Annotated in this window: 60 protein-coding genes (1 of these 60 running past the window's edge); 39 read left to right on the top strand and 21 right to left on the bottom strand. The window is 39.2% G+C overall.

Features of this window, described 5'->3' with window-relative positions:
- The 4 genes from lpxA to ACOQO1_RS02500 all read right to left on the bottom strand — a co-directional run.
- Window positions 1-704 (bottom strand): acyl-ACP--UDP-N-acetylglucosamine O-acyltransferase (gene lpxA / locus ACOQO1_RS02485; protein ID WP_420601281.1); only part of this gene is annotated, 704 nt, incomplete at its 3' end.
- Window positions 701-2,116, bottom strand: a complete 1,416-nt coding sequence (locus ACOQO1_RS02490) for a bifunctional UDP-3-O-[3-hydroxymyristoyl] N-acetylglucosamine deacetylase/3-hydroxyacyl-ACP dehydratase (RefSeq protein WP_420601282.1) — start codon at window positions 2,114-2,116, stop codon at window positions 701-703. The genes lpxA and ACOQO1_RS02490, both read right to left, overlap by 4 nt.
- Window positions 2,103-3,134 (bottom strand): UDP-3-O-(3-hydroxymyristoyl)glucosamine N-acyltransferase, encoded by a 1,032-nt coding sequence (gene lpxD, locus ACOQO1_RS02495; protein WP_420601283.1) that lies wholly within the window; start codon window positions 3,132-3,134, stop codon window positions 2,103-2,105. The genes ACOQO1_RS02490 and lpxD overlap by 14 nt, the downstream gene beginning before the upstream one ends.
- 23 nt (window positions 3,135-3,157) lie before the next feature.
- Window positions 3,158-4,384, bottom strand: a complete 1,227-nt coding sequence (locus tag ACOQO1_RS02500; RefSeq protein WP_420601284.1) for an HD domain-containing protein — start codon at window positions 4,382-4,384, stop codon at window positions 3,158-3,160.
- Between the two features lie 36 nt (window positions 4,385-4,420).
- Here ACOQO1_RS02500 and ACOQO1_RS02505 point away from each other — a divergent pair, with 36 nt between their 5' ends.
- From ACOQO1_RS02505 to ACOQO1_RS02530, 6 genes are all read left to right on the top strand, one after another.
- On the top strand, window positions 4,421-5,965 hold the full coding sequence (locus ACOQO1_RS02505) for a PglZ domain-containing protein (RefSeq protein ID WP_420601285.1): 1,545 nt from the start codon (window positions 4,421-4,423) through the stop codon (window positions 5,963-5,965).
- A 12-nt stretch (window positions 5,966-5,977) separates the two neighbouring features.
- Entirely contained in the window at window positions 5,978-6,391 is a 414-nt protein-coding gene (gene tsaE / locus ACOQO1_RS02510) for a tRNA (adenosine(37)-N6)-threonylcarbamoyltransferase complex ATPase subunit type 1 TsaE (RefSeq protein WP_420601286.1), read from the top strand.
- A gap of 173 nt (window positions 6,392-6,564) precedes the next feature.
- On the top strand, window positions 6,565-6,702 hold the full coding sequence (locus tag ACOQO1_RS02515; protein ID WP_420601287.1) for a hypothetical protein: 138 nt from the start codon (window positions 6,565-6,567) through the stop codon (window positions 6,700-6,702).
- 81 nt (window positions 6,703-6,783) lie between these two features.
- Window positions 6,784-7,326, top strand: coding sequence for a hypothetical protein (locus ACOQO1_RS02520; RefSeq protein WP_420601288.1), 543 nt, complete (start codon window positions 6,784-6,786; stop codon window positions 7,324-7,326).
- Between the two features lie 43 nt (window positions 7,327-7,369).
- Window positions 7,370-8,569 carry an alanine dehydrogenase gene (locus tag ACOQO1_RS02525; RefSeq protein WP_420601289.1) on the top strand — a complete coding sequence of 400 codons (1,200 nt, stop codon included), beginning with the start codon at window positions 7,370-7,372 and terminating at the stop codon, window positions 8,567-8,569.
- 6 nt (window positions 8,570-8,575) lie between these two features.
- Window positions 8,576-8,944 (top strand): DUF4258 domain-containing protein, encoded by a 369-nt coding sequence (locus ACOQO1_RS02530; RefSeq protein ID WP_420601290.1) that lies wholly within the window; start codon window positions 8,576-8,578, stop codon window positions 8,942-8,944.
- Here ACOQO1_RS02530 and ACOQO1_RS02535 read toward each other — a convergent pair.
- Entirely contained in the window at window positions 8,941-10,113 is a 1,173-nt protein-coding gene (locus ACOQO1_RS02535; protein ID WP_420601291.1) for a proline dehydrogenase family protein, read from the bottom strand. The two genes, ACOQO1_RS02530 and ACOQO1_RS02535, sit on opposite strands and share 4 nt — an antisense overlap.
- Before the next feature lie 92 nt (window positions 10,114-10,205).
- Here ACOQO1_RS02535 and aroB point away from each other — a divergent pair, with 92 nt between their 5' ends.
- Window positions 10,206-11,261 carry a 3-dehydroquinate synthase gene (gene aroB / locus ACOQO1_RS02540; RefSeq protein WP_420601292.1) on the top strand — a complete coding sequence of 352 codons (1,056 nt, stop codon included), beginning with the start codon at window positions 10,206-10,208 and terminating at the stop codon, window positions 11,259-11,261.
- A 96-nt stretch (window positions 11,262-11,357) separates the two neighbouring features.
- Window positions 11,358-11,696 carry a hypothetical protein gene (locus ACOQO1_RS02545; RefSeq protein WP_420601293.1) on the top strand — a complete coding sequence of 113 codons (339 nt, stop codon included), beginning with the start codon at window positions 11,358-11,360 and terminating at the stop codon, window positions 11,694-11,696.
- Between the two features lie 21 nt (window positions 11,697-11,717).
- Here ACOQO1_RS02545 and ACOQO1_RS02550 read toward each other — a convergent pair whose 3' ends face one another.
- The 3 genes from ACOQO1_RS02550 to ACOQO1_RS02560 form a co-directional block, all read right to left on the bottom strand.
- The gene (locus ACOQO1_RS02550; RefSeq protein WP_420601294.1) at window positions 11,718-12,233 is read right to left on the bottom strand and encodes a DinB family protein; all 516 of its coding nucleotides are present in this window, start codon (window positions 12,231-12,233) and stop codon (window positions 11,718-11,720) included.
- A gap of 19 nt (window positions 12,234-12,252) precedes the next feature.
- Window positions 12,253-12,732 carry an Lrp/AsnC family transcriptional regulator gene (locus ACOQO1_RS02555; RefSeq protein WP_073176813.1) on the bottom strand — a complete coding sequence of 160 codons (480 nt, stop codon included), beginning with the start codon at window positions 12,730-12,732 and terminating at the stop codon, window positions 12,253-12,255.
- 100 nt (window positions 12,733-12,832) lie between these two features.
- Window positions 12,833-13,942, bottom strand: a complete 1,110-nt coding sequence (locus ACOQO1_RS02560; RefSeq protein WP_420601295.1) for a M14 family metallopeptidase — start codon at window positions 13,940-13,942, stop codon at window positions 12,833-12,835.
- Window positions 13,943-14,239: 297 nt separating this feature from the next.
- Here ACOQO1_RS02560 and ACOQO1_RS02565 point away from each other — a divergent pair, with 297 nt between their 5' ends.
- From ACOQO1_RS02565 to ACOQO1_RS02575, 3 genes are read left to right on the top strand one after another with little or no spacing between them, the layout of a single operon-like run.
- Window positions 14,240-14,647 carry a helix-turn-helix domain-containing protein gene (locus tag ACOQO1_RS02565; protein ID WP_420601474.1) on the top strand — a complete coding sequence of 136 codons (408 nt, stop codon included), beginning with the start codon at window positions 14,240-14,242 and terminating at the stop codon, window positions 14,645-14,647.
- A 32-nt stretch (window positions 14,648-14,679) separates the two neighbouring features.
- A complete protein-coding gene (locus ACOQO1_RS02570; RefSeq protein WP_420601296.1) occupies window positions 14,680-15,057 on the top strand; it encodes a DNA topoisomerase IV in 378 nt (125 codons plus the stop codon).
- A 2-nt stretch (window positions 15,058-15,059) separates the two neighbouring features.
- Entirely contained in the window at window positions 15,060-15,872 is an 813-nt protein-coding gene (locus ACOQO1_RS02575; protein ID WP_420601297.1) for a TerC family protein, read from the top strand.
- 3 nt (window positions 15,873-15,875) lie between these two features.
- Here ACOQO1_RS02575 and ACOQO1_RS02580 read toward each other — a convergent pair whose 3' ends face one another.
- From ACOQO1_RS02580 to ACOQO1_RS02600, 5 genes are all read right to left on the bottom strand, one after another.
- Window positions 15,876-16,832, bottom strand: a complete 957-nt coding sequence (locus ACOQO1_RS02580; protein WP_420601298.1) for a sterol desaturase family protein — start codon at window positions 16,830-16,832, stop codon at window positions 15,876-15,878.
- A 62-nt stretch (window positions 16,833-16,894) separates the two neighbouring features.
- Window positions 16,895-19,522 (bottom strand): DNA gyrase/topoisomerase IV subunit A, encoded by a 2,628-nt coding sequence (locus ACOQO1_RS02585; protein ID WP_420601299.1) that lies wholly within the window; start codon window positions 19,520-19,522, stop codon window positions 16,895-16,897.
- 30 nt (window positions 19,523-19,552) lie between these two features.
- Complete coding sequence (locus tag ACOQO1_RS02590) at window positions 19,553-21,406, bottom strand: DNA topoisomerase IV subunit B (RefSeq protein WP_420601300.1); 1,854 nt, start codon at window positions 21,404-21,406, stop codon at window positions 19,553-19,555.
- 114 nt (window positions 21,407-21,520) lie between these two features.
- Window positions 21,521-22,615, bottom strand: a complete 1,095-nt coding sequence (gene ychF / locus ACOQO1_RS02595) for a redox-regulated ATPase YchF (RefSeq protein WP_420601301.1) — start codon at window positions 22,613-22,615, stop codon at window positions 21,521-21,523.
- A gap of 68 nt (window positions 22,616-22,683) precedes the next feature.
- Window positions 22,684-22,812 carry a hypothetical protein gene (locus ACOQO1_RS02600; protein ID WP_420601302.1) on the bottom strand — a complete coding sequence of 43 codons (129 nt, stop codon included), beginning with the start codon at window positions 22,810-22,812 and terminating at the stop codon, window positions 22,684-22,686.
- Between the two features lie 109 nt (window positions 22,813-22,921).
- Between ACOQO1_RS02600 and speB the strand changes: the two genes are divergently transcribed.
- On the top strand, window positions 22,922-23,698 hold the full coding sequence (speB, locus tag ACOQO1_RS02605; RefSeq protein WP_420601303.1) for an agmatinase: 777 nt from the start codon (window positions 22,922-22,924) through the stop codon (window positions 23,696-23,698).
- A 2-nt stretch (window positions 23,699-23,700) separates the two neighbouring features.
- On the opposite strand, the gene ACOQO1_RS02610 is transcribed toward speB, so the two are convergent.
- Window positions 23,701-24,054, bottom strand: a complete 354-nt coding sequence (locus ACOQO1_RS02610) for a 4Fe-4S dicluster domain-containing protein (RefSeq protein ID WP_420601304.1) — start codon at window positions 24,052-24,054, stop codon at window positions 23,701-23,703.
- Between the two features lie 85 nt (window positions 24,055-24,139).
- Between ACOQO1_RS02610 and ACOQO1_RS02615 the strand changes: the two genes are divergently transcribed.
- The 16 genes from ACOQO1_RS02615 to ACOQO1_RS02690 all read left to right on the top strand — a co-directional run bounded on the left by ACOQO1_RS02615 (window position 24,140) and on the right by ACOQO1_RS02690 (window position 39,680).
- Window positions 24,140-25,186 (top strand): acyl-CoA reductase, encoded by a 1,047-nt coding sequence (locus ACOQO1_RS02615; RefSeq protein ID WP_420601305.1) that lies wholly within the window; start codon window positions 24,140-24,142, stop codon window positions 25,184-25,186.
- A 118-nt stretch (window positions 25,187-25,304) separates the two neighbouring features.
- Complete coding sequence (gene serC, locus ACOQO1_RS02620; RefSeq protein WP_420601306.1) at window positions 25,305-26,369, top strand: 3-phosphoserine/phosphohydroxythreonine transaminase; 1,065 nt, start codon at window positions 25,305-25,307, stop codon at window positions 26,367-26,369.
- A 35-nt stretch (window positions 26,370-26,404) separates the two neighbouring features.
- Window positions 26,405-26,740, top strand: a complete 336-nt coding sequence (locus tag ACOQO1_RS02625; RefSeq protein WP_420601307.1) for a four helix bundle protein — start codon at window positions 26,405-26,407, stop codon at window positions 26,738-26,740.
- Window positions 26,741-26,766: 26 nt separating this feature from the next.
- Window positions 26,767-27,720 carry a D-2-hydroxyacid dehydrogenase gene (locus ACOQO1_RS02630; RefSeq protein ID WP_420601308.1) on the top strand — a complete coding sequence of 318 codons (954 nt, stop codon included), beginning with the start codon at window positions 26,767-26,769 and terminating at the stop codon, window positions 27,718-27,720.
- A 54-nt stretch (window positions 27,721-27,774) separates the two neighbouring features.
- Entirely contained in the window at window positions 27,775-28,416 is a 642-nt protein-coding gene (locus ACOQO1_RS02635) for a DUF937 domain-containing protein (RefSeq protein ID WP_420601309.1), read from the top strand.
- 69 nt (window positions 28,417-28,485) lie between these two features.
- Window positions 28,486-28,944, top strand: coding sequence for a DUF6146 family protein (locus ACOQO1_RS02640; RefSeq protein WP_420601310.1), 459 nt, complete (start codon window positions 28,486-28,488; stop codon window positions 28,942-28,944).
- Window positions 28,945-29,071: 127 nt separating this feature from the next.
- Entirely contained in the window at window positions 29,072-29,587 is a 516-nt protein-coding gene (locus ACOQO1_RS02645; RefSeq protein WP_420601311.1) for a DUF6787 family protein, read from the top strand.
- Window positions 29,588-29,642: 55 nt separating this feature from the next.
- Window positions 29,643-29,945 (top strand): hypothetical protein, encoded by a 303-nt coding sequence (locus tag ACOQO1_RS02650; protein WP_420601312.1) that lies wholly within the window; start codon window positions 29,643-29,645, stop codon window positions 29,943-29,945.
- Between the two features lie 66 nt (window positions 29,946-30,011).
- Window positions 30,012-32,411, top strand: a complete 2,400-nt coding sequence (locus ACOQO1_RS02655) for a TonB-dependent receptor (RefSeq protein WP_420601313.1) — start codon at window positions 30,012-30,014, stop codon at window positions 32,409-32,411.
- Between the two features lie 13 nt (window positions 32,412-32,424).
- Entirely contained in the window at window positions 32,425-33,015 is a 591-nt protein-coding gene (locus tag ACOQO1_RS02660; protein WP_420601314.1) for a type 1 periplasmic binding fold superfamily protein, read from the top strand.
- Window positions 33,016-33,062: 47 nt separating this feature from the next.
- The gene (locus ACOQO1_RS02665) at window positions 33,063-33,395 is read left to right on the top strand and encodes a hypothetical protein (protein ID WP_420601315.1); all 333 of its coding nucleotides are present in this window, start codon (window positions 33,063-33,065) and stop codon (window positions 33,393-33,395) included.
- 116 nt (window positions 33,396-33,511) lie between these two features.
- Entirely contained in the window at window positions 33,512-34,228 is a 717-nt protein-coding gene (locus ACOQO1_RS02670) for an ABC transporter ATP-binding protein (protein ID WP_420601316.1), read from the top strand.
- On the top strand, window positions 34,225-35,631 hold the full coding sequence (locus tag ACOQO1_RS02675; protein ID WP_420601317.1) for an ABC transporter permease: 1,407 nt from the start codon (window positions 34,225-34,227) through the stop codon (window positions 35,629-35,631). Before ACOQO1_RS02670 ends, ACOQO1_RS02675 begins: the two co-directional genes overlap by 4 nt.
- A gap of 2 nt (window positions 35,632-35,633) precedes the next feature.
- Window positions 35,634-37,058 (top strand): DUF3526 domain-containing protein, encoded by a 1,425-nt coding sequence (locus ACOQO1_RS02680; RefSeq protein WP_420601318.1) that lies wholly within the window; start codon window positions 35,634-35,636, stop codon window positions 37,056-37,058.
- The gene (locus ACOQO1_RS02685) at window positions 37,055-39,268 is read left to right on the top strand and encodes a DUF5916 domain-containing protein (protein ID WP_420601319.1); all 2,214 of its coding nucleotides are present in this window, start codon (window positions 37,055-37,057) and stop codon (window positions 39,266-39,268) included. Before ACOQO1_RS02680 ends, ACOQO1_RS02685 begins: the two co-directional genes overlap by 4 nt.
- A gap of 49 nt (window positions 39,269-39,317) precedes the next feature.
- Complete coding sequence (locus tag ACOQO1_RS02690) at window positions 39,318-39,680, top strand: MerC domain-containing protein (RefSeq protein ID WP_420601475.1); 363 nt, start codon at window positions 39,318-39,320, stop codon at window positions 39,678-39,680.
- A gap of 43 nt (window positions 39,681-39,723) precedes the next feature.
- Here ACOQO1_RS02690 and ACOQO1_RS02695 read toward each other — a convergent pair whose 3' ends face one another.
- Genes ACOQO1_RS02695 through msrA form a run of 3 tightly spaced genes read right to left on the bottom strand, consistent with a single transcriptional unit; the run spans window position 39,724 to window position 41,218 of the window.
- Window positions 39,724-40,014, bottom strand: coding sequence for a hypothetical protein (locus ACOQO1_RS02695; protein ID WP_420601320.1), 291 nt, complete (start codon window positions 40,012-40,014; stop codon window positions 39,724-39,726).
- A 40-nt stretch (window positions 40,015-40,054) separates the two neighbouring features.
- A complete protein-coding gene (gene folE / locus ACOQO1_RS02700) occupies window positions 40,055-40,654 on the bottom strand; it encodes a GTP cyclohydrolase I FolE (protein ID WP_420601321.1) in 600 nt (199 codons plus the stop codon).
- A 3-nt stretch (window positions 40,655-40,657) separates the two neighbouring features.
- Entirely contained in the window at window positions 40,658-41,218 is a 561-nt protein-coding gene (gene msrA, locus ACOQO1_RS02705) for a peptide-methionine (S)-S-oxide reductase MsrA (protein WP_420601322.1), read from the bottom strand.
- A gap of 157 nt (window positions 41,219-41,375) precedes the next feature.
- Between msrA and ACOQO1_RS02710 the strand changes: the two genes are divergently transcribed.
- From ACOQO1_RS02710 to ACOQO1_RS02730, 5 genes are all read left to right on the top strand, one after another.
- Window positions 41,376-42,038 (top strand): ABC transporter ATP-binding protein, encoded by a 663-nt coding sequence (locus ACOQO1_RS02710; RefSeq protein WP_420601323.1) that lies wholly within the window; start codon window positions 41,376-41,378, stop codon window positions 42,036-42,038.
- A gap of 9 nt (window positions 42,039-42,047) precedes the next feature.
- A complete protein-coding gene (locus ACOQO1_RS02715; RefSeq protein ID WP_420601324.1) occupies window positions 42,048-42,812 on the top strand; it encodes a TIGR02757 family protein in 765 nt (254 codons plus the stop codon).
- Between the two features lie 228 nt (window positions 42,813-43,040).
- Window positions 43,041-43,985, top strand: coding sequence for a prolyl oligopeptidase family serine peptidase (locus tag ACOQO1_RS02720; protein WP_420601325.1), 945 nt, complete (start codon window positions 43,041-43,043; stop codon window positions 43,983-43,985).
- Window positions 43,986-44,147: 162 nt separating this feature from the next.
- Complete coding sequence (locus ACOQO1_RS02725; protein WP_420601326.1) at window positions 44,148-44,993, top strand: alpha/beta fold hydrolase; 846 nt, start codon at window positions 44,148-44,150, stop codon at window positions 44,991-44,993.
- Between the two features lie 16 nt (window positions 44,994-45,009).
- Window positions 45,010-45,420, top strand: a complete 411-nt coding sequence (locus ACOQO1_RS02730; protein ID WP_420601327.1) for a hypothetical protein — start codon at window positions 45,010-45,012, stop codon at window positions 45,418-45,420.
- A 20-nt stretch (window positions 45,421-45,440) separates the two neighbouring features.
- Here ACOQO1_RS02730 and ACOQO1_RS02735 read toward each other — a convergent pair whose 3' ends face one another.
- The gene (locus tag ACOQO1_RS02735; protein WP_420601328.1) at window positions 45,441-45,950 is read right to left on the bottom strand and encodes a helix-turn-helix domain-containing protein; all 510 of its coding nucleotides are present in this window, start codon (window positions 45,948-45,950) and stop codon (window positions 45,441-45,443) included.
- A gap of 612 nt (window positions 45,951-46,562) precedes the next feature.
- Here ACOQO1_RS02735 and ACOQO1_RS02740 point away from each other — a divergent pair.
- From ACOQO1_RS02740 to ACOQO1_RS02750, 3 genes are all read left to right on the top strand, one after another.
- Complete coding sequence (locus tag ACOQO1_RS02740) at window positions 46,563-47,738, top strand: hypothetical protein (protein WP_420601329.1); 1,176 nt, start codon at window positions 46,563-46,565, stop codon at window positions 47,736-47,738.
- A complete protein-coding gene (locus ACOQO1_RS02745) occupies window positions 47,735-49,123 on the top strand; it encodes a hypothetical protein (protein ID WP_420601330.1) in 1,389 nt (462 codons plus the stop codon). Before ACOQO1_RS02740 ends, ACOQO1_RS02745 begins: the two co-directional genes overlap by 4 nt.
- 126 nt (window positions 49,124-49,249) lie before the next feature.
- Entirely contained in the window at window positions 49,250-49,645 is a 396-nt protein-coding gene (locus ACOQO1_RS02750; RefSeq protein WP_420601331.1) for an EthD family reductase, read from the top strand.
- Window positions 49,646-49,672: 27 nt separating this feature from the next.
- Here the strand turns inward: ACOQO1_RS02750 and ACOQO1_RS02755 are convergent, their stop codons facing one another.
- The 3 genes from ACOQO1_RS02755 to ACOQO1_RS02765 all read right to left on the bottom strand — a co-directional run bounded on the left by ACOQO1_RS02755 (window position 49,673) and on the right by ACOQO1_RS02765 (window position 54,496).
- Complete coding sequence (locus ACOQO1_RS02755; protein ID WP_420601332.1) at window positions 49,673-51,499, bottom strand: cytochrome-c peroxidase; 1,827 nt, start codon at window positions 51,497-51,499, stop codon at window positions 49,673-49,675.
- Between the two features lie 78 nt (window positions 51,500-51,577).
- Window positions 51,578-53,170: a phosphatase gene (locus ACOQO1_RS02760; protein WP_420601333.1), complete on the bottom strand. Its 1,593-nt coding sequence runs from the start codon at window positions 53,168-53,170 to the stop codon at window positions 51,578-51,580.
- Window positions 53,171-53,359: 189 nt separating this feature from the next.
- Window positions 53,360-54,496, bottom strand: coding sequence for a Gfo/Idh/MocA family protein (locus ACOQO1_RS02765; RefSeq protein WP_420601334.1), 1,137 nt, complete (start codon window positions 54,494-54,496; stop codon window positions 53,360-53,362).
- Between the two features lie 180 nt (window positions 54,497-54,676).
- Here ACOQO1_RS02765 and mgrA point away from each other — a divergent pair, with 180 nt between their 5' ends.
- The 3 genes in view from mgrA to ACOQO1_RS02780 are tightly spaced (at most 42 nt apart) and all read left to right on the top strand, a layout consistent with a single transcriptional unit that may run on beyond the window.
- The gene (mgrA, locus tag ACOQO1_RS02770) at window positions 54,677-55,693 is read left to right on the top strand and encodes an L-glyceraldehyde 3-phosphate reductase (protein WP_420601335.1); all 1,017 of its coding nucleotides are present in this window, start codon (window positions 54,677-54,679) and stop codon (window positions 55,691-55,693) included.
- Between the two features lie 42 nt (window positions 55,694-55,735).
- Window positions 55,736-57,223: a S10 family peptidase gene (locus ACOQO1_RS02775; RefSeq protein WP_420601336.1), complete on the top strand. Its 1,488-nt coding sequence runs from the start codon at window positions 55,736-55,738 to the stop codon at window positions 57,221-57,223.
- Window positions 57,224-57,248: 25 nt separating this feature from the next.
- Window positions 57,249-57,671, top strand: the 5' portion of a protein-coding gene (locus ACOQO1_RS02780; RefSeq protein WP_420601337.1) for a carboxymuconolactone decarboxylase family protein. It continues 183 nt past the right edge of the window; the window shows 423 of its 606 coding nt (coding positions 1-423); the start codon lies at window positions 57,249-57,251; the stop codon falls past the right edge of the window.

The following is a 57,671-nucleotide window of genomic DNA, read 5'->3' on the forward strand; positions in this document are numbered from 1 at the left end:
GCCTCCATTTCTGCTTCTATTATGGAAGCTGCCTGAGAGTTATTGTAGTTTTTTTGATAAAGTATTCGATAAATATTCTGGACCTCTCTAATTTTTTCAGCAGCAAAACCTCTTCGTCTCAGGCCTACAGAATTAATTCCAACATAGGAAAGGGGCTCACGTGCAGCTTTCACATAAGGTGGTACATCTTTTCTTACCAAAGACCCCCCAGTTACAAAGGCATGGTTTCCTATGGATACAAATTGATGTACCGCTACCATACCGGCCAACACCACATTTTCTCCAATAGTTACATGGCCCGCTAAGGTTGAATTGTTACTGAAAATGCAGCCATCGCCAATAAAACAATCATGGGCGACATGGCAATAGGCCATGATCAAACAGTTGTTTCCTATAACCGTTTTCATACGATCTGCTGTACCTTTATTAATGGTAGCACATTCTCTAATAGTAGTATTGTTGCCAATATGGACCGTAGTTTCTTCTCCTTGGTATTTTAAATCTTGAGGCATGGCAGAAATAACAGCACCAGGGAAAATATTACAATTTTTACCAATGCGTGCACCTTCCATAATAGTTACATTGGAACCAATCCATGTACCCTCACCAATGGTTACATTATTATGTATGGTGGTAAAAGGCTCTATCACCACATTTTTGGCAATTTTAGCACCTGGGTGCACATATGCTAATGGCTGATTCATTTAGACTCCGTGTTTTTTGTTTTTACTATCTGTGCCATGAGTTCAGCCTCAGACACCAATTTACCATTGGCATAAGCATAGGCCTGCATATGACAAATTCCACGTCTTATGGGCGAAATTAAATCACATTTAAATATTAAGGTGTCCCCAGGAACCACTTGCTGCTTAAACTTCACGTTATCAATCTTCATAAAGAAGGTGAGGTAATTTTCCGGGTCAGGAACTGTGCTCAAAACCAAGATGCCTCCTGTCTGGGCCATTGCTTCAACCTGAAGCACACCGGGCATTACAGGTGCACCAGGAAAGTGACCAACAAAAAATGGTTCGTTCATGGTAACATTCTTCACCCCTACTACATGAGTATCGGAAAGCTCCAATATCTTATCGACCAATAAAAAGGGTGATCTATGTGGTAACATTTTCATGATTTGCGTAACATCCATTAACGGTGTTTGGTGCAAATCATAACTGGGAACCTTGTTGCGCTTTTCTATTTTAATGATTTTGGAAAGCTTCTTCGCAAACTGTGTATTTACATAATGCCCTGGCTTATTGGCGATTACCTTCCCCCTTATCCTGGTACCTGCAAGTGCTAAATCGCCAACAACATCTAGCAGTTTATGTCGTGCTGCTTCATTTGGATAATGGAGCGTAAGGTTATCCAATATTCCATTAGGCTTAACCGATAGCTTTTCCTTTTTAAAGGCTTTTTCCAATTTTTTCATTGTGGATTCGGATATTTCCTTGTCCACATATACGATAGCGTTATTTAGGTCACCTCCTTTAATCAATCCGTGCTCCAACAACATTTCAAGTTCATGTAAGAAACTAAAGGTTCGAGCATCAGCTATTTCTGTTTTGAAATCGGATATTTTTTCCAAAGTGGCATTTTGTGTTCCCAAAACCTTGGTGCCAAAATCCACCATAGTGGTAATCTGATAATGATCCGATGGAATCACGGTGATTTCACTTCCTGTGGCCTCATCCTTATATGATATCACATCTTTAACCACATATTCCTCACGCTCCTGTTCTTGCTCCAGGATACCTGCCTTTTCTAGAGCTTCCACAAAGAACTTGGAAGAACCGTCCATAATTGGAGGCTCTGGAGAGTTCAATTCTATAAGAACGTTATCAATGTCCAAACCAACCAAAGCAGCAAGAACATGCTCAGAAGTTTGGATTTTCACTCCATTCTTCTCCAGATTTGTACCTCTTTGGGTATTTATCACATAGTTGGCGTCGGCCTCTATAATGGGCTCGCCTTCAAGATCTACTCTTTTAAAAGCAAATCCGTGATTTTCTTTTGCAGGAACGAATGTCATGGTTACGTTCTCACCTGTATGTAACCCTACTCCTTCTAGCGTTACTTTTTCTTTTATGGTGCGTTGCTTAGTGCTAGTTTTGTTCACCTTCAACTTTTTTTTCTATGTTGGTGATTGTATTTACCAGTTTTGGTAAATTTTTAAAATGTACGTAAGATTTATTATAGTCACCATAGTTTAAAGCTGGTGACCCTTGAAGGACTTCATCGTCCTTTACATTCCTTCCTATTCCAGATTGCGCCTGGATCCTAACCCTGTCCCCAATGGTAATGTGGCCTACAATCCCCACTTGTCCTCCAATAAGGCAATGCTTACCTATTTTGGTTGAGCCTGCAATTCCAGTTTGGGCCGCAATGGCGGTATGCTCTCCAATCTCAACGTTATGGGCTATTTGAATCTGATTATCCAGTTTCACACCCTTTCTTAGTACCGTTGATCCCAGGGTTGCCCTGTCAATTGTGGTGCCAGCACCAACATCAACATTTTCCTCCAAAATCACATTCCCTGTTTGCGGCACCTTACTGTATTCCCCATTGGAGTTTGGTGTAAATCCAAAACCATCTGCTCCTATTATGGCTCCGCTATGGATGACACAGCCATTTCCTATGATGGATTCAGAATAAATTTTAGCTCCTGCAAAAATGAGCACATTGTCGCCAATGGTTACATTATCTCCTATATATACATTAGGATATACCTTGACATCTTTTCCAATCCGTACATTATCTCCCAAATATGAAAATGCCCCAAGGTAAAATCCTTCACCGTATTCCGCACTTTCTGCAACAAAAGAAGGGCTTTCTATACCTACCTTATTGTTCTTTACCTGATTGTAATATTCCAGTAACTTGGAAAAGGACTTATAGGCATCATCAACTTTTATCAAGGTCGTAGACAAGGTCTGTTCTGGAGTGAAATCCTTGTTCACTATAGTGATGGAAGCTTTTGTAGAATATATGTACGAGGTGTATTTAGGGTTTGCCAAAAAGGTAAGGGAACCTTTTTCGCCCTCTTCAATTTTAGACAATTTATGCACAGCAATTTGAGGATTTCCCTCAACTTCTCCCTCTAAAATTCCGGCAATTTGGGTGGCTGTAAATTTCATTGCTGCAAAAGTAACAAAATTTGTTAAACAGGTTCTTTAGGGTAACAGCTATAATATTTGGTGACAGTTTTGGAGAGTGCCTTTAGGCTGAGTTGGTCAGATTCTTTGAGGACATCGGTGACTTTGCCGTTCTTTTTAAGGATACTTAGTGCTTGACGTTCATTATCATAAGCCTTATTGGAAATTGTTCCATGGAATACAAAATACGAAGCTTCAGCCTGCGAAATATTATGTTGTTGCATAAAGCTACTCCGTTTTTCCTCAAGCTTTTGGGCAGTAATCGGTTTGTTCTTGATTTTTACATGCAGCAATTCCCGGTTCAGTAGCATCTTACATATGTTTGAAAGCACAAAATCATCTTGATATTGCCATGATTTCAGTGCACCCAACACATCAATATCATCCAATCTTACAAATTTTTGCAAAATCCCAGAATCAAAAGACATTGCCTTGTTTTGCTCAAGGAAGAACAACAATGCTTGACTTCCCGGTAATTCAAATCCAGACAATAAGAGTTCACGAGCTCGTGTCATGGCTCGGATAAGTAACTGCTCAGCGACCAATCCCGTTTTATGTAGGTACACTTGCCAATACATAAATCTTCGCGCCATCAGAAATTTTTCAACCGCATATATACCTTTCTCCTCAACTACCAAATGCCCATCAACAACATTAAGCATAGAAATTAGTCTTTCGGAATTGATGTTTCCTTCAGTAACACCAGAATAGAAACTGTCCCTTTTTAAATAATCCAGCCGATCCATATCCAACTGGCTTGAAACCAGTTGATTCATAAAAGGTCGCGGATATTCCCCTTTAAAAATAGAAATAGCCGTACTCATTTGACCATTGAACTCTTTGTTCAAATGGTTCATAATTTCCAAGGAAAGATATTCGTGATTTAAATCAGGGATAATAAAGCCCTCGAGTGCATGTGAAAATGGTCCATGCCCTATATCATGCAACAAAATTGAACAAAGTAAGCCAGTTTCTTCCTCTTGGCTAATATCCACATTTTTCCATCTAAGAATCTGTATGGCCTTGGTCATCAGATGCATTGCGCCAAGCGCATGGTGGAATCTTGTATGATGGGCGCCAGGATACACCAAAAAGGACATACCCATTTGGGAGATTCTTCTTAACCTTTGAAAATAGGGATGGGCTATCAGGTTAAAAATAAGTTCATTTGGAGTTCCAATAAAACCGTAAATTGGATCGTTAAAGACTTTGAGCTTATTGGTTTGCGCCAAGGAAGTTTGTTTTAATTCTGCAAAGATAACTACTATATGAACAAGATCACAATTCTGTGGGTCGATGATGAAATCGACCTTTTAAAACCTCACATCCTATTCCTAGAAAAAAAAGACTATAAAGTAGTTACCAGTCAAAGTGGCCAAGATGCTTTAGAGGAAATCAAGAATACCTTTTTCGATATTGTTTTTTTAGATGAGAACATGCCCGGTATTTCTGGTCTGGAAACATTGAACGAAATAAAGAAACATGATGCTTCCATTCCCGTTGTCATGATCACCAAAAGTGAAGAGGAGTATATTATGGATGAGGCGATTGGTTCCAAAATTGCCGATTATTTGATCAAGCCAGTAAATCCAAACCAAATCTTGTTGTCTTTAAAAAAGAGTCTTGACAACTCTCGTTTGGTTTCTGAGAAAACCACTTCCAACTACCAGCAGGAGTTTCGAAAAATTGCCATGGATCTATCCATGGTCAATAGCTGTGATGAATGGGCAGAGTTGTATAAAAAACTTATTTATTGGGAACTACAGTTAGAAGAAATTGAAGATTCCGGAATGTTTGAGATTTTGGAATCGCAAAAGGTGGAGGCCAATTCCCAATTCAGCAAGTTTGTGGACAAAAATTACAGCGATTGGTTTCAAGACGATGATGGCCCAATTATGTCCCATACCTTGTTCAGAAATAAAATCCAACCCGAGCTGGAGGGAAACAAAACTTTATTGGTAGTTATTGATAATTTAAGGTATGATCAGTGGTTGGCATTCGAGGAGACCTTATCCGTGCACTATAAGAAAAAACAAGAATCCTCATATTATAGCATCCTTCCTACTGCTACTCAATATGCAAGGAATGCCATTTTTTCAGGCTTAACACCTTTGGATATGGAAAAACAATATCCAGATTGGTGGAAAAACGATACCGATGAAGGCGGGAAGAATCTTTTTGAAGCCGAATTTCTTGGAGCACAGTTAAAAAGGTTGGGATTGAATTTAAAATGGGAATACCATAAAATAAGTAACCTAAGACAGGGCAAACAACTGGCACAAAATTTTAAATCACAAAAGGAAAATGACCTTACGGTTTTGGTCTACAATTTTGTAGACATGTTATCACATTCCAAAACCGAGATGGAAGTAATAAAGGAATTGGCTGCTAATGATAAGGCGTACCGATCTCTCACGCTAAGTTGGTTTAAAAATTCACCCTTGCTGGACATCATCCAGCAAGCTCAGAACTTAGGCATGAAATTGATTTTGACCACAGACCATGGTACCATTAACGTAAAACAACCCTCTAAAGTCATTGGGGATCGTGAGACAAGCCTTAACCTCAGGTATAAAACAGGAAGAAGCCTCACTTATGAAAACAAAGATGTGTTGGCTACCAAAAACCCACAAAGCATACATTTGCCCAATATTAATTTAAGCAGCTGTTTTATTTTTGCAAAGAATGACCTCTTCTTCGCCTACCCCAATAATTACAACCACTATGTTGGCTACTATAGGAACACTTATCAACATGGAGGGGTATCGCTTGAAGAAATGATTGTTCCATTTGTAGTGTTGGATGCAAAATAAGTAATACTTGAAATGACTTTTCAGCTTAATGAACTCAATAAGGCTGTCGACAGGATTCTTGAATTTGTCGGCCCAGAAAAAACCATTTGCTTTTATGGGCAAATGGGAGCCGGTAAGACTACTTTGATCAAAGCACTCGTAAAAGAATTGGGAGGAACCGACCAAGGAAGCAGTCCAACTTTTGGATTGGTCAACGAATATCATGACCAAAATGGAAAACTTCTGGCCTATCATTTTGATTTTTACAGGATTGAAAATGAAATGCAGGCTTTGGATATTGGATTGGAAGATTATCTTTATTCCAACACCTGGAAATTTATAGAATGGCCTGAGAAAATAGAATCGCTGCTGCCCCAAGAAGCTGTCTCCGTTTACTTACACTTTATCGATGAAAACACTCGTTCAATCGAGTTTAGTGCTGAATGAATTTAATTACATCTATCTTTTTAGAAGTTTCGATGAACTGCAAATTACTCGACAAAAAGCTTTTATTTTAGGATGAAATGCAAATTTTGTCGATGAAATGCATTGTAGGTGCGTAATTTTTCCTACATTTGTTATTGAAATGAATTCATTTATTAACCAAAAACTCTTTTACGATGAACACTAAAAGACTATTTTTTGGAGTATTGGCTGTTGCTTTCTTGGCAATGACTGCGGTTTCTACCAATGTTGTTGACTTTGATGAGGACCAAACGGTAAGCATCGAGAAAAAAAAGCTTAAAGCCCAAATTTAAAAACACTTTGTTTTTGACACCCCCTACTAAAAGGGGGTTTTTTTTATGCAATAAATTTCGGTCTTAGGAGTTAAGACTAATATGAAAGCTAAATTAAAAATAAGGAAACGATTAGTCATCGAAGGATTAATCACTTTATTTATTGCTGTATCACCCATTCTATTTTATTCTTATAAATATAGTCCAAACGAAACCAAAACCCTCGATTTTCTTTTGTTCGAAATAGATTCTAACGGATTTGATGATGCGAGGACTTTTTATTGGTATTTTTTATCAAAATTTGTACCACTTGCTTTATTGATTGTTTGGTTCGTGACCAACAAACAATGGTGGTACCATGCAATATTAATACCTATAGCTATGTACAGTTTTCAGTTGTACAGTGTTATTACTTATGAGTCTGGTAATGTAGATGAAAATGAAATCTTTTATGTTGTTGCTGTTACAATGGTTGTAGTACCCATTGTGTATTTCATTAGGGTCAAATTGGTGGATAAGCATGTACATGGAATAGATTTAGATGCTATGGACACTGAACTTCGCATCCTAAAGGAAAAAGAAGAACTCCGTAAAGAGCGTGAGAAACTGGAACAACGCCAGCAGACCCTTGCAAAAAAAATGTAAATTTGTTGCCATACCTTAGAGGTAACCAACAGATGTACATTGTATGAATCAACCATCCTCTCCTTTTAGTAAACAACAGCTTTTACCTCAAGAAGAAACTTTAGAAATCCTAAAGCAAAAAGGAGAACTTTTCATTGGTCTTCCCAAGGAAAATCAATATCAAGAAAAACGTATCTGCCTTACTCCAGATGCGGTGAATGCCATTACTGCTCATGGCCACAGAGTTCTCATTGAGTCAGGAGCTGGTGAAGGGGCTAATTTTTCAGATAAAGATTATATCGATGCAGGTGGAGAAATAACCCGAGATACTAAAAAAGTATTTTCTTGTCCACTAATTCTTAAAGTGGAGCCCCCCACCCTATCTGAAATTGATTTACTTAATCCGCAGACCACGATTATATCGGCATTGCAGATTAAAACCCAGAGTAAGGAATACTTTGAGGCCATGGCGAAAAAAAGGTTGACCGCAATAGCTTTTGAATATATCCGGGATGAAGATGGAAAATACCCTGCCGTACGTTCTCTAAGTGAAATTGCCGGGATTTCTTCCATACTTATCGCTTCTGAATTGATGGCAACAACCAACAAAGGAAACGGATTGATGTTCGGCAATATTAGTGGAGTTCCCCCAGTAGAAGTGGTAATTATTGGAGCTGGAACGGTTGGCGAATTTGCCGCACGTTCCGCATTGGGACTTGGGGCCAACATTAAAGTATTCGACAATTCCATTACAAAGTTGCGAAACATTCAGACGAATCTAAACCAAACAGTATACACCTCTACCATACAACCCAAAAATTTATTGAAAGCACTCAAACGATGTGATGTGGCCATTGGCGCAACACGTGGAAAAGATCGTTCTCCAATTGTAGTCTCCAGTACTATGGTAGAGAACATGAAAAAAGGAGCTGTAATCATAGATGTCAGTATTGATATGGGGGGCTGCTTTGAAACTTCAGAGGTGACCAGCCATGACAAACCCACTATAGAAAAGTTTGAGGTTATCCATTATGGAGTACCCAATATCCCATCACGGTATCCACGTACCTCTTCCATTTCCATTAGTAATATTTTCACTCCTTACCTTTTAAAACTGGGAGAAGATGGTGGTCTGGAACATTCACTACGTTTTGACAAAGGACTTCGGAACGGACTATATATGTACCATGGTATTTTGACCAACAAATCGGTTGGGGATTGGTTTGGGCTTACTTACAACGATATTAACTTTCTTATTTTTTAACAGCAAATGGCATTTTTACGACGCTTGGGATGGTATCTTGTTGGACTATCCATTGGAATTGTGTTTCTAGTATTTTTTCTTAAAAAGAAATCCGGTGAAAACGGAATTGAGTTTTGCTACTTTCCTAATTGTAGGGTTTTAAAGGACATGCGCTCCAAGCCTATAGTTTTCTCTGAAGAATTCAATCAAGAAAAAGATACACTTTTGATAAAGTCCTTTTTGAATGATGGTGATATCGACTTTGGTAATAGCAACACCAAGTCCGAGCCTTGTAAAACATACCTAATCAACCATGCGATCAAAAACAAGGAATTGGTTTTAAATGCCCAAAATTGTACTGATAAAATTGTAATACTATCCTTGAAAGAAAACTAAAGGTCCAACTTCCTTCTTTCCTTTTCTTTCTTCAACAATAAAAGTTCACGCGTGGTTTGTCCTGCCACCGAAGTGTTTTCTTCAGCACGACGAATAAGATAAGGCATTACATCTTTCACAGGACCATATGGAACATACTTAGCTGCATTGTATTCTTGGGCCGTAAGGTTAAAAGTAATATGGTCGCTCATGCCATATAGTTGTCCAAACCAGATATTGGAGTCTGAAGGATTGAGTTTGTTTTTTTTCATTAGAGCGATTAGCTTTAAAGTACTTGCTTCATTATGGGTGCCGGCAAAAATGGACATCCTTTCCAAGTTTTCCATCATAAAACTGATAGCAGCATCAAAATTTTCATCCGTAGCTTTTTTTGATACACATATTGGGCTTTTATACCCATGCTCTTTGGCTCTTTCATTTTCTTTTTCCATGTACGCGCCCCGTACAACCTTTAACCCTATCTTGAAGTTTTCCAAAGCAGCAATCTCATTTAAGTTCTTAAGATAATCCAAGCGGTCCCAACGATACATTTGCAAGGTGTTGAAGACAACAGGTTTTTTCCTATTGTATTTGCGCATCATGTCCAGCACAATATTATCTGCTGCATCCTGCATCCAACTTTCTTCAGCATCTATGAGTAAGGCTACGCCAAGATCGTGTGCTTTTTTGCAAACCTGGTCATACCGATTCACTATCCGTTGCCATTCTTCAGACTCCACTTTATCCAAGTTTTTGCCGGCAGTTACTTTTTCATAGAGTTCAAAACGGCCAAATCCTGTTGGCTTGAACACAGCAAATGGAATGGCATCCTTTTCTTTCACAAAATCCAACACCTCCAATGTTTTTTGCAAAGCAAAATCAAATTGGTCCTCTACCTCTTTACCTTCCACGGAATAATCTAAAATGGAACATACCCTCTTTTCATACATTTTATCAATAATGGGTATACAGTCTTCCTCATTTACACCGCCACAAAAGTGATCAAATACCGTAGCCCTGATCAAACCTTCAATGGGTAAATGTGCCTTAATTGCAAAATTGGTTACAGCGGTGCCAATTTTGACCAGCGGCTCGTTGGCGATAAGTTTGAAAAGAAAGTAAGCACGCTCTAGCTCAGAATCTGTTTTAAGTTGAAATGCAATTGCAGTATTCTCAAAATCCGGGTTCATTATTATGAATCTATTAACGATTCAAATATAAGTAGGTAATCTAGAACAATATCTATAAAAATAGTCTTTATTTTGCAGTGCAAATTGAGACTATGGAGTCCATAAAATCACAATCTTACGAAGTACACTTGGAAGAATTGGCAGAAGCTGCTCTTAAACAGCACATTGCAAAAAGTAACTATTCCAAAGTGTTTGTTTTGGTAGATGAGAACACCAAGAAATACTGCTTACCCTCGTTTAAAAACAAACTGGGACATCCCATTGACAATATATTTGAGATCATATCGGGTGAAGAGCATAAAAACATTAATACATGCTCTCAAGTATGGCAGTTGTTATCTGATCACGATGGTGACCGTAAAAGTCTTTTAATAAATCTTGGGGGTGGAGTCCTTACCGATTTGGGTGGTTTTGTTGCTTCTACTTTTAAACGCGGTATTGATTTCATAAACATCCCCACTACACTCCTATCCATGGTAGACGCGTCCATTGGAGGTAAAACAGGTGTTGATCTGGGCGCTTTGAAAAATCAAATCGGGGTCATTAATCAACCGCAAATGGTACTTATATTTCCTGAATATTTAAAAACCTTGGAGGATAGACAAATTAAAAGCGGTTTTGCTGAAATGTTGAAGCACGGGCTTATCCAAGATGCTGACTACTGGAAAGCTTTAAAAGATTCGGATGATTATGCTAATGCCCAATGCATTAAAAAATCAATTGCCATTAAAAACGATGTGGTAACCCAGGACCCAACTGAACAAGGTCTAAGAAAAATATTAAATTTTGGACATACGCTTGGGCATGCGATTGAATCGTACTGCTTAGAGCATGAAGAAAGACCTACTTTGCTTCATGGTGAAGCCATAGCCATAGGTATGATTTTGGAGGGCTACCTTTCCCATGAACTAAAAGGTTTGTCCAAATTATCTCTGGAAGAGATAAAGCGCACGTTCCTAAAATATTTTGCTCCTGTAGATTTTAGCCAGGAAGACATCAATGCCATTCTTGAACTTTTAAAGTATGACAAAAAGAATTCGCACGGAAATGTGAATTTTGTATTGCTCCAGGCTATTGGTAAGGCCATTGCCGATGTAAAAGTTCCCGAGAATCTTTTTCATAAAGCGTTTGCTTACTACAAAGAATGACAAATACGTATACTAAATTTTACAGTTTACAACTCTTTCCATTTATCAGATTCAAAAATGTATAGCTTAGGATAGGAAACCAAAAACCTATCCACCATGAAAAGAATATTAATAGATTACAAAAAACTGGACCACAAAGTTGCTGCAGTTTTGATTGATTCCTATCCGTACGGCTATGGGGATGAAGATATCATAACCCTAAAAAAACCAAACGGGGAAATTGTTGAAGCCGTGGAAGTTAAAACGGATGATACCGTTTACCTGGTAAAAATCAGCAAGAGTCTTTCGAGGTTTATTTCCAATTTCGAAGAAAATATTGAGAAGGAACTGGATAAAAATGCGGTTAATGAAGCCATTTCAAGCGTTGAAGGTGAACAACCTATCAATCCAGAAATGGAATCTGACACAGAAACTGAAACCGATAGCCTATACTAAATAATTACTATATTCAATCTATTACAGGTAACGTTCACGCACAATTCTTAGATGATGGGCCTGATGCCCACATATAATGAATCCCATTGCCCTTGCACTCATGTTTGCGCCGCTGGCCATACCAACCCGCTTTAGAGCTTCATCACCAAATGATCTAAACAGGCTTAGCGTAGATTCCCTTACGGTTTTATATTCTTCAATAATATCTTGTTTTTTTCTTGCTCCAGCATTGGACTGTGGAACATAGATGTCCTGATCAAACCCAGCTAAAGCTGTCTTGTCGTTTCTTCCAAACCGTAACGCTCTATATTGGAATACCCTTTCCGCATCAATGACATGCAAAACCAGTTCCGCCAAAGTCCATTTACCTTCGGCATATGAATAGGTCAATTTGTTATCTGGTACATCTTCCAGAAAGGAAACGAATTCATCTCTTCCATTTTCCAGTTCTGTAATCAAGTTATTTTTTCCAACGGAAAGGATGTAGTTATGGTAAAAGGGAGCATACTCCGAAGTAAGGAGGTCAGAAACCAGCATAATGAAATAAGATTATATATTAGAGCTCGTTGAAAATAGTATGCATCAGACGTTTTTTGTCATTGATGCTCTCCTCCAAAGATATCATAGTTTCCGTTCTGCTTATACCATCAATGTCATCTATTTTGAAAATGATGTTCTTGGCATGCGTAGTATCTCGGGCCCTGATTTTACAAAAAATATTGAACTTACCCGTAGTAATATGAGCAACGGTAACATATGGAATCTGATTTAACCGCTCCAAAACAAACTTGGTCTGATGCGTTTTTTCCAAAAAGATACCTACATAAGCGATGAAGGAGTATCCTAATTTAACATAGTCCAACGTTAGCGAAGAACCTTTGATAATACCGGATTCTTCCATTTTTTTTACCCTAACATGAACTGTACCGGCAGAAATCAATAATTTTTTAGCAATATCCGTGAACGGTGTACGGGTATTGTCAATTAACATATCTAATATCTGGTGGTCGATTTCATCTAATTTTACTTTGCTCATTGTACTGATATTTTCAGCAAAATTAGTTAATTAAGAAATTATATGTAATAAAAAAGCATTTTTTTTAAATAAAATGTAACAATTTCATAAAAACACCTTTTTATTCTTTGATATTGTTCACTTGTTGGAGAATTTCCTTTTGGGTAGATAAAAACTTAAAGTCCTCCTGTTTAGAGCAATCATAAAGCTTGTGTCCGTAACTGTCTTTTAGTAAACCTATATCCGCAACCTCAGGTTGAAACAAAATTGAATTGTCTTTCAGTACCTCTTTAAATCGGATTCCAATATTACGCTGTGGGTTCAGTTTCGGATTCAAAATTTGCGGGTTTCTTATCAATATATCATAGAAGAGTTTCTGGTTCTCTGGAATTTCAAAATAATCCTCTGTTCTGAAATCTTCAATTTGATTTTGTGTGATGACCCTCAGACTCTCTACAAGCGCATGAAAAATAAACTCCCTGGTCCTTTCCCTTTCATAATCGTCCGGATAATGTCCTGCTTCAAAAAGTATGGTGGGAACACCAGCCATTTGAAAGGAATCTCCAACACAATTATCGTTAAAGCCATCATCGTACCTCCCAACTTGATTTGGAATCAAAGTCTGTAGCTTTTGGTTCATGGAAACTATCAACTTCATCGCTGTTTCCCGAGTTGGGGTTAGCTCACGATTTTCATCACTTGCCGGGGATAAAAACGAAACTGTGGCAGGTTTATCTGTTTGTCCAACGCTAAAAAGAGTGCGTTGATCATGGAGATTAAAACAAAAATTGGGCCTGAACTCCTCAAAAAGCTTTCTAAGAATTTTACTTTCTGGTTGGGTAAGTTGTTTGGCATCTCTATTTAAATCAATATCATTCGCATTTACCCTGGTATAGTTTTTTGCACCATCCGGATTTAGGATCGGAACAATCAAAAGCGTACAGCTTTCAAGAATTGCAGTAGTCAGCGAATCATCAGAGTTTAAGAAGTTGACCAAATCCGCAACTGCTTTTGTTGTAGTGGATTCGTTCCCGTGCATCTGGGACCACATCAAAACACGTTTTTCACCACTTCCGGCGGTAATAGCAAAAACTGTTTCACCATTTACAGATTCACCAATATCCTGAAGATTAAAATTCGAAATCTTTTTCAACCACTCCTTTTTTAGAGTTTCACAGGTAACATATCTGCCAAAAACAGATTCCTCTTTTACTACAGAATAATCAATCACGATTGTACAATCTAGAATTCAAGGTTACAAAAGTAAATCATCCAAACGTTACATTTGTAAACAGAAAATATACTCAAACTGGTACATCTGTAATCAATTCCAATGCTTATGTTCACAAATATCCCGTTTTATGTCATATCCTATTTATAAAATTTATAATTACACATTAAAATACTATTAATCAATATTTTAAATACAGTTATCTAACTTATAGATTTACATTTTAATAATCATGTGTCAATATATTGTTTTGTTTCATAGAAGCACAAGTACTACCTTTAAACACCATTAAGCACAATTGTGAACGAAGATGTGATACAACGAATCCGCACCATTATAAGCCATTATGGACTTAGCGTATCCTCCTTTGCCGATAAGATTGGCGTACAGCGTTCCAGCATCTCCCACTTGCTAAACGGAAGAAACAAACCAAGTTTGGATTTTGTACTTAAAGTGATTCAGACTTACCCAGAAGTAAATCTTTATTGGCTGTTGAACGGTAAGGGAGAATTCCCATCAATTGAAAAGGCAGGTCCCACCCCTATTAACACAAATATTGATATTCAGGAAACACATACTTCTTCTTCCAATGCCCCACATCACCCGATTAATTCTTCTGCAAAAGGTGAACCTGTCAGAATCGTAATTTTTTATGCGGATGGGACTTTTGACTCTTTCGACGCAAAAAAACAGAAAGCTACTTAGTTACCTCATTACTTTCCCTTTACTTTGCAATCATGTTGAAACGATTATTTTTTACGATTCCTGTATCAGTTTTTTTTGCATGTGCAGAACCTCCGCAACGTGATTGTGGAAACTTTAAAACTGGAGAGTTTTCATTTACCTCGGTTATTGATGGAGAAGAAAAAACAACCACCTTCAAACGAACTACGGAAATGGAAGTGGATTTTTTTGAAGGAAAGCGTGACACCTCTTCCATACGATGGATCAATGATTGCGAATACATTTTAAGGAACAGAAATCCTAAAAATAAGGCCGAGGAAAAATCAATTCATATAAAAATATTGACAACAACGGATTCTTCTTATACATTTGAATATAACGCCATTGGCGATAAACGTAAATTTAAAGGAACCGCTTTCAAAATACACTAACCATGTTTGAAATTTTTACCAGCCCAGATGCCTGGATGGCATTACTGACCCTCACATTTTTAGAAATTATTTTAGGGATAGACAATATCATCTTTATATCTATTGCTGCGGGAAAGCTTGAAAAGAAAGATAGAAAAAAGGCAACAAACTTAGGTTTGGTGCTTGCAATGGCCATGCGGATTCTGCTTCTCTTTGGAATAACATGGCTCACCAAAATGAAAAAACCATTTTTGGTGTTGGACGAATCATGGATAACTGGAGGAATCAGCTGGCAAGCTGTTATTCTGTTCTTGGGCGGCTTGTTTCTTTTATATAAAAGCACCAAGGAAATCCATGAAAAAATTGAGGACAGGGGGCATGATGAAAGAGAGGTGACCAAATCACGCTCTTCTTCATTGACCAACGCCATTGTTCAAATTACCGTAATCAACATTGTCTTTTCTTTTGACTCCATTTTGACTGCCATTGGGATGACCAACGGAATTTCTCCCAACCCAACGGACGCCCTTATTTTAATGATTACTGCTGTAGTGATTTCCGTTGTCATCATGATGTTGTTCGCAAACCCTGTAGGGGAATTCGTGAACCGGCACCCCTCAGTACAAGTACTGGGATTGTCATTTCTTATACTAATTGGGTTTATGTTGATTGCCGAAGCAGCACATCTATCCCACTTGATAGTGTTTGATAATGAAGTGGGAGCAATTCCAAAAGGGTATCTCTACTTTGCTATTTCATTCTCGTTGATGGTCGAATTTTTTGACCTCAGAATGCAAAAGAACAAGAAAAAAGGTCAGGAAATTACAGAAGAATAAGCTTTAGTTAGGTCGCTGGTACAATAGCTCAGGATGATGCTCCTTATGCTCTCGGCTAAGTCTCTGCTGTTGTTTAACAGTAAGAGTACTGCCATCATGGCTCCATCCCGGAGGACCAAAAATGTACATAAGTTTATGGGATAGCTTTTTGGATTTTTTCACATCCTTCCATATATCCTTGAACTCATGGGTAAGAATTACAACCGGATTGTACGATTCTGGCGAGTGAATCACCCCGTATTTGACCTCGATATCATCATCCAACTCTTTCCAGGTCCCAAACATTTTATCAAAAATGTTTAAGAAGCCTCCATGGTTTTTGTCCAGATATTCCACATTCTGGGCGTGGTGCACCTGATGCATTGTATGGGTATTGAATATTTTTTCGATGAACCCCATTTTTGGAATGTAAACAGAATGTAATTGGAATTGCCAGAGCGCTTCTATGCCCAGACATACAACTACCATTTCTGGTGGGAAACCAATAGCAGGCAGCCACATATAAAATAAAGGTTTGTACAAAATGGTAAACCAGCCGTTGCGCACGGCAGTACCTAAATTATAATTGTCCGAAGAGTGATGTACGATATGGGCAGCCCACAAAATCCGTATCTCATGATTGGCCCTATGGAACCAATAGTAGGTGAAATCATCTGCTAGCTGACATAACAGCCATACATACCAGGCATAACCAAAAGACTCATAACCCAAAAGGTTTTGCCTAACCCCATTCACCAAGGGATTGCAGAGCTCATAAACCGATTCGAAAAGTACAATTGCAAATATTACCTTGAACAAAGGCCCTAAAAGTGCAGAGCCTACCCCCATAAAACCACTGGCCGCTAAATCCTTCCAATTGTACAGATGGTCGTCCCCGTGTGTTTTACTATAAGTAAGTTCAACTAAAATAAAGGCAATAAAAACTGGTACGCCATATACCAGCGGGTTAGTAAAATCCATACGAGGGAATTAGCTTGTTGGTTCGGTGTAACTTATTTCGCCAAAATAGGCAGAATAATGCATTAAAACAAAGTAGGTTGATCAGAACCTTCATCTTTTGAGTCCTGATTATCCCCTAAAACATCTATCCTTTCTTCGTCAACCACTTCTATCTCTTCTGGGACGGGCTCTTTAGGCTCTTCAAAAGGCAGAGGTTCCAATACGTTAATATTTTTGACTTTTTCAGAAGTGAGCTGATTTCCTACAGCCCTAATTCCTTTTACTGATATAAAATTTTCAATATCAACCTGTTGATTCGGTTTTGCGTCCTTCCCCCTTGGCTTTGGAAACTCAATTTCGATGACCGGTCTCCAATCTGTAGACACCAATTCAAGATGGGATTTTGGATGTTCAGAGATGACCAATTCCTCTTTACCAGGATTCTCAATCAAAAACCGCTTGATATAGTATCGTTCTTTTTCACCTTCGTAATGAACCACGGAAATAGGCTTCTTCGGATTCCATTTTTCCAATACGATCATGTCATCATTAAAACGGGTAAGAAGATCTGGCGGAATGGTTTTCACTTTTCCCTTCTGATCTATGACCAACAAAAGATCTTCTCCCTTAAAATCACCCAAGAGCTCCCCTCTTCCATCTACATTTAATCGGCTCACAATATCGTCAAACCAAATTTTTCTGGGTTTAAGTGTGGATACGCCTTTCTCTTTCAGTTCGATGCGCTTCACCGCATATTTGGTGACCAAATTCCCTTTGGAAGCTCTACCCTTGATCAAAACATCGGCAAAGTCCAAATCCCATTTCAACTTCTTGATACTTCCTGATTGCCTCAACAAAACTGTTATGACTTCCGCTTCCCCATTCGGGTTCGCTGAAAAGTAGAGTACATCCGCAGAAGGTTTCCCGCCTGCTAAATGATATATTTTGTCTCGAGTTATACTGGTTACATTAAACCTTTTGATGTAGCTTGGACCACCTCTACCATCTTTATAGATCATATTATAAGTGGTACGATTGTCCTTCTTTTTAAAGACCGCTACATGCGTGATATTCTTGCCAATAAAGATTTTGGAATCCACCTTGGTGACCATCATCTCCCCTTTTTGGGTAAAAACAATAATGTCATCTATATCGCTGCAATCCGTAACATACTCATCCCTTCGTAAAGAAGTTCCAATAAAGCCTTCTTCCCGATTTACATAGAGCTTGGTATTTCGGATAACCACTTTAGTGGCCTCAATATCATCAAAGATTTTAATCTCAGATTTCCGTTCCCGACCTTTACCGTATTTCTTTTTAAGTTCCTTAAAGTAATCTATGGCATAATCCACCAAATGTGCCAGATGATGTTTGGTCTGTGCAATACGCTCATCCAAACTTTCAATAAGCTGTTGAGCTTTTTCCAAATCGAATTTGGAAATCCGCTTAATCCGGATTTCAGTCAAACGAACTATATCTTCTTCGGTAACCGCTCTTTTTAAGTTTTGTGTGTGCGGCTTAAGTCCTTTGTCTATAGCAGCAATTACACCTTCCCAAGTTTCCTCCTCCTCAATATCCCGATAAATTCGATTTTCGATAAAAATGCGCTCCAAAGAAGCAAAGTGCCACTGTTCTTCCAGTTCCCCCAGTTGTATTTCAAGTTCTGCTTTTAGCAGTTCAACCGTATAATCCGTGGAACGTTCCAGCATTTCACGCACTCCAATGAACAATGGCTTGTTGTCCTCAATGATACAGCCCAAAGGAGATATGGATGATTCGCATGCCGTAAAGGCATATAATGCATCTATCGTTTTATCTGGAGAAATGCCACTTGGTAAATGCACCAAAATTTCAACATCTGCTGCGGTATTGTCCTCAATCTTCTTGATCTTTATTTTACCCTTATCGTTGGCTTTAAGAATAGAATCTATTAAAGAAGAAGTATTGGTTCCGTAGGGTATTTCATTAATTACCAAGGTGTTTTTGTCCAAGGTTGAAATCTTTGCGCGCACCCTGACCTTACCGCCACGCATACCCTCATTATAGTTGGTCACATCTATAATTCCCGCAGTTGGAAAATCTGGAAACAATTTAAAACGCTGCCCTTTCAAATGCTTTATGGAAGCATCTATTAATTCATTAAAATTATGGGGCAAAATCTTCGTGGATAGACCAACAGCGATTCCTTCAGCCCCTTGAGCTAGCAGTAAAGGGAACTTAACAGGAAGATTGACAGGTTCTTTTTTACGTCCATCATAGGATAGCTGCCATTCCGTAATTTTTGGACTATAAACAACCTCTAGCCCAAATTTTGAAAGTCTTGCCTCTATATATCTTGAAGCAGCAGCACTATCACCGGTAAGAATATTTCCCCAGTTACCTTGGGTATCAATAAGAAGGTCCTTCTGCCCTATCTGCACCATGGCATCAGCAATACTTGCGTCGCCGTGAGGATGGTACTGCATGGTATGTCCAACAACATTGGCCACTTTATTGTACCTGCCATCGTCCAATTCCTTGAGCGCATGCATTATTCTGCGCTGCACGGGCTTAAAACCATCTTCAATTGCAGGAACTGCACGTTCTAAAATAACATAAGAGGCATAGTCTAAAAACCAATCCTTATACATTCCCGTAACCTTGGTAAGGCTATCTTGGGAACTGTCTTGGTTTTCTAAACCTTCATCATTCAATGCTTCGTTCTCTTCCATCTAGAAGGGATTCATTTAGTTGGTTTATAGTTAGTTTTCTTCTACTAAATCAAGTTCTACTTTAAGGTTTTTTATTATAAATTCCTGACGGTCTGGAGTGTTTTTCCCCATATAAAACTTCAGTAAACTATCAATACTCATGGCTTTATCCAACATCACCGGCTCCAATCGAATGTCATCCCCAATAAAATGCTTAAACTCATCCGGAGAAATTTCACCCAATCCCTTAAATCTTGTTATTTCTGGTTTTCCCGTAAGTTTTTGAATCGCATTTCTTCTTTCCTCTTCACTATAACAGTAAATGGTTTCCTTTTTATTCCGAACTCTAAAAAGTGGGGTTTGAAGGATGTAAAGATGATTTTCTTTTATCAGTTCAGGGAAAAACTGCAAAAAGAATGTAATCAGCAACAACCGTATATGCATCCCATCCACATCGGCGTCTGTTGCAATTACAATGTTATTGTATCGCAGATCTTCCATGGATTCTTCTATGTTCAAGGCTGCTTGCAAAAGATTGAATTCCTCATTTTCATACACAATCTTTTTGGACATTCCGTAAGAATTCAAAGGCTTACCGCGCAAACTGAACACTGCTTGGGTATTTACATCCCTAGATTTGGTGATAGATCCTGAGGCTGAATCCCCTTCTGTTATAAACAGTGTGGATTCCAATCTCCTGTCCTTCTTCATATCCTGAAGGTGAACTCGGCAATCACGCAGTTTTTTATTGTGCAAGCTTGCTTTTTTGGCACGGTCGCGTGCTAACTTCCGAATCCCAGAGAGTTCCTTGCGTTCTTTCTCAGCCTGAACAATTTTACGTTGGAGTGCATCGGCAGTCTCTTGGTTTTTGTGCAGATAATTATCAAGATATTTCCCAATAAAATCATTGATGTATGTCCTAACCGTGGGAAGTTTTCCACCCATATCCGTGGAACCCAGTTTGGTCTTGGTCTGACTCTCAAATACCGGTTCCATTACTTTAATGGAAATGGCTGAAATTATTGATTTTCTGATATCTGAAGCGTCATAATTCTTCCCATAATAATCCCTAACGGTCTTAACAATGGCTTCCCTAAAAGCCGCCTGATGCGTACCCCCTTGAGTAGTATGCTGTCCGTTGACAAAAGAATGGTATTCTTCGCTGTACTGCGTTTTACTGTGGGTCAAAGCCACTTCAATATCATCACCTTTTAAGTGAATTATTGGATACAGAAAATCTTCTTCATTGTTATTGTCCTCCAATAAATCCTTTAATCCATTCTCTGAATGGAACTTTTCACCATTAAAGACTATAGTTAGTCCAGGGTTTAGGTAAACGTAGTTTTTGAGCATGCGTTCCACATACTCATTGCGATATTTGAACTTTTTGAAAATTGATTCGTCGGGGACAAAACTAACCTTGGTCCCTCTTCTACGGGAGGTTTCTTCCAAAAGTTCCTCATTGACCAAATCCCCCGTTTGAAACTCTGCAGATTTCGATTTTCCATCTCTGGTTGATTCTACTTTGAAATATGTAGAAAGTGCATTCACCGCCTTGGTCCCTACCCCATTCAATCCAACTGATTTCTTAAATGCACGGGTATCGTATTTACCTCCAGTGTTCATTTTGGAAACCACATCCACCACTTTCCCCAGCGGTATGCCCCTTCCATAATCCCGAACATTCACGGTATTTTCCTTGATGCTGATTTCGATGGTCTTACCTGCACCCATGACAAACTCATCGATACAGTTATCGATGACCTCCTTAAGAAGAATGTAGATACCATCATCTGCGGAAGAGCCGTCACCCAATTTACCAATATACATTCCGGGACGCATACGAATATGCTCCTTCCAATCCAGTGAACGAATGTTATCCTCTGTATACTGGGTTTCTGCCATAAGAAAAGGGTTAATCCTCGCTAATATAAAATTTAGCCGCAAAAATAAAAGTGAAGCGAGCAGAAAGTAATCAACAAAAGCTGTTGATATACCTAGATGTGCTGAGGTTCAGGCCTAAACATTAAACCTGAAATGCATTACATCACCATCTTTAACCACATATTCCTTGCCTTCAACGCGCATCTTTCCGGCTTCTTTGACTTTAGCCTCATTACCGTACTGCACATAATCATCAAAGGAAATGACTTCGGCACGAATAAATCCTTTTTCAAAATCAGTATGGATAACGCCAGCTGCCTGCGGAGCAGTTGCCCCAACGGGAATGGTCCAGGCCCTTACCTCTTTTTCTCCCGCTGTGAAATAGGTTTCCAAATCCAGTAATTTGTACGCACCACGAATCAATTTGGCCGAACCTGGTTCCGACAACCCTAAATCCTCAAGGAACAGTTGACGCTCTTCATAAGTTTCCAGTTCGGTAATATCTGCTTCGGTACCAACCGCCAAGAAAATCACCTCCGCATTTTCATTGGCCACGGCTGCTTTTACTTTTTCCACATAGGTATTTCCTTCCGTTGCAGCTTCTTCATCCACATTACAGACATACATTACAGGTTTGTCCGTGATCAACTGCAAAGGTTTTACAAATTCAGCATGGTCATCCTTACCTACTTCAATTGCTCTCACTGATTTCCCAGCTTCCAGACCTTCTTTTAACGTGCTTAGAACCGCTGCTTCTTTTTGAGCATCTTTATTTCCTGTTTTGGCGGCGCGCTTTACTTTGTCAAGCTTCTTTTCAACACTCTCCAAATCTTTTAACTGGAGTTCCATATCAATGGTTTCCTTGTCCCTAATTGGGTCAATTGAACCATCTACATGTACAATATTGTCATTGTCAAAGCAACGTAATACATGAAGAATTGCATCTGTTTCACGAATATTCCCCAAAAACTGGTTTCCCAATCCTTCTCCCTTGCTGGCCCCTTTTACCAATCCTGCAATATCCACAATCTCCACAGTGGCCGGAATCACACGTTCAGGGTTTACCAGTTCTTCCAATTTTTCCAATCTGGTATCCGGTACGTTCACAACACCAATGTTGGGCTCAATGGTACAAAACGGAAAATTGGCGCTCTGCGCCTTAGCATTGGATAAACAATTGAACAATGTTGATTTTCCCACGTTTGGCAATCCTACAATACCAGCTTTCATCTATTCATGTTTTTTTCAGGCTGCAAATATAAGTTGAAGTTTTGTATGGGAGTATATGTTTGATGGTACTAAAAACCTTTTAGGAGCATATAGATTCCCAAAACCACCACGGATACAATTCCTAAAATGGCGATAACCGAAAGAATACACCCTATCTGCTTCCAAAAACCATTGTATTCCTTCTCTTTTTCTTCCATAAAATTTGAAATTGTCTTGATTCGCCAAAAGTAAAAAGAAATGGGCAGGTAGTTAATTTTTCAAAATGGAATAAAACAAAAATCGGTGAGAAGTTTATAGCTTTGATAAATGACGAAAGTAGTAATCCAAGGTATTCTGTTTGATGAAAAGTCTTCTTACCTAAAGGGGCCAAGTTTGGCTCCTCCCCTAATTAGAAAAGCATATCACAGCAATTCTGCCAATTATTATGCAGAGAATGGAGTTTTGATAACTCCTGAATTGTTTCTGGAAAAGGGAGATCACGAAATTGAAGAGTATTTTGAAATAAACAAGGTAACTCTCAAAAATTTAGAAGCCGGAAAACCTCTATTAACCTTGGGCGGGGATCATTCCATAACTTTCCCTGTTATCCAGGTGTTTCATGCTGTGTATGGAAAGGTGGATATTTTGCATATTGATGCGCACAGCGACCTTTATAAGGATTTTGAAGGTGATAGGTTCTCCCATGCATGCCCTTTTTACAACATCATGGAAAATGGGCTTGCGGAAAATTTATACCAAGTAGGTATCCGAACATTGAATGAAGAGCAACGGGTTAATGCAAAAAAGTTCGGCGTAACAATCAATGAAATGAAAGATTTTCAGTCTTTTACAATGCCCAGATTTGAAAATCCGCTTTACCTTTCCGTTGATATGGATGCATTGGATCCTGCTTTTGCACCTGGAGTTTCACATCATGAACCTGGGGGGTTAAGTACCCGACAACTTATTGAAATCATTCAAAAAATAGATGTTCCTCTAGTTGGTGCAGATATAGTTGAATATAATCCAACAAGAGACATTAACGACATGACCGCCATGGTCTGCGCAAAATTGTTCAAGGAAATGGTGTCAAAAATGATGTAAGACTATCCGTCTGGGTGCATGAATTTCTGTTTTCCAAGAAGTTCCTCCTCGGATTCTACCCTATCTTCATCAGGCACGCAACAGTCTACAGGACATACCGCTGCACATTGGGGCTCTTCATGAAAGCCCATGCATTCGGTACACTTATCAGGAGCTATGTAATAAATTTCATCGCTTACGGGAACCTGAACTTCATCGGCATTCACCGCCTTCCCATCAGGAAGCACAACATCCCCAGTCAAAGAAGTACCATCACTATACCGCCACTCATCCGCTCCTTCATAGATTGCTGTATTTGGGCACTCAGGCTCGCAAGCTCCACAATTAATACATTCGTCTGTTATAATAATTGCCATAATTTTCTTTTCCTTATAGCTGAATCAATTCAGCATGCTTAATTTTGCGCAAAAATAAACCCTACTAATTTAGTGTACAAATATAATGAGCAGGTATATCTCAACATTAGAAGCTTTTGTTAAACTTGGAAGTTTTCTTCGTGATTTTTGCGAAAATCATAATGATAATACTTCTGATAAATACAACAAGCTCAAGGACATACTAATTAGGGCGGAACAACAAAACGGGTGGTTTACCTACGAGAACCTAATTTTTTCCTTGGAACAATGGGCAAACCAACTCACCAATAAAAACCTTACGGATTGGGTATCCAATTATTCGATAGATCATGAAAAACCTCCAAAAGTCGTTGGTATTGTCATGGCCGGCAATATACCTATGGTGGGCTTTCATGATTTTTTATGCGTGTTATTGACCGGGAATAAGGTTTTGGCAAAGTTGTCCTCAAATGATACCGTATTGCTGCCTTTTTTGGCCGATTGCCTAATGCAATATGAACCAAGTCTTGCCGATAAAATACAGTTCGTAGAAGGTAAATTTGAGCATTTTGATGCCGTGATAGCTACGGGCAGCAATAACACCAGTCGTTATTTTGAATATTATTTTGGCAAGAAACCCAATATCATTCGAAAGAATAGAAATGCCATAGCCATTATTACAGGAGAAGAGTCCGATGACGAATTACAGGCCCTTGGTGGGGATATTTTCAAATATTTTGGATTGGGCTGCAGAAATGTCTCAAAAATCTACGTGCCTTCGAATTATGATTTTAACCAATTCTTCAATGCAATTTTTAAATACCAAGATATTATCCATCAAAATAAATACGCCAATAATTATGATTACAATAAAGCAGTGTATTTAATGAGCGAATTCAAAATTTTGGATAATGGATTCCTCATTTTGAAGGAAGATAGCAGTTTTGCCTCCCCAATTGCCTCTTTGTTCTACGAGCAATACGATTCCGCCAAAACATTAAGGCAACAGCTAAAAGAGCGGAAAGAAGACATTCAATGTATTGTCTCTAAAGGAATGTTTGCTGAAGAAGTTGCTTTTGGTGAAACCCAAAAACCAAAGTTGAGCGACTATGCAGATGGTATGGACACCCTAAAATTTCTTTTGGAACTATAGCACAAAAGGACTGTTTTTTGATCCAAGTTTTTTTAAGACCTTTATCGCTTAATTCAAAAACAACTTTGAAGGATTTCTTATCATGATCCGGCAATATTGACTCTCTTACAACTAACACATGAAAAAGCACAATTTTAGCGCAGGCCCTTGTATTTTACCCAAAGAAGTGATGTTGAAAGCATCTGAAGCCGTAATGGAACTTGATGGCATTGGTCTTTCCCTTATAGAAATCTCTCACCGTAGCAAGGAATTTGTGGCCATTATGGAAAAGGCACGTTCTTTGGCCTTGGAGCTTTTAGGGCTGGAAGGAAAAGGATATCAGGCCCTGTTTCTGCAGGGTGGAGCAAGCACCCAATTTTTAATGGCAGCCTATAACCTATTGGAAAAAAAAGCTGGATATGTAAATACGGGAACATGGAGCCTAAAAGCCATAAAAGAAGCTCGTCTATTTGGTGACATTGTTGAAGTGGCCTCCTCGCAAGATCAAAATTTCAATTATATACCCAAAGGGTATAACATTCCAAAAGATCTGGATTATTTACATCTGACTTCCAACAATACCATTTTTGGAACGCAGATAAAGGAATTTCCAAAAACAAATATTCCATTGGTTTGCGATATGAGTTCTGATATTTTTTCCAGACAAATGGATTTTTCCAAGTTTGATTTAATCTATGCCGGGGCTCAAAAAAACATGGGGCCAGCAGGAACCACACTTGTTGTGGTGAAAGAAGATATTTTGGGGAAAGTTTCCCGAAAAATCCCTTCCATGTTGGATTATGCAGTCCATGTGGGTAAAGACAGTATGTTCAACACCCCTCCTGTGTTTGCCGTTTATGTTTCCATGCTGACCATGCAGTGGTTAAAAGATCTTGGAGGAATTGAAGCCATTGAGGAGATCAATGAACGGAAAGCTAACCTTATCTATTCTGAAATTGAACTGAATCCTGTTTTCTCTGGATTTGCCGCAAAGGAGAATCGTTCCATAATGAACGCCACCTTCAATATTACCGATGATACGCTCAAGGAAATTTTTGATGAGAAATGCAAAGAAGCGGGCATTAGCGGAATCAATGGCCATAGATCTGTGGGTGGATATCGAGCTTCCATGTACAACGCGCTTTCTTTGGAAAGTGTTGGAGTATTGGTAGATATTATGAGTGAAATGGAAAAGAAAGGATAATTAGTTCCTAATTTTTAAGTGCTAAATGTTAAATATTGATTGAAGAAAGAAGTTTTGAGTTTTCACTAAGCATAATTAAACTGGTCAAAGAACTTAGAAAGCTTAAGGAATACGTCTTTGCAGACCAATTATTAAAATCAGCAACTAGTATTGGAGCAAATGTTGCAGAAGCTGGTGCTGGACAGTCAAAAAAAGATTTTATAGCCAAAATGGCCATAGCTTCCAAAGAAGCAAGGGAAACCAGATATTGGCTGCGGTTAATAAATAAAAGTGACCTGTTCAGTCTTGACACTTCTGATCATCTCAACGAAATAAACCAAATCATTAAGATTTTAACCAAGATTGTCAAAACAAGTCAAGAATCTATTTAACACTTAGCACTAACAATTTAAAATTTATGAAAGCTATACTAGCCAACGATGGGATTGCACAGTCTGGCATCGACAAACTTGAATCTGAAGGTTTTGAAGTTGTTACCACCAAAGTGGCACAAGAACAATTGGTTAACTTCATTAATGGGAACAACATCAAGGCCTTACTGGTTCGAAGTGCAACTGAAGCTCGGAAATCATTGATAGATGCCTGTCCGGATTTAGAGCTCATAGGTCGCGGAGGTGTTGGCATGGACAATATAGATGTTGATTATGCCAAATCAAAAGGGGTACATGTTATAAATACTCCCGCAGCGTCTTCGGAATCTGTTGCTGAATTGGTTTTTGCACATTTATTTGGTGGGGTTCGCTTCTTGTACGACTCTAACCGCAATATGCCATTAGATGGTGACAGCAAGTTCAAACAGCTAAAAAAGAGCTATGCGGGTGGCACGGAATTACGCGGAAAGACTTTGGGCCTGATAGGATTTGGACGAATTGGTCAAGCCACTGCCAAAATAGCGCTTGGGGTGGGAATGAAGGTTGTATTTAACGATCCGCTGATTACTGAGGCTTCATTGGAGGTGCCTTTTTTTGACGGCCAATCGGTTACATTTGATTTAAAGAGCAGTCCATTTGAAGAAGTGCTAAAAACTTCTGATTTTATCAGTATTCATGTTCCAGCACAGAAAAACTATGTTTTGGGAGCAAAAGAATTTGAAATAATGAAACCCGGAGCTGCGGTTGTCAATGCTTCCCGGGGAGGTGTTCTGGATGAAGTTGCTTTGGTTGATGCTTTAGAGAGTGAGAAAATTGCCTTTGCTGGATTGGATGTTTTCGAATCTGAACCCAATCCCGAAATTAAAATATTGATGCATCCAAAAATTTCGCTATCACCTCATATTGGAGCTGCTACAAAAGAAGCCCAAGACAGAATAGGGTTGGAATTAGCTAATCAAATCATCAAATTATTAAAGTAGTCCTACCGCTTTCTTCTTTTTTGTACATTGTCCTTCTAAACTAAACACTATAAAATGTCAGGATTATTAGATTTATTGAATAGCCCAATGGGCAAACAGTTGATTAGCGGAGTTGCAGGTCAAACTGGTCAGCCTGAAAATAAGACGGCAGATGTATTGAGTATGGCCATGCCACTTTTGATGGGTGCCATGAAGAAAAATGCCTCCAGTTCCAGCGGAGCAGAAGGATTGATGAATGCGCTTTCTTCCAAGCATGATGGAAGTATTCTGGATGACCTGGGAGGTCTTTTTGGAGGTGGCGTAGATCAAGGAGTGATGGATGATGGCGCTGGTATTCTTGGTCATGTTTTTGGCTCCAAACAACCTCAGGTAGAAAATGCATTAAGCAGCAAATCGGGAATTGATGCTGGTGCAATTTCACAAATATTAAAAATAGCAGCACCAATTTTATTAGGCTATTTGGGTAAACAGACAAGACAGCAAAAAGTAAGCAGTCCAGATGCATTGACCGGATTATTAGGTGGACTCATGGGAGGTGGTAGTTCTGCCAACAAACAACAATCTTTGATAGAGACCTTTTTGGATTCTGATGGAGATGGCAGCGTTATAGATGACCTTGCCGGTATGGTATTAAATAGTGGTGGACAGAAAAAGAGCGGTCTTGGCGGGCTTTTAGGAGGTCTTTTCGGAAAATAGAATTACATCTTAACTATATTTAACAATGCCATTTGAATATTCAAATGGCATTTTTTGTATTTTAAGGTTATGAAAAAGAGAATTTTACAAAGTTTTATCGCCTTAACCCTTGTTCTGGGGTTATTTACATCATGTACTGCGCAAAAAGAGGCCATTTCCGTTACAGATGAAGAAAAAGAAGTCTTCAATTCCCAGGATGAGGAAGAAGTAGAAATCAAGGATGAAGAATCTGAGTATGAAATCATTATAATTGAACCTGGATTCTATGTTTGGTTACAGAGTATTGCCAGACCAGAGGGTTATTATTCCCAAAGCTTTTTGGAAAACAGGAATCAAATAATGGTTATTAATTGGAATCAAAGGGTGCTGCAGCCCACAAGATTTGATCCAGGACTATATGAGCTTCAAATCAACTATGACCCAGGAATTGATTATGGGTATGAAGTGAACTATAAGCTTTACAACTATTTTATTTACTTCCAAAGAAAGTACAATCAACGGTTGGGCCCTTTTATTCCTAGAATTTAATTGAAAAAATTCCCCGACATGGCATGTCGGGTACCGTTAAATTGTCATTCCGAACTCGCTTCGGAATCTAATATCAAAATTTCATGAAATTTTTTATTGTGTTATTTTTGCCATCGAATTTTATTGGATGGAAAAATTAAAAAAGCGTTGGGACATTACTAAAAATTGGCAGTTCTTCTTTCCAATTTTTGGTTCGCTTCTTGTTGCGCTCACCGCATACATCATTGCAAGACGCCTCTTACATCTTTTCAACCTTAACAATACCATTTTGGAATGGGTGTTCACATTGGGAATTGGCCTAATGTTATATTTTTTAATGATTCGATTTTTTCTGTGGTGCTTTAAAAAACTGGCCAATAAGTGGCCTGTTGCCCAACGATGGGAAATGATTGCCATTTTTATTGTATTTGCCATTACCGGAAGTATCTCGGGAAAACTGGCAGGACCTGTCACCGAATGGTTGGGCATTCATCAGGAAATGGTAAGCGGCTGGGTTTATTGGCCCATTAGAATCCTATTGATTTTTCCGCTTTATCAAGTGTTGCTGGTATTGTTTGGATGGCTATTTGGACAGTTCAGTTTCTTTTGGAGTTTTGAGAAAAAAATGCTGAAACGGATGGGATTAGGTTTTCTATTACCATAAATTATGTTTTTGTTAACATATTTCTTCCTTTCAAAAAATATACCTTTGCTAGAATATGCCCGGATTTAAGAAGTTTTTTGGGTTTTTCTTGTTTGCTGCCTTGATGCTCATCAAGGTATCGGCACTTCATGTATATACACATGATGATACAGACGTCGATTCAATAGAAAACTGTACTACTTGCGATATCGCTCTTGAAAATCAAAGTTCTGATGTCCAGTTGCAGGCTAACATAGTTGAAGTTCCCGTTCAGGAGATAGCCAAGGGAACATTAACAATTGGAACTGAGCAACAATTAAAGCCTATGCGCTTTAACTTCTTTCTTTTTTCTAGGCCCCCTCCTTCCTCTGTGTCTTAGACAACCCAGATTCTTATGTTTCATTAAGGAAACACACCTATCACTTATTAATTTATTGAATTAAAAATGAAAGCATTGCTTTTTAGCATTCTTTTAATTATTACTCTGTTTGAGGGTAAATCACAAGAATGCAAAGATGTCCTTACTGGACAGGTCACTGATTATCATAGCAAAATTCCATTGAAAAATGCGAGCGTGCTGATAATCGGCAATTTTCCAGAGGTTAAAACCGATAAAGAAGGGAAATTCAAAATTTCAAACTTATGCCCTGGCAAATATCAACTTGAGATTTCCCATCCGGAGTGTACGACTACACTGGTAGATGTTAATGTCCAAGGAGTTACTAGGCTTGATATTAAACTGGAACACCATTTGGAAGAACTGGATGAAGTCAACGTTGTTGGAGATGCCATAAGGGATAAAACCAATTCTGCCCAAGAAGAAAAACTGAAGTTAGAAACGTTGGAACTTCATAGCTCTGGCAATTTGGGTGATGCATTGAAAGAATTGGGAGGTGTTTCATCCCTTAATACCGGGGCCAATATTGTAAAACCTACCATTCATGGATTAAACGGAAGTCGGGTGTTAATCTTGAATGATGGGGTACGTATGCAAGATATGGAATGGGGGGATGAACATGCACCCAATGTCGATATCAATGCCTCAGGTTCCGTTTCTGTGATAAAAGGTGCCTCAGCTTTGCAATATGGAGGAGATGCCATTGGTGGAGTAATTGTTATGGAGCAAGCAAGAATTCCAGTCAAGGATACATTATATGGCAAAACACTGCTAAACGGTGTTTCCAATGGTAGAGGAGGAAATATTACTTCCGAACTTACCAGAACCTTTGAAAATGGCTGGTTCGCTAAAGGCCAAGGGTCGTTCAAGCGCTTGGGAGATCATGAAGCTCCTGATTATGTTCTGTCCAATACTGGAGTACAGGAAATGGGAGCCTCCCTTCAATTTGGAAAACGGAAATTTACTTGGGGCTGGGATGCCAGATACTCCTATTTCAACTCAGAAATCGCCGTTTTAAGAGCTTCCCATATTGGTAATGTGGACGATTTGATTCGAAGTATCAACAGTGGACAACCCGAAATTATTAGGTCATTTACCCACGATCTTCAAAACCCAAGGCAAGAAGTTACCCATCATCTTGGAAAGCTTAATTTTTATAAGCGTTTTGAAGGTCTTGGAAAATGGAGTCTGCAGTATGATTTTCAAAAGAACCGTCGATTCGAATTCGATGTTCGTAGAGGGGAAAGGGACAATACGGCTTCCATAGACCTTGAGCTCACAACGCATACCCTATCCACGGATTTTAAATGGGATGCCAAGGAGAAATATCAGGTACATGTAGGCCTGTTAGGTAGATATCAGAAGAACTTTGCCAACCCTGATACCGGTGTAAGACGGTTAATTCCTGATTATGAAAAGTTTGATTTTGGAGGTTTTGTAATTGGTGAATATCAGATGAATGATCAATTGCTACTGGAAGGTGGTCTACGATATGATTTTAATCGTGTTGATGCCAAAAAATTCTATCAAACTTCGCGCTGGGAAGAACGCGGTTATGACACAGAGTTCCAAAATTTGATTATAGACGATCGCGGTACACAATTACTGGTCAATCCAGTTTTTGATTATCACAATATATCCGGTACGTTTGGAAGTAGATTAGAGTTCAACAATGGTTCTAACCTAAAACTTAATTACTCACTTTCCCAGCGGGCGCCCAATCCTTCAGAGTTGTTTAGTGATGGACTACATCACTCCGCTGCTCGAATTGAGTTGGGTGATTTAAGAGTGGATAGTGAGACATCGCATAAGATCACTGCTTCGTTTCAACAAAACTTTGACCATTGGGGCATTGTGTTTGAACCCTACGCAAACTGGGTTCATAATTTCATATTGCTTGAGCCCTCAGGTGTGGAATTTACTATTCGAGGAGCCTTCCCCGTTTGGGAGTATCGTCAAACCAATGCAAGATTAATAGGGTTGGATGCTTCAACCTATGTGGACTGGTCAAAACACCTAAGAACCAACCACAGATTCTCATTGGTTAAGGGACGAGATGTGGAAAATGATTCCCCATTAATAAATATTCCAGCCGCCAACTTGCGTAACAAAGTGACCTTTACCAAGCCCGAATGGAAAAATTTAGAGATTTCGCTGGAAAGTCAATACGTTTTTCAACAAAATGAAGTTCCAGAAAACATCATGGTCTTTTCACCAGAACAGCAACAAGATGTGCTCTTGGAAATCAATAGCGCTCCTGAGGCTTATCACTTATTGGGTTTGACTTCAAAAATCGAGTTTCCATTTGGAAATGGCACAAAATTGACCACCTCGCTTGTGGTGAACAATCTTTTGGATACAAATTACAGGGACTATCTGAATCGTCAGCGCTTCTTTGCTGATGATTTGGGCAGGAACTTTATTATACAATTAAAATTTAACTATTAAACCTTTATTAAAAATGAAAACAATCAAATTTTTATCATTAGCACTTATCGCCGGACAACTATTTGTCTCATGCTCAAACGATGACGACACCCCTGAGGAAGTAAACGAAGAGGAAACCATCACCACTATGACCGTTGCCTTGGTTCCCACAAGTGGCACAACCGTGACTTTATCCTCCAGAGACCTGGATGGGGATGGTCCAAACGCCCCGGTAATCCAAGTTTCTGGAAGCCTTGCTGAAAATACCACTTATTCAGGTACGGTTGTCTTATTGAATGAAACTGAAACACCCGCTGAAGAGGTAAACGAGGAAATCGAAGGGGAAGCAGCGGAACATCAGTTCTTTTTTGCAGTTGGAGGCAATCTGAACGCAACCACTGCTTATGACGATCAAGAGTCGGATTATGTGTCTGATGAAACAGGAGAGAACTTTACAACCACTAATCCGGTTGGAATAGAATTCACCTTAACGACCACAGATGCCAGTACCGGGACTTTGACGGTTACTTTGCGACATGAGCCCAAAAAGCCTAATAATGGCACCCTTGCAGATGCTGGTGGAGAAACTGATATTACTCAAACTTTTAATCTGACCATTGAATAGACTTGTTTAATTAAACAAGAAAAATTGTCGCTGTACAATTTAAAAAAGTGAAAACACGTAACATACATATTTGGTTGAGCTCCCTGCTAACGGCAATATTGTTGTTTCAAATGGGCTTTGCTGCTTTTCATGTTTTCACATCGCATACGGAATTTCATTCCCAAAATAAGGTTGATAATAGTAATGAGGCGGTTTACGGTGCAGATTATGACTGTGACTTTTGTGCGAAGTTGAACACCAAGCCTGTCGTGCTCTTTTTTGCACCGAAAATCGCATTTATCATTATTACAAATCATGTAGCAATCACTTGGAATGATTTTGTGGTTTTCACACCACTACTCCACTTTAATCCCCAAAGGGGACCACCGCACGTCCTTTAAAATTTCCCATCCCTATTTTTGGCTCTCCCACAATGGAGAGACATAGTACGCTGTACTTCAAAGTCATCATCGATTTTGAAGAGTAACTATATTATCCAAACCTAAATACATTTTCAATGATCATAACAGATAATCTCACCAAGCAATATGGTGATATCGTAGTATTGGACCAATTAAATCTCAATATTAAAGCTGGAGAAATTTATTGTCTACTAGGAGCTAATGGAGCGGGCAAAACAACAACCATTAATTTGCTTTTGGGTTTCCTTAAACCTACAAAGGGCTGTGCGTTCATTAATGGGCTGAATGTGGCTGAAAACTCTAAAAAAACAAAACGGTTTTTGGCCTACATCCCTGAAAACCTAATGCTCTACCCGTCTTTGACAGCAGTGGAAAACCTGGATTATTTTTCCGGTATTGGGGGAAGAAACCTTAAGAAAGTCCAACTCGAGGAATTTTTACATGAAGCCGGTCTTCAAAAAAGTGCTTTTCACCAACGCATCTCCAACTTTTCTAAAGGAATGCGACAAAAAGTGGGGATTGCCATTGCCCTGGCCAAAAACGCAAAATCCTTATTACTTGATGAGCCTACATCAGGATTGGACCCAAAGGCAAGCAATGAATTTGGACAGCTCTTGGAAAAATTGAGAGGTCAAGGTGTCGCCATTCTGATGGCTACCCATGATCTATTTCGTGCAAAAGAAGTGGCTACCCACATTGGGATTATGAAAAATGGGCGCCTAAGACAAGAGTTTGTGGCAAACGACCTTTCACTTTCTGAACTGGAGCGGGCATATTTGGATACCATGGACTATAAAGAACTAGTATCATGATCAAAAAAACATTTGTTAAGGAAATCAAGCAGCTTACAAGGGATGGACGTGTTGCAACAGCCTTTTTTATCGTACTTGGTCTACTCGCAATGGCTATTTGGATCAGCAGCGAAAAATACAGTTCCATTAACCAAGAGTATCGTGACGCAAAATCCGCAGAAAGAGCCATCTGGGACAATCAAGGCGAAAAAAACCCTCACTCTGCGGCACATTATGGCACCTATGCGTTTAAACCCAAATACCCGCTTTCACTTCTTGATCAAGGAATTGACAAATATGCAGGAACATCCATTTTTCTGGAAGCTCATAAACGGAACGAAGCCCAATTTAGTATGGCAGCCGACCAAACCGGTCTAGCAAGATTTGGGGATTTAACTCCCGATTTTATCCTCCTCTTCATTATTCCATTACTGATTGTTTTATTGGGCTACAATTCCTTTACTAAAGAACACGAAATGGGAACTTTGGCTTTGTTGAAAAGCCAAGGTACTTCGGCCCAGAAATTGACTCTTGGAAAATGGTTGGCCCTAATGTCTCCCATTTTTTTGATTACAACCGTCTTGTTTCTAATAGCTGGCACAATACTATCCAACCTTGACGATTTTGGGGCGTTTTCTTGGGGTTCCCTTGGAATGCTTTATCTGGTGTTTCTCAGCTATTATGCAATTTTCATCAATTTGGTGCTTATTACTTCCTCAATAGTAAAAAAATCAGGAATTTCCCTGGTCCTTTCCCTTTCAATATGGATAACTGCCAGCTTATTGGTTCCAAAAATCTCGAGCAATATAGCTGAAACGCAATATCCCTATCCTACCCGCCAAGAATTTGCGGCCAATGTTTTAAAGGACAAACTTGAAGGACTGGATGGACATGACCCTTGGAGTAAACAGTCCAAGCAATTGGAAAAACAGGTTTTGGAAGAATATGAAGTGGATAGCTTGCATCAACTCCCCTTTAATTTTGATGCTTATCGTATGCAAAAGGGAGAGGAACATGAGGCGGAGGTATACTTCAAGCACTACAAGTATTTAAAAAACCAATTTATAGAACAATCGAAGGTGTATCGTGGTCTAGCTGCATTTTCACCCTTTCTTCCCACTCGCTTCCTTAGTATGGCGATTGCCAAAACGGATTACACCACTCATTGGAACTTTGCGGATGCTGCCGAGGACTATCGAATTAAGACACAGGCTTTTTTGAACAACAATTTTGCCCAAAACTCTTCATATGGGGATTGGAGCTATAGGGCGGACGCTGACACATGGAAAAAAATACCCCAGTTCGAATATGAACCTTCCCAATTGGGTGAAATCCTCTCCCATAATGTTTCCAATCTTCTGATAATTTCGGTTTGGTTGCTTGCATCCTTTAGCTTCCTGTTCATTACAACCAAAAAAATATAATCATGTACAAGTATAATTTTATCTATGAGTTGAAAACTCTGCTACGAAACGGCTGGATTCAGCTGCTCAGTTTGCTTTTGTTGGTTCTTTTTGGTTTTGCAGCATTCAACGGTAGCAAGAAAGTTGAAAAAAGAAAACTTGATGTTGCCACCATTAAAAAAGAGGTTGACGAGTCGGATCAAAAAATGTTGATTCTGTTGGATTCCATTGAGCAAGGGTTCAATGTGAATGCATCACCCTGGACCATCCCCTCCAGGCCTACAGCTGTGGGTAACTACCACCCAAGGGTTGCGGCTATGCCTCCATCTGCATTGGCATTCATTGCATCTGGACAAAGTGACCTATTCACGCACTATATAAAACCAACAATGGCCGGAGATGATTTCACCTTGAATTTTACAGAAATCATTAGCCCTGTACAACAACTTTTTGGAAGTTTTGACCTATCCTTCGTGATCATCTATCTCATGCCTCTTATCATCATTGCATTTTCTTATAACGTGCTTTCGGCAGAAAGAGAAAATGGGTCTTTGAAGATTTTGGCATCACAGCCCATTTCCATTCCTATGTGGGTGTTACAAAAAATTGTAATTCGTTTTCTCTGGATTACAACCCTCACTGTAATTTTACTGATTGCCACTTTTGCGGTATTTAGTGATTCCATTGATCTAGGAAGCATGCTATCTTTTATTTTATTGGTGGTAGCGTACATTTCGTTCTGGTTTGCACTGGCGTTCGTCATAAACTTACGGACTGGAAATTCCGCAAAAAATGCAATAACCATTTTGGGGCTTTGGTTGGTTTTTGTGTTACTGGCCCCTTCAATGATGAATCAATTGGGAAACACACTCTATCCCATGCCCTCACGAACATTGATGATCAACCAAATGCGTGTGATCAAAGCCGAGGCTACAAAAAAACAAGATGAAATCTTGGATAATTTTCTGAGAGACCATCCAGAATACGCCATCAATGATCCAAGCCAAAATAGACAATTTTATCATCGTTACATGGCTTCCCAAAACTTGGTGAAAAAGGAACTTGAGCCCGTGGTTTCCCAATTTGAAAAGCAATTGCAAAAACAGCAGGCTTGGATTGCTAAGTTGAAATGGGTATCCCCAGCAATCATAATGCAACAGGCACTTAATCAAATTTCTGGGTCTTCTACCAAAGATTATGAAAACTACAGAAGCCAAGTGATTCAGTTTGCAGAAGAATGGAGGCAACACCTGATTCCTTTTTTGTACAACAATCAACCTTTTACAAGTAAGGATTATAAAAATCTTCCCTTGTTTGAATATAAGCCGTTAATGTCCGGAAATACTGTTATAATGCCCTTGGTCCTACTTTTGATTTCAATTACCCTTGGGATTCTTGGCATAGTTTTCAGTCCAAAAGTAAAATCCGCTAAAACTCTGTTGTTTTGAGAATCTCCATATTACTGATATTTGTTCTTTTAGTGGTTTTTCCTGTCCAATCCCAGGAAAAGGGCACTGATAATTTCCCACCACCTGACAATCCTCAAGAAATAAAGGTTTCCAAAGCACAACAGGATATTCGTGTTGATGGGTTCTTGGATGAACGTGATTGGCAAAATGTGGAACTAATCAAAGATTTCTTCAGAAGGGAACCCAGGCAAGGTGGAAAACTCCTTTATCCTACAGAAGTGAAATTTCTGTATGATGATAAAAACCTTTACATAGGAGCATTTTGCAAGGACTCCGTGGGAATCAAGGGCGTTCGTATACAAGATCTGCGGAGAGATTTCAGTTGGGGAGAAAACGACATTTTTGGCATCGCCTTGGACCCTCAAAATTTAAAGCAATATGCCCAAGGATTTCAGACTACCCCGTATGGCAATCAACGGGATTTTCAGAATTTCAATGGAAACAGTTTTGATACTGGATGGAATACGCTTTGGCGGGTTAGGACCCAACGTACAAAGGAGGGTTTTACTGTGGAAATGGCAATTCCTTTTAAATCATTACGATATAACCTCCCTGAAAATGGGAACACCATAGAATGGGGAATGACTTTGGTCCGTTATGCTCGAAGGGAGGTCGAAGTATCCACCTTTCCTGCTATTCCGCAATCATTTACGCCATACCGAATGACCTATGCAGCCAAGTTAACAGGCATTGAAGTCCCTCCTCCATCGGCCAATATTCGAGTTGAGCCCTACATGCTTTATCAATACGACGAAAGCAAAGAGGGAAAATCGCTCACGAATAAATCCAGTGACCCAAAAGTTGGCATGGACGCCAAATGGGCCATAGACCCCAAAACGGTTTTGGATTTGACCATAAACACTGATTTTGCCCAAGCCGATGTTGACCGTGCCGTGAACAACTTAGAGCGGTTCAATATTTTCTTTCCCGAGCGACGTCAATTCTTTCTAGAAAATTCTGGTATTTGGGCAGGGGGACTACAACAATCCATTCGTCCCTTTTTTAGCAGAAGGATGGGCCTACAAGGGGAGTTCAATGCCACTACAGCGCCTATAGATGTAGGTGCCCGTTTTACACAGCGCACAGAGAAAAATGCAATTGCTGGTCTTTTTGTACGGCAAAGGGAAACTGATAATTCAGCAGGAGCGAATTTCGGGGTCCTTCGATATCTTAAAAACTATGGAAGGGAAAACAACATTGGTGTAATGGTCACACACAGAATGGACGATAGTTATTCTGAGATGAATCTTGAAAGTAATAACAATACCACAATTACCATTGATGGGCAAATAAGGCCTACAAGCGAGTTGGATATACAATATCTAGTATCCAGCTCTATTGACGAATCCACCGGAAAAACCGGGTATGCCGGACGTATTTTTGTAGGAAGTACCACCAACAAGCACTATTATGGATGGGTAACGGAATATACCGATGCCAACTACAACCCCAGAATGGGATTTGTTAGGCAAAACAATGTAATCCGTCATAATCCCGGTGGCTATTTTATATGGAGACCAAAGAACATTGAATGGATAAGAAGATGGGATCCCGGAATGTTCGTCAATTTTAACCATGATGCCATTGACCCCTCCCAATTTCAACAGGCAAGTCTTTATGTTTTTCCAGTGTTTACTTGGTTTAAGGATAATAGTTTTATGGAGGTTTCTTTCACTCCTACTTGGCAAAACATCAATTTTGACTTTGCCCCATTAGGGCTGGAAATAGAGCAAGACAATTATTATTACACTCGATATCTAATTCAGTATAACACGGACCAATCCAAAAAATGGTCCGGGGATATTGGATATAATTTTGGTGACTTTTACAACGGAACGCGAAATACAATAAGCGCAGCTGCGCGTTTTGCTCCAATTCCACACGCCACTCTTACTTTGGACTATGAACACAATATCATTAAAAGTGTGGGGATAAATGACTCCAATTTGACAACAAACCTCTATTCAGCAAATCTTCGGTTTGCATTGAACCCGAGGCTCCAATTATCAACCTTCTATCAGTACAATAGTTTTAACAAACAAGGCAGATGGAACGCTCGTTTTAGTTGGGAATATATGCCACTTTCTTTTGTTTATCTGGTTTTTAACGACACCCAAACCGATATTTTCGACCCAACAAGAAATACCAAACAGTTCATCAGCAAGATTACCCTTTTAAAGCAATTCTAATATAAAAATGAAGCAATTAAAAATTGAATTCCCTCATGATCTAATAGGGATGGCATCAAGCGGTCTATGCTTGACACATTGTCTTGCAACTCCATTCCTATTTGCAGTTCATGCTGAAATACGTATTCATCAAGAACCACATCTCCAATGGTGGAACCTTCTTGATTCGATTTTTTTGGTGATTTCGTTTTTTGCTGTTTGGCGGTCTGGAAGGACCACTTCAAAACCATGGCTCCGATGGAGTCTCTGGATCAGTTGGTCACTTTTGGTATTGGTAATACTTAATGAAAAACTTTCCCTATTCCTGTTGGTTGAAGAAGCAATATATATTCCTTCAATAAGCCTAATCCTTTTTCATTTATACAATAGGAAGTATTGTAAATGCCAAAAAGAAACATGTTGTGCTCGTTGAAAAAAGCATTGATGTTTAGCGCAAAGCTGGAATTCCATAGAGACTAGGCTTCAATGCTTTTTTTTGCGTTCAACACATAGGTGTATAACCACATTATGGTGAAAGATGGAATAATGTCCAAACCTGGCACAAGTTCCTCAACGAAGGTAAATACCCCTGCAGCCTGACCAATTTTTCCTTTGTACATGCGGGTCATGAGCCACCCGGCCAACGGTGCCCAGATGACATCAGAAAACTCACCTATACCTGGAATGGCAAAAGACAACATCCCTATGCCATCAAACAGAAGTCCTAAAAGAAGATACTTGTATTTTGGATTGTTTTCTTTTGCCATTGACGAAAAATAGGAAATACGAACGAGATGAAAAAATCATCTACGACAAATCGGAACTGATCAGCTTCAAGAATTCGTTACGGGTCTCTATTTTTTCAAACTGACCCCTGAAACCCGAAGTGGTTGTTACCGAGTTCTGTTTTTGCACCCCGCGCATCATCATGCACATATGTGAAGCTTCTATGACCACAGCAACTCCCTGGGGCTTTAGCGTTTCATTGATACACTCCAAAATATCATGCGTTAATCGTTCCTGCACCTGTAACCTACGTGCAAAAACATCCACAATACGTGGTATTTTGCTCAATCCTACGATATATCCATTGGGAATGTAGGCAATATGGGCCTTGCCAAAAAAAGGAAGCATATGGTGCTCGCACAGCGAATACACTTCAATGTCCTTGATGATCACCATATCATCATAATCCTCCTTGAACATTGCTCCCTTAAGAATTTCCTCTGCATCTTGTTTATAACCCTGTGTCAAGAACAACATGGCCTTAGCTGCCCGTTCTGGTGTCTTTATCAATCCATCTCGATTGACATCCTCCCCTATTTCATCAATAATCTTGGAAAAACGGTCCTTGACCTCATTAGTGATGTTGATATTATACTCCTCTAAATTTTTATATGGTGCCATAAATTATTTTACGGTATTTAGCTTTTGCGAAAAATGTTTGTTCAGTTTTTTAATTTTTGGATCTATAATGAACTGACAGTATGGTTGCGACTTATGATCATTATAATAATTGTGATGCTCTTCTTCTGCTAGATAAAAAGGTTCTGCCTCAGACACAGCGGTGACAATGGGCGAAGGAAAAATCTTTTCCTTTTCCAACAATGCGATAAACTGTTCTGCCAGTTCTTTTTGCACGGTAGATGTATAGAAAATTTCGCTCCGGTACTGTGTGCCCACATCATTTCCCTGTCGGTTTAATGTTGTAGGGTCGTGTGTGGCAAAAAATACTTCGAGCAGTTCGTTATATGAGATTTTTTCGTAATCAAATGTAATTTGAATGGCCTCAGCATGTCCAGTACGTCCTGTGCATATTTCACGATAGGCCGGATTTTTGATGGTGCCCCCGGTATATCCAGATTTCACCTCAAGAACTCCATTAAGGCGTTGAAAAACAGCCTCAGTGCACCAAAAACAGCCACCAGCAAAAATGGCGGTTTCCAAGTTTGTATTGTTTTGATTATCCATTTGTAAATGTAAAGTAAACCAAAGATGTTGATTGTACAACCATTGGTTTTAATTATATCCAATTAAAAGTCGTAATACAAGAAGAAAACTTTATTTATAATCTCGATTTTTGCATGCTGAACAGTAATCCTTACTTTCACACCGTAAAGCAACTTTAATGATCAAAGCTGTCAACATTCAAAAAAGTTACGGACAACTCCAGGTACTCAAAGGTGTTGATCTAGAAATAAAAAAGAGGGAAGTAGTTTCCATTGTCGGAGCTTCTGGGGCAGGTAAAACTACCTTATTGCAGATTTTGGGCACTTTGGATGCTCCTTCCAACCCCAATGACTGTTCTTTATTGGTGAACGATATCAATGTAATGCAACTCAAGGATAAAGCTCTTGCCCGTTTTAGAAATGAACATATTGGATTCATCTTTCAGTTTCACCAGTTATTACCTGAATTTACGGCTCTGGAAAATGTCTGTATTCCAGCTTTTATCAAAAAGACATCAAAGGTCGAGGCAGAGAAAAGGGCTAAAGAATTATTGGGTTTTTTAGGATTGAAGAATCGTTATGATCATAAACCGAATGCACTATCTGGAGGTGAGCAGCAACGAGTAGCCGTAGCACGTTCCTTAATCAACAATCCATCTGTGATTTTAGCCGACGAACCCAGTGGAAATTTGGATTCGGAGAGTGCCGACAACCTACACCAGTTGTTTTTTAAACTTCGTGATGAGTTTGGGCAAACTTTTGTTTTGGTGACCCACAACATGGAACTGGCCAATATGGCCGACCGTAAACTGACCATGGTGGATGGACAAATAGTTTCTTAATTCCTTGATGTGAATCAGTCCGAACTAAAAGATTTTCTGGATGAAAAGGTGGCGCAGTATAATCACCCAAAGTTTTTAGAGGATGACCCAATACAAGTTCCGCATCGCTTTTCAAGAAAAGAGGGTATAGAAATCAGTGGCTTTTTAACGGCCACAATTGCTTGGGGGAACCGCAAGAGTATTATCAACAATTCCATTCGGTTAATGGAACTCTTGGATAATTCCCCTTATGATTTTGTATTGAATCATACAGAAAATGACTTAGAAAAATTAAGCCCCTTTGTACACAGAACCTTCAAAGGCATTGATCTGCACTATTTTATTCAAAGCTTAAAAAATATATACCTAAATCACGATGGGTTGGAATCTGTATTTACAAAACATCAAGAAAAAGATTCCCTCCAATCGTCCATATCTAAATTCAAGGAAGTCTTTTTTGAACTTCCGCATTTGCCAAGAACTCAAAAACATGTCTCTGACCCTTTAAAAGGTTCGGCAGCTAAACGCATCAATATGTTTTTGCGTTGGATGGTGAGGGACAATAGCACCGGTGTTGATTTTGGCCTGTGGAAAAGTTTAAACCCAAGCCAGCTTTCCTGTCCTTTAGATGTGCATTCTGGAAATGTGGCTAGAAAACTCAAATTGCTGAAACGTAAGCAGAATGATGCCAAAGCTCTTTCAGAATTAGATAAAAATCTGAGGAAGTTGGATGCAAACGATCCTGTAAAGTATGATTTTGCCTTGTTTGGATTGGGTGTTTTTGAGAAGTTTTGAGCCATTTTCCATATCCTTTTTTTATAAAAAATAGGTCTACATTGACCTTGCTTTGGTCTATTTTCATGTCTTCACAAAATAATTCCTTAAATTATTGGATGATTTATTGACGCAGTAATTCTGCCAACATAAATCACTCCCCCAGCTCTAGGAAATTGTTTGAATTAAGTCCTCTGCTGAAGTTTTTTAGACTTCAAATAATAAATTACCAACTAAACCACCGTTGACATGAAAAAAACATATCTAATTCTCCTTACTGGGCTTCTGATGTTGGGGAATTTCACAGTAATCGCTCAAGATTTCACAAAAAAAGCATCAGAAACCAATGTTATCTATGGAATGCACAGCGGACTGGCTTTGCTCATGGACGTATACCGTCCTTCAAACCCAAATGGATATGGAATTATTGTAATTCCCGGAAGTGGTTTTCATCAGCTTATGAGTTACGATGCCGAACCTCTAAATAAAAATTCTTGGTACCTGGAAAATATTATCGGAACCAACAATTTGCTCAAAAATGGGTATGTGTTGTTTGTTATCAACCATAGGTCATCTCCTCTATTTCGTTATCCAGCCCATGTGGAAGACGCGCAAAGAGCAGTGCAATTCATAAGGCATAATGCCGAAAAGTATCAGATTGAAAAAGAGCGGTTGGGCGCAATTGGGCATTCCTCAGGTGCTCATCTTGTAAGCATGCTTGGAACCTTGAATGATATTCAAAATACGGATTCAGAAAATCCGATAGAACGCGAGAGCAGTAAAGTTGAAGCAGTTGTAGGCTTAGCAGGCGTATATAACCTAACTAAATTTGCTACAAGCGGGTTTGGTGACATTGGAGCGGTTGCCTCCTATATCGGTACGCATTTACCAACTTGGAGAGGTAAAAATGCTCCCAAGCAATATGAATTTGATTTGTATGCCAATGCCTCACCAACAGAGCATGTGACAAATGATGACGCTGCATTCTTTTTGATTCATGGGACAAATGAAAAAGTTACACATCCAGATGAATCTTCAGAATTTCACCAGCTCTTATTGAAAAATGGAGTGAATTCCAATCTGTTAATCATTGAAAATGCTGGACACGGACTAAGAGTTGACGGTAAAGTTGCAACCGAGCAATACTATAATCCAATAATCGATTTTTTTGATAGGGAAATCGCAAAAAGATAAGTTCCGAAACCGATATCTGATTTTGATTAAATTATCTTGTAAATTTATCATACCTATCCCCTCTGTTGAACAAAAATCATACCCCCAAATAATCCCAATCAGTAAAATTTGTTTTTCAATTCCCCATAAAATCCAAACTATTCAACAACATATATAAGTGTTATGGCACAACGAAAAAAACTTAGCATAGGAAATTTGGTATTTGACTGTCATTTTTCTGGAGAGGAAACCAATGAGCCCATTATTTTACTTCATGGTTTTCCAGAGACATCCATTATGTGGACAGGTTTAATGGATCATCTTGCCACCATGGGATTTTATTGTATCGCTCCCGATATGCGCGGGTACAGCCAAGGTGCATGTCCCAGAGGTGTAAAAAACTACGCCATGGAAAAGCTTAGTGCAGATATATTGAATATCGCGGACAGTTTAGGGTTAAATAAATTTCATTTGATAGGCCATGACTGGGGAGCTATTATTGGTTGGAACATTGTTTATAATAATCCAGAAAAAATCATTAGCTGGGTAGCACTATCCGTTCCACATACCAAGGCCTTTATAAAAGCGTATAAAACGGATCCCGTTCAGAAAAAGAAAAGTAAGTATGTCAAGCTCTTTCTACTCCCTTTTATTCCAGAATATAAAATCAGGAAGAACGACTTTAAGGGTTTTAGATGGTTATGGAAAAATAGTTCTTCGGAGGAAGTGGAAAACTATCTATCCGTTTTTCGAAGAAAATCTTCTTTGACGGCGACACTCAACTACTACCGGGCTAATCTAGGACGAAAAAAAATGCAACCCATTGGGCACATTGAAACCCCTACCCTGTTCATCTGGGGCAAAAAAGACTTGGCTGTGGGTGAAATGGCTGCCAAAGGAAATGCAAAATATATGAAAGGAGATTATACCTTCTTGGAGTTGGAAGGTGGGCATTGGCTGATTCAGACCAATTATGACGAACTGCAACAAGCCATAGAGAAACATATAACTAAATACAGCAATACTTGACGGTTATAATTCAAAAATGACAATAGAAGTATTTTTTTACGGCCTGTTTATGGATCAAACCATTTTATCAAAAAATGGAATTGTCCCTTCGAATCCTAGAAAAGGACATCTTAACAATTATGCTCTGAAAATTGGAAATCGAGCCTCCCTGATTCCTTCCAAGGGAGAACAATCTTATGGCATTGTGCTGAGCTGTGATGCTGATACAATTCGGAAACTTTATTCTGAAGCCAGTGTGGCCGATTATATTCCTGAGCAAGTAGAAGTGATTACTGAGCCCAATGGTACAGTTCAGGCAACAGGCTACAATCTACCTTCAGAACTATTAACTGGAACCAATACTGCATATGCAGAATCTCTCTACATATTGGCCAAGCAAAAAGGGTTTCCAGAGAATTATCTTGAAAAGATTAAAAAAATGGGGTGATCCAATATTTCTTGCCAGTATCACCCTTTAAGTTTTGTGCGATATTCTGATGGGGTAAGTCCTGTATAATTCTTGAATGCCGAATTAAAGGTGGATCTAGTGTTAAACCCAACCTGATAGAAAATGTCCTTTATAGTTTTTTCTTGATTCTCCGGGTTTTCTATTAATTCAAGAGAAGCTTTTATGCGTAAACCATTGATGATGTTTAAGAAAGTATCCCCATGATGATGATTGAGATAACGGGACACATGATATGAAGACACACGCAAGCCTTTTGCAACTTTCTGCTGACTGATCAAGGGGTCTGTAAAGACCTGCGGGTTGGTGATATAATCTAAAAACTCTTTTTGAAGCTTTTCTAAAATATCCCTTGGCAAGTCCGATTGATCTCTTAAACTAAACTTTGATTTCTTTGATGCCAAGGAATAAACTAGATAGAGCAAAGAAAATCCCAAAATAAGTTGGGACACTACATATAAGACCCAAGCCATAGTTTCCGAGATAAGGTTAAACTGAGACCATAGAACCATTTCCATAGTATGGACTACGTAACTGAGCAGCCACAACCCTAATATCGTTTTGATCACAGACCAACCAAACCTGGGGAAAATTTTATTTTCAAACTTGCCCAATATGTAAATTACGTAAACCATAAAATGGGTAAAAGCAAAAATCGTCATTAGCTGTTCATCAACAAGCTTTGGCAAGAGCAATAAAAGACAGCAAAGGGAAGGAATAGCATGTATCCACATTTTCCTGCGGAAATGCCCATATTTTAAACTCAATAAAAAAACAGGACCTAAAAGAAAGTTAAAGAATATATATAAGGGCTGCAGGGAAGCTATGAACCCTGAGTGTCCGGACAACCAGCCCGTAAACTTTAAAACACTCCAGAGCAAACCCCATAAGTTGATCATAAGAATGATCAAAATGGAGGGTACCCAAACCCTTGTTGTTATTTTCTCCTTCTGATTCACCAGAATGCCAAGGACAAGTCCGGACAGGCAGAGAACCAAGAAATTTAATAGGCTTTTAATCCAAAGTAACTCAATCATGCTCAAATGTCCTTAAATGATAAAAAAGTATGGTTCGAATTAAATAATTCCTATCAATATTCACAACAATTCCGATAATATTGATGCATGAGAAAAATCTTGTTTGCAGCAATTTCACTGTCCTTTATTATTGGAAGTGCACAAAAAATTGAATTTGTTAAAAAACTGCCCTTTCCAGATAGCATTGTCAGCAGTGAGTTGACAATGAGCCTTCATAACAACCATCTTGTGGCATCAATTCTTTCCGTAAACCCAAATGCAGCCAAGCCAACTTATCGAACCATTATAATGGAATCAGATAATCTTGGAAATAGTTGGAGCATTAGGAATGAGATACTCGCAGAAGAGGCTGCCGACCCTTGGGTTACAATGCTGGATGACGACCAATTTATTTTCACTGATATCAGTGAAGGTAACCGTTTTCATTTAAAAAGCTTCGCAAACATTAATGGAAAGTGGCAGCCACCCATTTCACATGGATTGGGACATGATTACGCAACTTCCTTGTCGGACTCTGGAAGTCATTATATTTTTTCTACCCAGAAAGTAGGTCCCAATATGGTTCTTTACGTGCACAAAACTGAGAACGGAGCTTCAATAAGCCAGTCCATTGAAGTGTTTAACGGAGCGGATATAAGTTTTAAAAAACCTGTCCTTGTAAATGACCAGATTGCCATTCCCGTGGTGTTGAGGGGAAGTTGGGATGGGAAATCCAGCACGTATTTCAATCAGATGACCAGTTGGCTTTTAATGCTCGATAAACAAAGCCTGAGCGCATCAACTCCATCATTGATAACAAACCTTTCAGGTGCAAAGCACCATATCCTGGTAAAAGGAAATGATAAACTCTTTTATTTCTATACCGATGTGGAAAGAAAAGAACTGAAAGTAGTTGCAAGTTCAGACCTTGGGAAAAGCTGGGGCTACTCCAAGTTAGTTGCCAAAAGTGCACATTTACTAAATCTTGATGCTGCTACATGGCTTAAAGACCAAGTCGTGGTTGTTTTTACAGATGAAGAATCCGAAGGGAGTTTTCAAAAATATGTATGGAGTATGAATCAAGAAATGGAAACTTTAAATCGTATTAGATTAGGGGCTTTGAGTAGGCCGGACCAACGCAACGGATGGGTAATCAGGGCTTGGCCCCAGGGTGGTGATTATTGTGGCATGGTTCCTAGTGAATCTGGCGAATTATATATAATGTGGTCCGCCGCGCCAGATGGTATTTTCAACCCATATTTTGCAAAAATCTCCTTGAAATGAAAAACCTTACTCTGTTACTTTATCTAATAAGCTATTGCACACTTGCTCAAAACCTGAATACCCTCAAGATTCGTACAGAGGACCATCTCACGGCACTTCAACCTTCACTTTTTAACATCAGTGAAACCGTTTGGAATTATTCCGAACCTTCTTTTATGGAATATCGGACATCAAAGCTGTTTAAAACTGTATTGCTAAAGGAAGGATTTACCATTGAGGAAAATATTGGGGGTTATTCCACAATGTTTATTGCCTCGTTTGGAAACAAAGGTCCAGCAATTGGGATTCTTGCCGAAGCGGATGCAGATAATCCATTGAATCCCATAAAACAGTTGGATTTGCCAAATTCCGATTTCGGACATGGAGCAGGACATCATTTACTTGGCACCGGGAGTCTTGGAGCAGCTTTAGTACTCAAGAAATTGGTGGAAAATGGAAAAATTGATGCACAAATAAAGTTTTTTTTCAGTTCGGGAGAAGGTAACCTGGGTGGTCGGGTTCCCATGGTGAAAAAAGGATGTTTTGATGATGTGGATCTTGCATTCTTTTGGCATCCAGCTCCGGTCACATCTGCAAGTCTCTCCAAATGGGATGCTCTTATTGATTTAGAATTAACCTATGCGGGTGCGAATGCATTGAAAAATGCTATGACCATTATTGATTACGTTGAACAACTCAAGAAAGAGCATGGTTCCAACGCAATTCTAAGAGCCAAGATTCAAAACACTGTATACAATTTGGCTATTCCGGATGATAGTATAAAACTCCAACTGAGAATTGAACATCCTAAGCAGGCAAAAGCCATTTCCATATATAATGGTATAATAGAACATCTTGAAAATCAGAAAAGACACGGCCATGTGGAATGGAAGGTTTTTAGGGCATTACATGAGTTTATTCCCTCATTGATTGGGAACGAATTGGCGTATCACTATATTTCAGGTTTAGAAAAAAGGAAAGTCACGCCAAAAGATGAAGAGCTTGCAAATCTTATTTATCAACTTGCCTCAAAAGAAAAAGGCTCGTTTTTAACAGATCCTTTGCCCTTTAAAAAAGAAAGGTCCGACGGGCCATATGGTTATGCAAGTGATATTGCTGACGTTAGCTGGAAGGTGCCGCTGATTTCGTTTGTTATTAGTTGTTTGCCATCAGGTCTTTCAATGCGAAATTGGGAGGCAGCAGCTTTTGGGAATAGTGAATATGCGCAGGAAGCCATTATTCATGCCATAAAAACAATCACATTTACCACTCTTGACTACCTATCCAACTCTACTGTTAGGAAAAATATCAAGTTGGAATTTGATTCTCGAAAAAATGGAAGACGATATTTTGAAGAAATTGAGATTCATGATATCCCTGCCTCAAGGAATAAAAGAAGTTTTTAAGGTCCATTTAGAATTCTTATACCGTTCAGATATCCGCTATACTGACCAACAAAATATCTTGCTTATGATACTTCATTTTGCGGAAATGAAAAAACACTAACTTTAAAATTCGCAAATCCAAACAAAATGAAGGTTAAAATCATTACAATCCTAATTGCAGTACTCGTCTTTGCCAGTTGTCAGAAACCAACATCCAAAAGTGAAAAGGGCATGGTCAAGGTGACCATACTATATCCGAACAGCGAGGGAAAGACCTTTGATATGGACTACTACTCCAACAACCACATGCCCATGGTAGCAAGTTTATTGGGCGATGCTATGAAGCATTACAGCATTGATAAAGGTATAAGCGGCAGAACTCCCGATGAGCCCATTCCATATTTAGCCATCGGGTATTTGTATTTTGATAAGCTTGAAGATTACCAAAACTCATTTGGTCCAAATGCAAAAAAAATTGTGGGTGACATCCCTAACTATACCAATACTCAACCCATAGTTCAAATTAGTGAAATCCTTGAATAGGTGGGTTTAATCATGCCTTCAAGAAGGCTATTGTTGAACCTCAAATTCCTTGTCTGTTAGCGTTTTTAAAAACGAAATAATGGCGTTAATTTCCTTTTCGTCCAGATTTAGTGAATCAGTTGGTAAGGTTTGATGAGGCACATCAAGACCCAAACCTTGCCCTCCTCCGGCATTATAAAAATCCATTACCTCTTCAAGAGTTGTATACACCCCATTATGCATGTATGGTCCCGTTAAATCTACATTCCTAACAGTGGAGGTCTTAAAAAAATGCCGCTTCTCCTCTACTTTGTATGGGAAGAACAATCCAGGGTCACTATCGAGTATTGGGTTTTCAAAATCCGCATTTTTCGGCACTCCCAAATTTTCAAATTCGGTTTCATCATATTTAGGAGGAACAGTTCCAAAAAAAGTAGGCGGAAAATGACAAGTAGCGCAGGCCGCTTTTCCCATGAACAAATTAAACCCTTTTATTTCCTCCTTAGAAAGTGATACTTCCAATCCCTGCATGTTTTGGTCAAATTTTGAATTGAAGGGAGCTAAGTTCCGAATATAAGTTGCAATGGCATTTCTAACATTCAAATTCGTGATCTTTCCCCCATAAAGGCTATCGAATTGTGATTTATATATTTGTTTTTCCTTTACTCTCTGTTCCATGGTATTCAAATCCAGGTGAAATTCATTTTCATTGTTCACCACACCTACGATTTGTCCTTCAAGGCCATCCCCTCTACCATCATAGAAAAAGGTCTTTTGGTACACAGCATATGATAAGGTAGGCGTATTGCGCAAAAGTTCGATTCCATTTTTACCCACAGCTTTTTTATGGCCATCCGTAAAAGCCTTTTCCTTTATATGACAAGTAGCGCAGCTTATGTTTTTTGAACTGGACAAATCGGAGTCATTAAACAGCTGTTCTCCAAGTATAATCCTCTCTGGGGTTATTTTTGGTGAACCCTGCACAGCGAACATTTTTATGTTAAAGAAATCCTTGGAAAAGATGTTCGTAGAAGTAGGATTCAAAGGTCTAGACCCATTCAGTTCAATTCCCCAATCGTTGGCAGTATAATTAACCAGTTCCAATTGTTTGTTTGTATAGTGTTTTATAAAAGCATAGCGGTCAAAGTCATCAAAACTTCCATTTTTTAATATCTCAATGGTCCTGTCTATCTCTTCGTTCCATTTTTTGTAAAGAATGCCATCAGTAAAAACGTTTTCATAAATTCCAATAACCTCTTTAATAGTTTGATAGTTATAAATTGCCTCCTGAAGTGAATTGGCCAGCATGGGTGAATCAAAACCCGTTATTCCTTTTGTGGCCACATTTACAATGGCATCTCTGATCATTTTTAAATGATGTCGATCCCTTTGACTATAGATGATGTGATTCTTTCTTACAAAAGGAATTCTGGTTTTAAGAAACTCCGCTACCTGATGTAATTCCAAGTTTTGAATCTCCTCTTCCCCATATAATACTTCCTCCAGTACCTGATAGCTTTTGGGATTCCGTTTTTTTATATCCGTAAAATCCTCCATCTCTACCTTAAGGAGATTGGGAGCATTTAAGGTGAGGTAATTTTCATAGTCGTAAGCGATCAACATAGGTTCTGCCCTTTTGTACCATTCCCTGCTTTTTAAAAAATTGGATTTGTTTTCTTCCAAAGACCTCAAGGTGTCAACTTTATGAATATAGTAGGCGGCACTATCCAATGTTAGAAAGTAATATTGCCTTATGTCATTATTGAATATGGATTCTTTATCTGGAAATAGCTTTATTTTGGGTGATTTATGGTCACAAGAAGTGAATAGGAAAAATAGGCAAGAACAGATGTAAATAAGGTATTGTGTTTTCATTTGCAGTTAAAGGGTTTACTTGTTAAGCACAAAAAGGTTCCCATAAATGGGAACCTTTTAAATATTTAATTGAACTTATTATCTTGGAAGTCCTGTGATTTTGAACACAAAAGATCCTTCCAATCGCGCCAAGCTCTCATCAATGGCCGTTGGGTCTACAAATTTCTTTCCGTCTGCCCTAACCGCTGTTTCTGGAGTTGTCTCAAAGTTCCATCCATGTACCTGTGCACCCCCAATGAAAGTGGATTCTGATGCACCAATAATATCGGTTACATCAATCAAACCAGTAATTTCCCAATATTTAGATGCAATTCCATATCCCAAATCTTCCGCTTCGGTCTGATTACACTCCATAACTTCCTTAAAGGTATTGTTGACAATATCATACTGCCACAATTTGGCAAAACCAGTAATGTCTGAATTGGCATCGGCATACCCATTTGGATCCTCTTGGATGTAGGCATAATTTTCCGTAACAAGAATATTATCCGGTGAGTGCATACCATCTCCAATTCCTCCTTCTTTGTCTCCATCGACCACAACGGTTAATTTGGCATCGCCGGTTGGGTCATCACTGTTCAAATCCAATTTATAGATTCTGCCAAAAGTAGTTCCCCTATTTGCCAAATCTGGGTTGTCTCCTCGCAATCTTCCCGTAGCGGTAAATAAAACTGTTCTATTGTTTTCAGCGGATCCCCTTCTCCAGTCAATATCCTCTATTCTTTGGAATCCAATTGCAACCGAATCAATGGCCTCTTGATTCAACTCCGAAATAGTTCTTTCAGTCACTTTTACCCACTCTACATCGTAGGTAGTATTTTCGGCCATTCCCATTTCAAATTTTTGCCCGCCCAATCCAATTGCAGTTTCTGAAGTATCCTTTCCTCTTAGCACATACAAATCACCTGAACCAAGGTCTCCCAAACCTCCTACATACATAGCAAAATGTGCTTCCGGATACTCATTATTACTATCATCATCTCCCATAAAAACCACAGTTTTACCAGGGAATGCATTTTTTCCTATGGCAACCGCGTTCTCCGTGGACCATTCTCCCAAGGCAGGTAATCTTTCTGCTTCTACCCTATCCTCAGGTGAACGAAATGGATTTATTTTATATACACCTTTGGCATTTCCACCCCATTCACCCCCCGAAAGGTATAGTGGCCCAAACCCATGTTCTTTCATTGTTATTGACGAACTGGAACATTGGGCAGTAAACGCTGTAGCTGTCGCGTTTACAATGTAATCTCCTTCAAGAGGTTGCAAATCCTCATTTAATCGAATTCTTGCAATGGAATAATCGGCTTCCAAATTATTGATAAAGGAATAGGTGCCATCTTCATTAGGATAAAGGGCTGAACCGTCAGTATATGAACCAAAAATAAAGTTGGGGTCCGATTCTAATATGTCTTCTGAAGACATGATCATATTAAGATTGGCAGAGCCAGCAAACTCACCTTTTAACGCAAATACGGAATTTGGAGTAGCAGAACTGGTCAAAGGTACCAACTCATCCACTGTTAAGTCCTCTCCATCCTCGCCAGCGGGTCCCTGTTCTCCTTGGGGACCTTGTGCTCCGTTCAAACCATCTTCTCCATCACAGCTATATACAACTACGCCTACAACGGAAAGTAGTAAGGTTCCAAATAATAATTTCTTCAGATTCATAAATAAATAGTTTATAGGTTTTTGATAGCCCAAAACTATTTAGTGATCTTTAGGAGTGCGTTAGTCCAATATGTTGATTAAATTAAATAGACTTTAAATAAAGGTTAGAATGTAAAATTTGGGTAATACTAATATTTAAAAAAGCCTTCTTTTTAGTTAAAATTTCACATCTTACTAAAAATCAAACAATTAACCTCCAAATCCATAATTAGTCGAAAAATTTAAGTCCACTTTTTCTCCCCCTTCTACAATCGACTTGTATATGGCCTCTACGATAATCATATCTCTCTTTCCCATTTCGCCTGGAGCCTTGTTCGGCTGATTAAATAAGATATGCTTAGCAAAATCATCCATTTGCAATTTTTGCTGGCTCTCCTGCGGAAAGTTCAATTTACCATTCGATGTTCTCCCAGCCAATGGAATATAAGTGCTGGCGGGGTCCAACTCAAACCAACCTTGTTCACATGAGGCAAAAAGTCGATTGGCCCGTATATTGTGTGATGTCATAATGCTCCCCACTACCCCGCTTTTAAATTCAAATTGTGCGGTAATGGTTTCATCAGTTCCCTTAAAATAGTCTGGACGGGTGCTATACTCCTGCGCCGATACAGAAATCGGATTTTCTCCTGTACCATAAATAACACTCTGTATTGCATATACTCCCATGTTCATCAAAGCTCCTCCACCAGATAACTTCTTGTTCAGTCGCCATTGTTCCGGATTGGACATGGACCTGTAGCCTGCATCTGCCGAAATGTAATTGATGTTTCCAAAGGTTTTCTCCCTTACAAATCGTTTTATCTCTTGCGTATACGGTTCGGAATGTAATCTGTAACCTATCCCAAGTTTTACCTTATTCTGCTTGCAAGCTTTGATTATGGTATCGCACTCCTCTACATTCATTGCCATAGGTTTTTCACAAATTACATGCTTACCAGCTTTAGCCGCTCTAATCGAAAAATCGGCATGCATACTGTTTGGTAACACTACATAGACAATATCAATGGATTCATTTTTGACAATGTCATCAAAATTCTGATAGTTATAAATGTTCTCCTTCGGAATACCATATTTATTGGCCCAGATCTGTTCTTTATTAGGAGTTCCGGTTACAATTCCAGCTAAATAACAATGTTCCGTGTCCCTGAGTGCCGGAGCCAACTGATAGGTACTGTAACTTCCCAAACCCACAAGCGCCACACCCAATTTCTTTTTAGTTTTAGGTGTCCCCATAGCGCAGGCTAATGGTGATATAGACATTAATGCAGCGGCTCCTGTACCTTTTGCAAGTGTGGAATTAAAATCGCGTCTTGAAAGCTTGTCCATGTTTGTTGATTTTTGAAAAGTTCATTATAGTTGGCTATTTCATACCCTAAAGGATGCTATTGAAGATACATTTCATAACCTCTCTTTATCAAAAATTTAAGTTAAAATCCTCAAAATCGGAATATCTATATTGAAATGTGATAAATTTAGTTCGCTTAAAAAACAACTATACCTTAACATATGGCCTTAAATGACTCCTTTGGGGTGGAAAACTACGTTCCCAATGAAAATCGATATGAAAAAATGCAGTACAGACGCTGTGGTAACTCTGGGCTTTTGCTTCCAATGGTATCCCTAGGCTTATGGCATAATTTTGGACATACAAACGATTTTCATAATGCACGTCAAATTTTACGGACCGCCTTTGATCATGGAATAACCCATTTTGATTTGGCAAACAACTATGGTCCTCCTTATGGAGCCGCAGAAGATAACTTTGGACGACTCTTCAACAAGGATTTCAAAAAATACAGGGACGAACTGATAATTTCCACAAAAGCTGGGTGGGACATGTGGCCGGGACCCTATGGCAACTTCGGCTCAAGAAAATACCTAATAGCAAGCTTAGACCAGAGTTTAAAAAGGATGGGGTTGGATTATGTTGATATTTTTTACCACCACCGCCCTGATCCGGATACCCCATTGGAAGAAACCATGGGGGCTTTGCATCACATTGTACAACAAGGCAAAGCCTTGTACGTGGGTATATCACAGTACAGTGCCGAAGACACTGCAAAAGCCTATGGCATTCTAAAAGATTTGGGTACTCCCCTTCTCATCCACCAGCCAAGGTATAATATGATGGACAGATGGGTAGAAGATGGCCTTTTGGACGTGTTGGGTGAAAAGGGTATTGGTTCCATCCCTTTTTCTCCCTTGGAACAGGGGATATTGACCAATAAATATTTAAAAGGGATTCCAAAAGATTCCAGAGCGGCAAAAGATGCTCGTTATCTAAAATCCGACCAAATTACGCCTGAGGTCTTGGAGAAAGTTCAAAAATTGGACGCAATCGCTAGTTCCAGAAATCAAAGTTTGGCCCAAATGGCTTTGGCCTGGGTGTTAAAGGATGAACGGATCACCACGGTATTGATTGGAGCCAGCCGAACAGGGCAATTATTGGATAATATAAAAGCTTTGGACAATCTCGCCTTTACCAAAGGAGAGCTTGAAGAAATAGAAGCAATTTTAAAATAGCGAAGAACCAAAACTATAAGAACCTGACTAATTCAACATAAAATGAAAAAAATCCAGTTTTTGCTGTGCGTAGTATTGTGCAGCTCCATTGCCCTTGCGCAAAGTAGAAAAATACCTGTCGATACTACGATAACCACCCAACATAGTGTCAACATCAACGGTACAAGCATTAGTTATACGGCCACAACGGGCACCCAACCTGTTTGGGATGAAATGGGAGAGCCTATTGCGGCACTACACTATACCTATTACACTAGAAACAATGTAAAAAATAGAGCGGACCGTCCCTTGCTGATCTCTTTTAACGGAGGGCCGGGTTCTGGCTCGGTTTGGATGCACTTGGCCTACACAGGACCAAGAATCCTTAAAATAGATGATGAAGGTTACCCTGTACAACCATATGGTGTAAAACACAACCCATATTCTGTTTTGGATGTTACCGATATTGTTTATGTAAATCCTGCCAATACAGGATATTCACGGACCATTCCTGAAACAGGTGACGAAGTGGACCGGGATAAATTCTTCGGAATCAATGCCGACGTAAAATATTTGGCCGAATGGCTGAATACCTTCGTAACCCGAAATAACCGTTGGCGTTCGCCAAAATATATTATTGGAGAAAGTTACGGTGGCACTCGTGTTATGGGACTTTCCTTGGCCTTGCAAAACCAACAATGGATGTACTTGAATGGCGTAATCATGGTATCTCCTGCCGATTACAAAGTAATCCGTGTTGGTGGACCTGTTTCAAGTGCGTTGAATTTACCTTATTATACGGCTGCGGCTTGGCATCACAAAGCATTACCAGCCGAATTGCAAAGCAAAGACCTTCTGGAAGTACTTCCAGAATCTGAAGCGTATACCGTCAACACGCTGATTCCTGCCATTGCCAAAGGTGGATTCATTTCGGATACAGAGCGTAATAGTGTTGCCAAAAAAATGGCCTATTACTCCGGATTGAAGGAAAAAGACATTCTAGATCATAATTTGGACGTACCTACCCAATTTTTCTGGAAAAACCTACTGAAAGACAATGGTGGGTACAACGTAGGAAGGTTGGATAGTCGCTACCTTGGTATTGACAGACAGCTTTTTGGGGCCGGTCCCGATTATTCCGCAGAGCTTACCTCTTGGCTACATAGCTTCACCCCTGCCATTAACTATTACCTGCAGGAAGAGTTAAAGTTCAAAACGGATATCAAATACAATATGTTTGGCCCCGTACACCCGTGGAATAACGAAGATGACAATACCCGGGACAACCTGAGGCAGGCCATGGCTCAAAACCCTTATTTGAATGTTCTTGTACAATCTGGCTATTATGATGGCGCTACAACGTACTTCAACGCCAAATATACCATGTGGCAGGTGGACCCAAGTGGACGGATGAAAGACCGATTCGAATTTAAGGGCTACCGTTCTGGTCATATGATGTATTTACGGCGAGAGGATCTTAAAAAAGCTAATGACGACCTTAGGGCCTTCATTCTGAGGACCACCTCAAAAGGAAAAAGTGCCAAATACTAATCCAATTGCCAGATAAAATTTCGCGATGAGTTGGATAAAAGTAGTCGACTATGAAAATGCCGATTCACGGCTTAAAAAAATCTATGACAGGGTCAAAGGTCCAAACAACAACATAGACAATGTCCTTTCCATTCACAGTTTAAGGCCGCATTCCCTTGTTGGTCATATGGCGTTGTACAAAAATGTGTTGCATAACTCCAATAACGAACTTCCAAAGTGGTATTTGGAGGCCATTGGAGTTTATGTGAGTCACTTAAATCAATGTGATTACTGTGTACAGCACCATTTTGAAGGGTTTAAAAGGTTGCTGAATGATGAGGAAAAAGCCCAAAACTTTATGGAAACCATCAAAAATGATGAGTTAGAAACCTTTTTTGATGAAAAGCATTTAGCCGGAATGGGTTATGCCAAACAATTGACATTGGAACATCATACCATTACCAAAGAG

It is taken from the genome of Flagellimonas sp. (assembly GCF_965222555.1).
Classification (GTDB): Bacteria; Bacteroidota; Bacteroidia; order Flavobacteriales; family Flavobacteriaceae; genus Flagellimonas.

Bases quoted from the DNA above. Each gene is read 5' to 3' on its own strand.
- ACOQO1_RS02570 (WP_420601296.1), top strand. From the start codon at position 14,680: ATGTTGAAACGATTATTTTTTACGATTCCTGTATCAGTTTTTTTTGCA.
- ACOQO1_RS02600 (WP_420601302.1), bottom strand. From the start codon at position 22,812: ATGGAAGAAAAAGAGAAGGAATACAATGGTTTTTGGAAGCAGATAGGG.
- ACOQO1_RS02645 (WP_420601311.1), top strand. From the start codon at position 29,072: ATGGAAAAATTAAAAAAGCGTTGGGACATTACTAAAAATTGGCAGTTC.
- ACOQO1_RS02740 (WP_420601329.1), top strand. From the start codon at position 46,563: ATGAGAAAAATCTTGTTTGCAGCAATTTCACTGTCCTTTATTATTGGA.
- folE (WP_420601321.1), bottom strand. From the start codon at position 40,654: ATGGCACCATATAAAAATTTAGAGGAGTATAATATCAACATCACTAAT.
- ychF (WP_420601301.1), bottom strand. From the start codon at position 22,615: ATGAAAGCTGGTATTGTAGGATTGCCAAACGTGGGAAAATCAACATTG.
- ACOQO1_RS02735 (WP_420601328.1), bottom strand. From the start codon at position 45,950: ATGGTTCTATGGTCTCAGTTTAACCTTATCTCGGAAACTATGGCTTGG.
- speB (WP_420601303.1), top strand. From the start codon at position 22,922: ATGACGAAAGTAGTAATCCAAGGTATTCTGTTTGATGAAAAGTCTTCT.
- serC (WP_420601306.1), top strand. From the start codon at position 25,305: ATGAAAAAGCACAATTTTAGCGCAGGCCCTTGTATTTTACCCAAAGAA.
- ACOQO1_RS02640 (WP_420601310.1), top strand. From the start codon at position 28,486: ATGAAAAAGAGAATTTTACAAAGTTTTATCGCCTTAACCCTTGTTCTG.
- ACOQO1_RS02615 (WP_420601305.1), top strand. From the start codon at position 24,140: ATGAGCAGGTATATCTCAACATTAGAAGCTTTTGTTAAACTTGGAAGT.
- ACOQO1_RS02530 (WP_420601290.1), top strand. From the start codon at position 8,576: ATGGCATTTTTACGACGCTTGGGATGGTATCTTGTTGGACTATCCATT.
- ACOQO1_RS02695 (WP_420601320.1), bottom strand. From the start codon at position 40,014: ATGGCAAAAGAAAACAATCCAAAATACAAGTATCTTCTTTTAGGACTT.
- ACOQO1_RS02755 (WP_420601332.1), bottom strand. From the start codon at position 51,499: ATGAAAACACAATACCTTATTTACATCTGTTCTTGCCTATTTTTCCTA.
- ACOQO1_RS02675 (WP_420601317.1), top strand. From the start codon at position 34,225: ATGATCAAAAAAACATTTGTTAAGGAAATCAAGCAGCTTACAAGGGAT.
- ACOQO1_RS02505 (WP_420601285.1), top strand. From the start codon at position 4,421: ATGAACAAGATCACAATTCTGTGGGTCGATGATGAAATCGACCTTTTA.
- ACOQO1_RS02555 (WP_073176813.1), bottom strand. From the start codon at position 12,732: ATGAGCAAAGTAAAATTAGATGAAATCGACCACCAGATATTAGATATG.
- ACOQO1_RS02580 (WP_420601298.1), bottom strand. From the start codon at position 16,832: ATGGATTTTACTAACCCGCTGGTATATGGCGTACCAGTTTTTATTGCC.
- ACOQO1_RS02690 (WP_420601475.1), top strand. From the start codon at position 39,318: ATGGCATCAAGCGGTCTATGCTTGACACATTGTCTTGCAACTCCATTC.
- ACOQO1_RS02720 (WP_420601325.1), top strand. From the start codon at position 43,041: ATGAAAAAAACATATCTAATTCTCCTTACTGGGCTTCTGATGTTGGGG.
- ACOQO1_RS02590 (WP_420601300.1), bottom strand. From the start codon at position 21,406: ATGGCAGAAACCCAGTATACAGAGGATAACATTCGTTCACTGGATTGG.
- ACOQO1_RS02750 (WP_420601331.1), top strand. From the start codon at position 49,250: ATGAAGGTTAAAATCATTACAATCCTAATTGCAGTACTCGTCTTTGCC.
- aroB (WP_420601292.1), top strand. From the start codon at position 10,206: ATGGAGTCCATAAAATCACAATCTTACGAAGTACACTTGGAAGAATTG.
- ACOQO1_RS02680 (WP_420601318.1), top strand. From the start codon at position 35,634: ATGTACAAGTATAATTTTATCTATGAGTTGAAAACTCTGCTACGAAAC.
- lpxD (WP_420601283.1), bottom strand. From the start codon at position 3,134: ATGAAATTTACAGCCACCCAAATTGCCGGAATTTTAGAGGGAGAAGTT.
- ACOQO1_RS02635 (WP_420601309.1), top strand. From the start codon at position 27,775: ATGTCAGGATTATTAGATTTATTGAATAGCCCAATGGGCAAACAGTTG.
- ACOQO1_RS02655 (WP_420601313.1), top strand. From the start codon at position 30,012: ATGAAAGCATTGCTTTTTAGCATTCTTTTAATTATTACTCTGTTTGAG.
- ACOQO1_RS02760 (WP_420601333.1), bottom strand. From the start codon at position 53,170: ATGAATCTGAAGAAATTATTATTTGGAACCTTACTACTTTCCGTTGTA.
- ACOQO1_RS02610 (WP_420601304.1), bottom strand. From the start codon at position 24,054: ATGGCAATTATTATAACAGACGAATGTATTAATTGTGGAGCTTGCGAG.
- ACOQO1_RS02550 (WP_420601294.1), bottom strand. From the start codon at position 12,233: ATGCTGGTTTCTGACCTCCTTACTTCGGAGTATGCTCCCTTTTACCAT.
- mgrA (WP_420601335.1), top strand. From the start codon at position 54,677: ATGGCCTTAAATGACTCCTTTGGGGTGGAAAACTACGTTCCCAATGAA.
- tsaE (WP_420601286.1), top strand. From the start codon at position 5,978: ATGACTTTTCAGCTTAATGAACTCAATAAGGCTGTCGACAGGATTCTT.
- ACOQO1_RS02660 (WP_420601314.1), top strand. From the start codon at position 32,425: ATGAAAACAATCAAATTTTTATCATTAGCACTTATCGCCGGACAACTA.
- ACOQO1_RS02520 (WP_420601288.1), top strand. From the start codon at position 6,784: ATGAAAGCTAAATTAAAAATAAGGAAACGATTAGTCATCGAAGGATTA.
- ACOQO1_RS02535 (WP_420601291.1), bottom strand. From the start codon at position 10,113: ATGAACCCGGATTTTGAGAATACTGCAATTGCATTTCAACTTAAAACA.
- ACOQO1_RS02670 (WP_420601316.1), top strand. From the start codon at position 33,512: ATGATCATAACAGATAATCTCACCAAGCAATATGGTGATATCGTAGTA.
- ACOQO1_RS02730 (WP_420601327.1), top strand. From the start codon at position 45,010: ATGACAATAGAAGTATTTTTTTACGGCCTGTTTATGGATCAAACCATT.
- ACOQO1_RS02585 (WP_420601299.1), bottom strand. From the start codon at position 19,522: ATGGAAGAGAACGAAGCATTGAATGATGAAGGTTTAGAAAACCAAGAC.
- ACOQO1_RS02545 (WP_420601293.1), top strand. From the start codon at position 11,358: ATGAAAAGAATATTAATAGATTACAAAAAACTGGACCACAAAGTTGCT.
- ACOQO1_RS02765 (WP_420601334.1), bottom strand. From the start codon at position 54,496: ATGGACAAGCTTTCAAGACGCGATTTTAATTCCACACTTGCAAAAGGT.
- msrA (WP_420601322.1), bottom strand. From the start codon at position 41,218: ATGGATAATCAAAACAATACAAACTTGGAAACCGCCATTTTTGCTGGT.
- ACOQO1_RS02725 (WP_420601326.1), top strand. From the start codon at position 44,148: ATGGCACAACGAAAAAAACTTAGCATAGGAAATTTGGTATTTGACTGT.
- ACOQO1_RS02630 (WP_420601308.1), top strand. From the start codon at position 26,767: ATGAAAGCTATACTAGCCAACGATGGGATTGCACAGTCTGGCATCGAC.
- ACOQO1_RS02775 (WP_420601336.1), top strand. From the start codon at position 55,736: ATGAAAAAAATCCAGTTTTTGCTGTGCGTAGTATTGTGCAGCTCCATT.
- ACOQO1_RS02515 (WP_420601287.1), top strand. From the start codon at position 6,565: ATGAACACTAAAAGACTATTTTTTGGAGTATTGGCTGTTGCTTTCTTG.
- ACOQO1_RS02525 (WP_420601289.1), top strand. From the start codon at position 7,370: ATGAATCAACCATCCTCTCCTTTTAGTAAACAACAGCTTTTACCTCAA.
- ACOQO1_RS02710 (WP_420601323.1), top strand. From the start codon at position 41,376: ATGATCAAAGCTGTCAACATTCAAAAAAGTTACGGACAACTCCAGGTA.
- ACOQO1_RS02745 (WP_420601330.1), top strand. From the start codon at position 47,735: ATGAAAAACCTTACTCTGTTACTTTATCTAATAAGCTATTGCACACTT.
- ACOQO1_RS02575 (WP_420601297.1), top strand. From the start codon at position 15,060: ATGTTTGAAATTTTTACCAGCCCAGATGCCTGGATGGCATTACTGACC.
- ACOQO1_RS02650 (WP_420601312.1), top strand. From the start codon at position 29,643: ATGCCCGGATTTAAGAAGTTTTTTGGGTTTTTCTTGTTTGCTGCCTTG.